General features: G+C 48.0%; 56 protein-coding genes (2 of these 56 cut by a window edge). 26 read left to right on the top strand and 30 right to left on the bottom strand.

The window, feature by feature from the left end; genetic code table 11:
* The 3 genes from ABV409_RS12015 to ABV409_RS12005 form a co-directional block, all read right to left on the bottom strand.
* A protein-coding gene (locus ABV409_RS12015; RefSeq protein WP_353877835.1) for a M14 family metallopeptidase crosses the window boundary here: on the bottom strand, positions 1-1,479 show its 5' portion. It extends 1,050 nt beyond the left edge of the window; only the first 1,479 of its 2,529 coding nucleotides appear in the window; its start codon is at positions 1,477-1,479; the stop codon falls past the left edge of the window.
* Between the two features lie 79 nt (positions 1,480-1,558).
* On the bottom strand, positions 1,559-1,930 hold the full coding sequence (locus ABV409_RS12010) for a PUR family DNA/RNA-binding protein (protein ID WP_353877834.1): 372 nt from the start codon (positions 1,928-1,930) through the stop codon (positions 1,559-1,561).
* Between the two features lie 77 nt (positions 1,931-2,007).
* Positions 2,008-3,756 carry an ABC transporter ATP-binding protein gene (locus ABV409_RS12005; protein WP_353877833.1) on the bottom strand — a complete coding sequence of 583 codons (1,749 nt, stop codon included), beginning with the start codon at positions 3,754-3,756 and terminating at the stop codon, positions 2,008-2,010.
* Between the two features lie 157 nt (positions 3,757-3,913).
* On the opposite strand from ABV409_RS12005, the gene nusB reads away from it, so the two are divergent.
* The 4 genes from nusB (at position 3,914) to ABV409_RS11985 (ending at position 7,116) form a co-directional block, all read left to right on the top strand.
* Positions 3,914-4,861, top strand: a complete 948-nt coding sequence (nusB, locus tag ABV409_RS12000; RefSeq protein ID WP_353877832.1) for a transcription antitermination factor NusB — start codon at positions 3,914-3,916, stop codon at positions 4,859-4,861.
* Between the two features lie 42 nt (positions 4,862-4,903).
* A complete protein-coding gene (locus ABV409_RS11995) occupies positions 4,904-5,383 on the top strand; it encodes a DUF1573 domain-containing protein (protein ID WP_353877831.1) in 480 nt (159 codons plus the stop codon).
* A 9-nt stretch (positions 5,384-5,392) separates the two neighbouring features.
* Positions 5,393-5,680 carry a preprotein translocase subunit YajC gene (yajC, locus tag ABV409_RS11990; protein ID WP_353877830.1) on the top strand — a complete coding sequence of 96 codons (288 nt, stop codon included), beginning with the start codon at positions 5,393-5,395 and terminating at the stop codon, positions 5,678-5,680.
* A gap of 89 nt (positions 5,681-5,769) precedes the next feature.
* Complete coding sequence (locus tag ABV409_RS11985; protein ID WP_353877829.1) at positions 5,770-7,116, top strand: Gfo/Idh/MocA family protein; 1,347 nt, start codon at positions 5,770-5,772, stop codon at positions 7,114-7,116.
* Here ABV409_RS11985 and ABV409_RS11980 read toward each other — a convergent pair whose 3' ends face one another.
* Together ABV409_RS11980 and pepT are read right to left on the bottom strand one after the other, a co-directional pair.
* Complete coding sequence (locus ABV409_RS11980; protein WP_353877828.1) at positions 7,117-7,719, bottom strand: YdeI/OmpD-associated family protein; 603 nt, start codon at positions 7,717-7,719, stop codon at positions 7,117-7,119.
* A 3-nt stretch (positions 7,720-7,722) separates the two neighbouring features.
* Entirely contained in the window at positions 7,723-8,949 is a 1,227-nt protein-coding gene (pepT, locus tag ABV409_RS11975) for a peptidase T (RefSeq protein WP_353877827.1), read from the bottom strand.
* Between the two features lie 101 nt (positions 8,950-9,050).
* Here pepT and ABV409_RS11970 point away from each other — a divergent pair, with 101 nt between their 5' ends.
* From ABV409_RS11970 to ABV409_RS11950, 5 genes are read left to right on the top strand one after another with little or no spacing between them, the layout of a single operon-like run.
* Complete coding sequence (locus ABV409_RS11970) at positions 9,051-9,473, top strand: hypothetical protein (RefSeq protein ID WP_353877826.1); 423 nt, start codon at positions 9,051-9,053, stop codon at positions 9,471-9,473.
* Between the two features lie 55 nt (positions 9,474-9,528).
* Positions 9,529-10,569, top strand: a complete 1,041-nt coding sequence (locus ABV409_RS11965) for a quinone-dependent dihydroorotate dehydrogenase (protein ID WP_353877825.1) — start codon at positions 9,529-9,531, stop codon at positions 10,567-10,569.
* A 10-nt stretch (positions 10,570-10,579) separates the two neighbouring features.
* Complete coding sequence (locus tag ABV409_RS11960) at positions 10,580-11,107, top strand: DinB family protein (RefSeq protein WP_353877824.1); 528 nt, start codon at positions 10,580-10,582, stop codon at positions 11,105-11,107.
* 32 nt (positions 11,108-11,139) lie between these two features.
* Complete coding sequence (locus ABV409_RS11955) at positions 11,140-11,760, top strand: LysE family translocator (protein WP_353877823.1); 621 nt, start codon at positions 11,140-11,142, stop codon at positions 11,758-11,760.
* 23 nt (positions 11,761-11,783) lie between these two features.
* Entirely contained in the window at positions 11,784-12,647 is an 864-nt protein-coding gene (locus ABV409_RS11950) for a hydroxymethylglutaryl-CoA lyase (RefSeq protein WP_353877822.1), read from the top strand.
* A gap of 70 nt (positions 12,648-12,717) precedes the next feature.
* Here the strand turns inward: ABV409_RS11950 and ABV409_RS11945 are convergent, their stop codons facing one another.
* From ABV409_RS11945 to ABV409_RS11885, 13 genes are all read right to left on the bottom strand, one after another.
* Complete coding sequence (locus tag ABV409_RS11945) at positions 12,718-13,041, bottom strand: hypothetical protein (protein ID WP_353877821.1); 324 nt, start codon at positions 13,039-13,041, stop codon at positions 12,718-12,720.
* Positions 13,042-13,043: 2 nt separating this feature from the next.
* Positions 13,044-13,307 (bottom strand): hypothetical protein, encoded by a 264-nt coding sequence (locus tag ABV409_RS11940; protein ID WP_353877820.1) that lies wholly within the window; start codon positions 13,305-13,307, stop codon positions 13,044-13,046.
* Between the two features lie 225 nt (positions 13,308-13,532).
* Positions 13,533-14,699 (bottom strand): hypothetical protein, encoded by a 1,167-nt coding sequence (locus ABV409_RS11935; protein ID WP_353877819.1) that lies wholly within the window; start codon positions 14,697-14,699, stop codon positions 13,533-13,535.
* Positions 14,700-15,136: 437 nt separating this feature from the next.
* Positions 15,137-15,508 (bottom strand): hypothetical protein, encoded by a 372-nt coding sequence (locus ABV409_RS11930; RefSeq protein WP_353877818.1) that lies wholly within the window; start codon positions 15,506-15,508, stop codon positions 15,137-15,139.
* Positions 15,509-15,570: 62 nt separating this feature from the next.
* Complete coding sequence (locus ABV409_RS11925) at positions 15,571-15,978, bottom strand: hypothetical protein (RefSeq protein ID WP_353877817.1); 408 nt, start codon at positions 15,976-15,978, stop codon at positions 15,571-15,573.
* Positions 15,979-16,299 carry a hypothetical protein gene (locus ABV409_RS11920; RefSeq protein ID WP_353877816.1) on the bottom strand — a complete coding sequence of 107 codons (321 nt, stop codon included), beginning with the start codon at positions 16,297-16,299 and terminating at the stop codon, positions 15,979-15,981.
* Positions 16,300-16,416: 117 nt separating this feature from the next.
* On the bottom strand, positions 16,417-17,409 hold the full coding sequence (locus ABV409_RS11915) for a hypothetical protein (RefSeq protein ID WP_353877815.1): 993 nt from the start codon (positions 17,407-17,409) through the stop codon (positions 16,417-16,419).
* A gap of 79 nt (positions 17,410-17,488) precedes the next feature.
* Positions 17,489-18,544: an LPO_1073/Vpar_1526 family protein gene (locus tag ABV409_RS11910; RefSeq protein WP_353877814.1), complete on the bottom strand. Its 1,056-nt coding sequence runs from the start codon at positions 18,542-18,544 to the stop codon at positions 17,489-17,491.
* The gene (locus ABV409_RS11905; RefSeq protein WP_353877813.1) at positions 18,537-18,773 is read right to left on the bottom strand and encodes a hypothetical protein; all 237 of its coding nucleotides are present in this window, start codon (positions 18,771-18,773) and stop codon (positions 18,537-18,539) included. Before ABV409_RS11905 ends, ABV409_RS11910 begins: the two co-directional genes overlap by 8 nt.
* 515 nt (positions 18,774-19,288) lie before the next feature.
* Positions 19,289-20,140 carry a hypothetical protein gene (locus ABV409_RS11900; protein WP_353877812.1) on the bottom strand — a complete coding sequence of 284 codons (852 nt, stop codon included), beginning with the start codon at positions 20,138-20,140 and terminating at the stop codon, positions 19,289-19,291.
* A gap of 76 nt (positions 20,141-20,216) precedes the next feature.
* Positions 20,217-22,136, bottom strand: coding sequence for an SEFIR domain-containing protein (locus ABV409_RS11895; protein ID WP_353877811.1), 1,920 nt, complete (start codon positions 22,134-22,136; stop codon positions 20,217-20,219).
* A gap of 350 nt (positions 22,137-22,486) precedes the next feature.
* A complete protein-coding gene (locus ABV409_RS11890; protein ID WP_353877810.1) occupies positions 22,487-23,368 on the bottom strand; it encodes an IPT/TIG domain-containing protein in 882 nt (293 codons plus the stop codon).
* Positions 23,369-23,380: 12 nt separating this feature from the next.
* Positions 23,381-25,483, bottom strand: a complete 2,103-nt coding sequence (locus ABV409_RS11885; protein ID WP_353877809.1) for a TonB-dependent receptor plug domain-containing protein — start codon at positions 25,481-25,483, stop codon at positions 23,381-23,383.
* 103 nt (positions 25,484-25,586) lie between these two features.
* On the opposite strand from ABV409_RS11885, the gene ABV409_RS11880 reads away from it, so the two are divergent.
* From ABV409_RS11880 to ABV409_RS11845, 8 genes are all read left to right on the top strand, one after another.
* On the top strand, positions 25,587-26,519 hold the full coding sequence (locus ABV409_RS11880; RefSeq protein WP_353877808.1) for a DUF6607 family protein: 933 nt from the start codon (positions 25,587-25,589) through the stop codon (positions 26,517-26,519).
* 1 nt (position 26,520) lies between these two features.
* Positions 26,521-28,011, top strand: coding sequence for an ankyrin repeat domain-containing protein (locus ABV409_RS11875; protein WP_353877807.1), 1,491 nt, complete (start codon positions 26,521-26,523; stop codon positions 28,009-28,011).
* Between the two features lie 4 nt (positions 28,012-28,015).
* Positions 28,016-28,498 carry a DUF2271 domain-containing protein gene (locus tag ABV409_RS11870; protein WP_353877806.1) on the top strand — a complete coding sequence of 161 codons (483 nt, stop codon included), beginning with the start codon at positions 28,016-28,018 and terminating at the stop codon, positions 28,496-28,498.
* Positions 28,499-28,505: 7 nt separating this feature from the next.
* A complete protein-coding gene (locus tag ABV409_RS11865) occupies positions 28,506-30,698 on the top strand; it encodes a PepSY domain-containing protein (protein ID WP_353877805.1) in 2,193 nt (730 codons plus the stop codon).
* A 193-nt stretch (positions 30,699-30,891) separates the two neighbouring features.
* Entirely contained in the window at positions 30,892-32,190 is a 1,299-nt protein-coding gene (locus ABV409_RS11860) for a DUF4856 domain-containing protein (RefSeq protein ID WP_353877804.1), read from the top strand.
* Between the two features lie 121 nt (positions 32,191-32,311).
* Entirely contained in the window at positions 32,312-33,493 is a 1,182-nt protein-coding gene (locus tag ABV409_RS11855) for an imelysin family protein (protein WP_353877803.1), read from the top strand.
* Entirely contained in the window at positions 33,494-34,846 is a 1,353-nt protein-coding gene (locus ABV409_RS11850; protein WP_353877802.1) for an HTTM domain-containing protein, read from the top strand.
* Between the two features lie 31 nt (positions 34,847-34,877).
* Positions 34,878-37,295 (top strand): TonB-dependent receptor domain-containing protein, encoded by a 2,418-nt coding sequence (locus ABV409_RS11845; RefSeq protein ID WP_353877801.1) that lies wholly within the window; start codon positions 34,878-34,880, stop codon positions 37,293-37,295.
* Positions 37,296-37,364: 69 nt separating this feature from the next.
* Here the strand turns inward: ABV409_RS11845 and ABV409_RS11840 are convergent, their stop codons facing one another.
* A complete protein-coding gene (locus tag ABV409_RS11840; protein WP_353877800.1) occupies positions 37,365-37,715 on the bottom strand; it encodes a DUF6686 family protein in 351 nt (116 codons plus the stop codon).
* 139 nt (positions 37,716-37,854) lie between these two features.
* On the opposite strand from ABV409_RS11840, the gene guaB reads away from it, so the two are divergent.
* From guaB to ABV409_RS11825, 3 genes are all read left to right on the top strand, one after another.
* Positions 37,855-39,327 carry an IMP dehydrogenase gene (gene guaB / locus ABV409_RS11835; protein WP_353877799.1) on the top strand — a complete coding sequence of 491 codons (1,473 nt, stop codon included), beginning with the start codon at positions 37,855-37,857 and terminating at the stop codon, positions 39,325-39,327.
* A 61-nt stretch (positions 39,328-39,388) separates the two neighbouring features.
* Positions 39,389-40,516 carry a DUF819 family protein gene (locus tag ABV409_RS11830; protein ID WP_353877798.1) on the top strand — a complete coding sequence of 376 codons (1,128 nt, stop codon included), beginning with the start codon at positions 39,389-39,391 and terminating at the stop codon, positions 40,514-40,516.
* 42 nt (positions 40,517-40,558) lie between these two features.
* Positions 40,559-40,987 carry a hypothetical protein gene (locus ABV409_RS11825; RefSeq protein ID WP_353877797.1) on the top strand — a complete coding sequence of 143 codons (429 nt, stop codon included), beginning with the start codon at positions 40,559-40,561 and terminating at the stop codon, positions 40,985-40,987.
* A 6-nt stretch (positions 40,988-40,993) separates the two neighbouring features.
* Here ABV409_RS11825 and ABV409_RS11820 read toward each other — a convergent pair whose 3' ends face one another.
* From ABV409_RS11820 to lysA, 3 genes are all read right to left on the bottom strand, one after another.
* The gene (locus ABV409_RS11820; protein ID WP_353877796.1) at positions 40,994-41,503 is read right to left on the bottom strand and encodes a thioredoxin family protein; all 510 of its coding nucleotides are present in this window, start codon (positions 41,501-41,503) and stop codon (positions 40,994-40,996) included.
* A gap of 69 nt (positions 41,504-41,572) precedes the next feature.
* Positions 41,573-41,989: a DUF3995 domain-containing protein gene (locus tag ABV409_RS11815; protein WP_353877795.1), complete on the bottom strand. Its 417-nt coding sequence runs from the start codon at positions 41,987-41,989 to the stop codon at positions 41,573-41,575.
* A 1-nt stretch (position 41,990) separates the two neighbouring features.
* A complete protein-coding gene (gene lysA / locus ABV409_RS11810) occupies positions 41,991-43,232 on the bottom strand; it encodes a diaminopimelate decarboxylase (protein WP_353877794.1) in 1,242 nt (413 codons plus the stop codon).
* 152 nt (positions 43,233-43,384) lie between these two features.
* Between lysA and ABV409_RS11805 the strand changes: the two genes are divergently transcribed.
* The 5 genes from ABV409_RS11805 (at position 43,385) to ABV409_RS11785 (ending at position 47,191) form a co-directional block, all read left to right on the top strand.
* Positions 43,385-44,026: an LON peptidase substrate-binding domain-containing protein gene (locus ABV409_RS11805; RefSeq protein ID WP_353877793.1), complete on the top strand. Its 642-nt coding sequence runs from the start codon at positions 43,385-43,387 to the stop codon at positions 44,024-44,026.
* A gap of 92 nt (positions 44,027-44,118) precedes the next feature.
* Complete coding sequence (gene sucC / locus ABV409_RS11800; RefSeq protein WP_353877792.1) at positions 44,119-45,312, top strand: ADP-forming succinate--CoA ligase subunit beta; 1,194 nt, start codon at positions 44,119-44,121, stop codon at positions 45,310-45,312.
* A gap of 191 nt (positions 45,313-45,503) precedes the next feature.
* On the top strand, positions 45,504-45,842 hold the full coding sequence (locus tag ABV409_RS11795) for a hypothetical protein (RefSeq protein WP_353877791.1): 339 nt from the start codon (positions 45,504-45,506) through the stop codon (positions 45,840-45,842).
* A gap of 398 nt (positions 45,843-46,240) precedes the next feature.
* On the top strand, positions 46,241-46,567 hold the full coding sequence (locus ABV409_RS11790) for a hypothetical protein (protein ID WP_353877790.1): 327 nt from the start codon (positions 46,241-46,243) through the stop codon (positions 46,565-46,567).
* Between the two features lie 198 nt (positions 46,568-46,765).
* Entirely contained in the window at positions 46,766-47,191 is a 426-nt protein-coding gene (locus ABV409_RS11785; RefSeq protein WP_353877789.1) for an Hsp20/alpha crystallin family protein, read from the top strand.
* Between the two features lie 99 nt (positions 47,192-47,290).
* On the opposite strand, the gene uvrB is transcribed toward ABV409_RS11785, so the two are convergent.
* The 4 genes from uvrB to ABV409_RS11765 are packed head-to-tail and all read right to left on the bottom strand — an operon-like array spanning position 47,291 to position 52,829.
* Positions 47,291-49,279, bottom strand: coding sequence for an excinuclease ABC subunit UvrB (uvrB, locus tag ABV409_RS11780; RefSeq protein WP_353877788.1), 1,989 nt, complete (start codon positions 49,277-49,279; stop codon positions 47,291-47,293).
* Positions 49,280-49,324: 45 nt separating this feature from the next.
* Positions 49,325-51,058: a T9SS type B sorting domain-containing protein gene (locus ABV409_RS11775; RefSeq protein ID WP_353877787.1), complete on the bottom strand. Its 1,734-nt coding sequence runs from the start codon at positions 51,056-51,058 to the stop codon at positions 49,325-49,327.
* A gap of 29 nt (positions 51,059-51,087) precedes the next feature.
* Positions 51,088-51,921 carry an ABC transporter permease gene (locus ABV409_RS11770; RefSeq protein ID WP_353877786.1) on the bottom strand — a complete coding sequence of 278 codons (834 nt, stop codon included), beginning with the start codon at positions 51,919-51,921 and terminating at the stop codon, positions 51,088-51,090.
* Positions 51,922-51,932: 11 nt separating this feature from the next.
* Positions 51,933-52,829, bottom strand: a complete 897-nt coding sequence (locus ABV409_RS11765; RefSeq protein WP_353877785.1) for an ABC transporter ATP-binding protein — start codon at positions 52,827-52,829, stop codon at positions 51,933-51,935.
* A gap of 73 nt (positions 52,830-52,902) precedes the next feature.
* Between ABV409_RS11765 and ABV409_RS11760 the strand changes: the two genes are divergently transcribed.
* Positions 52,903-53,979 carry a hypothetical protein gene (locus ABV409_RS11760; RefSeq protein WP_353877784.1) on the top strand — a complete coding sequence of 359 codons (1,077 nt, stop codon included), beginning with the start codon at positions 52,903-52,905 and terminating at the stop codon, positions 53,977-53,979.
* 1 nt (position 53,980) lies between these two features.
* Here ABV409_RS11760 and ABV409_RS11755 read toward each other — a convergent pair whose 3' ends face one another.
* The 4 genes in view from ABV409_RS11755 to ABV409_RS11740 are tightly spaced (at most 45 nt apart) and all read right to left on the bottom strand, a layout consistent with a single transcriptional unit that may run on beyond the window.
* Positions 53,981-55,039 carry a nucleoid-associated protein gene (locus ABV409_RS11755; RefSeq protein WP_353877783.1) on the bottom strand — a complete coding sequence of 353 codons (1,059 nt, stop codon included), beginning with the start codon at positions 55,037-55,039 and terminating at the stop codon, positions 53,981-53,983.
* Between the two features lie 45 nt (positions 55,040-55,084).
* Positions 55,085-55,579, bottom strand: coding sequence for an IS1096 element passenger TnpR family protein (locus tag ABV409_RS11750; RefSeq protein WP_353877782.1), 495 nt, complete (start codon positions 55,577-55,579; stop codon positions 55,085-55,087).
* A 26-nt stretch (positions 55,580-55,605) separates the two neighbouring features.
* The gene (locus tag ABV409_RS11745) at positions 55,606-56,646 is read right to left on the bottom strand and encodes a COX15/CtaA family protein (RefSeq protein ID WP_353877781.1); all 1,041 of its coding nucleotides are present in this window, start codon (positions 56,644-56,646) and stop codon (positions 55,606-55,608) included.
* Positions 56,643-57,671, bottom strand: the 3' portion of a protein-coding gene (locus ABV409_RS11740) for a CCA tRNA nucleotidyltransferase (protein WP_353877780.1). 402 nt of this gene lie beyond the right edge of the window; the window shows 1,029 of its 1,431 coding nt (coding positions 403-1,431); the start codon falls outside the window, past its right edge; its stop codon occupies positions 56,643-56,645. Before ABV409_RS11740 ends, ABV409_RS11745 begins: the two co-directional genes overlap by 4 nt.

The raw sequence follows: 57,671 nt of genomic DNA, 5'->3' as shown, positions 1-57,671 counted from the left end.
ACCGGCCTGCTGCAATCCGGTCAATTCGGCATGGTCCAAATTGAAGGATAGTGGAAAGGTCCAAGCCGAAACGTCGTAGAACAAGCTATCGCTAAAGCTGGTTCGGCGCTCGAACATGGCTTTGATCAGGCGTGGGTTTTTCTGGGCAAGGGGCACCACATAGGCCGCACCTTTTTTATAGGCCTTGCCACTAATGGTCGCATCGTTGCGTAATTCGTGGAACTGGATTTGGTGCCGGTTCAAGATCTCGGCCAAATGCCAGGCCCGTGATGGGTCCTTGGCATCCCCAAACACATAGCCTTTCAGGCGGCTACGGCCTTGTTCGTTGGCGATGTCTTGGTAGTAGCTACGTTGGTAATCCAAGATCTTGGTGCGCATGTTCTGGGCCGCCTCGATGGTCGAAAGGGCCGTAGTGAACTGGTTGCGGATGGTAAACGGAAAGGTCAATAGCCCGTTCTCACTTTCTTGAACGTGCCCTCTGGAGCTCCCTTGTTCAAAGAGGATACCGATACTTCCGTTGACGTCAGGAAAGGTGGATCCCTTGCCGTAATAGTAGTCGTCGTAATTCTCTTCGGAATAATAAAGCGAGCCGATCTTGTCCAGGGCCTTGGCATGGTAGGTACCGATTTCGGCGGTCAGCTGTTGGTTGATGGCCGGAGTCAAGGGGTTGACCCGTGACGGTTCACCAGGTTGAAAGAAAAAGGTCGAATTCGTACCCATTTCGTGGTGATCGGTCAGAATGTTGGGCATCCATCTGTGAAAGGTCCTGATACGTGCACGGCTCTCTGGCAATTGTACCGGCAACCAATCCCGGTTCATATCGAACCAATAGTGGTTGGTACGGCCGCCGGGCCATACCTCACGGTATTCGCGATCGTTGGGATCCGGATTCAGATTCATGCTGCGGTTGGTGTTGGCCCAATAGGCGAACCGCTGCAAGCCATCAGGATTCATACAGGGATCCAACAAAACGACCAGCTTATCCAATTGGGCCTCGATTTCAGGACCTTGGGCCGCTGCCAAATAATAGGCATAAGCGACTGCGGCATTGGCCCCACTTGATTCGTTGCCGTGAATGGAAAACCCTTGGTAGACCACAATGGGCATATCTTCCGTATTCAAAGATCCACTGCCGGTTTCGGTCAAGGCCACATGATCCGTACGGATCTTTTCGATATTCGCATGGTTGGCCGGTGTGGTGATCGTCAATAGGGGTAGCGGGCGTCCTTCAAAGGTGGTGCCTCGCATTTTGATACTGATCCGGTCGCTGGCCGCGGCCAAAGTCTGCATGTAGAAGACCAATTTATCATGCGACACATGCCATTCGCCGACCTCATGGCCGATCACCGATGCCGGCGTCGGAATGGCCGGATCATAGTTGGTATTCGAAGGTAAATAATAGTCGAGTGAGAGTTGATCTTGGGCATGTAATGTCATGCAAAACATCCCGCAGAGCAGGCCGAGGAGCGTTCTTTTCATTTTGAGTTCGGATTAGTCGCTCCTAAAATAAAAAACGACCGGCGTTAGCGGTCGTTCTTAGGGTTTTTTTTAACATATTTCAGATGTCGTCGAAACTGACATCGGTGAAGCTTCCGGAAGCGGTGCCGTTTTCACTAGGCGATTCCTCTTCCTTTTTAAAATCTTTTTGGTGGCGTTCCGAAATCACTTCGAGCCCTTTCTCATCGATGATATAGTCCATCATTTCTTCCATGATGTCCTTAAAGGCGCCGAAGTCCTCTTTGTAGAGATAAATCTTGTGTTTCTTATAATGGAACGACCCATCGTCATGGGTGAACTTCTTGCTTTCGGTTATGGTCAAATAGTAGTCCCCGGCCTTGGTGCTTCTAACATCAAAAAAGTAGGTTCTTCTTCCGGCCCGTAAAACTTTGGAGTAAATCTCCTCTTGGTCCATTAAATCTTTATCGCCCATGGTAAGTGTTCAAAGGGGGTTTGTTACTTAATTCTACCAAAAATGTAAAAAAAAAGCTAACCTACCAACTTTTTCGTTTATTCTTTCCCGGAGAGCTGATCGTGGTATAATTGGCGGTAATACCCCTCTGAATTCAGCAGTTCTTCGTGGGTTCCCTGCTGTATGATCTTGCCGTTTTCCAAGATTAGGATCTTGTCGGCATTGATCGCCGAAGAGACCCTATGACTAACGATTAAGGTCGTTTTTTCAGCCGAGGCCTGCTTCAGGTTTTTGAGGATTTCTTCTTCGGTCTCGGTGTCAACGGCCGACAGGCAGTCGTCGAATAAGTAGATGTGCGGGTCTTTCAACAAGGCCCTGGCAATGGAGACCCGTTGCTTTTGCCCCCCGCTCAAGGTGATACCCCGCTCACCGAGAATGGTGTCGTATTGTTTGGCAAAGCCGATGATGTTGTCGTGTACCACCGCCTTTTTGGCAACGGCCTCGACTTCGGCCTTGGTGGCCTCTTCCTTGCCGAAACGGATGTTGTTCTCAATGGTGTCTGAAAACAGGAAGGCGTCTTGGGGTACGGCACCGATCGAACTGCGCAGGCTGTTCAGGTTCAGTTCTTGGATCGGACGGTCATCGATTTGGATTTCACCGGCCGATACATCGTACAATCGGGCCACGAGATCCAAGATGGTCGACTTGCCCGAACCGGTCTTACCGAGAATGGTTACCGTTTCACCGGATTCGATCGTGAACGACACATCGTTCAGGGCTTCGATATTGGTGTCTTCATAGGTGAAGCTCACATTGCGGAAGGCGATCTTGCCCTTGATCGGGGTCAACGCCTCGATTTCGTTTTTGATGCTGGGTTGTTCGTGTAAGAATTCGTTGATCCGTTTTTGGGAGGCTTCCGCCCGTTGCACGATCGACGTCAACCATCCGACAACGGCTACGGGCCAGGTCAGCATATTGACATAGAGGATGAATTCCGCAATGATACCCAAGCTGATTTCCCCATTGATGTATTGCTTCCCTCCAATATAAATCACGAAAATATTACTCACACCGATCAATAAGATCATCAGCGGAAAGAACCAGGCATTGACTTTGGCCAAGTCCATACTGGTGTCTTTGCCCTCGACCGCCAAATCGGCCAGGTCTTGATTGATCTTGGGTTCCAGGGTATAGGCTTTGATGACCGAAACCCCGGAAAAGGATTCTTGGGTAAAAGTCGACAGCGTCGATAAAAACTCCTGGACCCTGGTGCTGCGTTTGTGGATGATGCGACTGATCTGGTAGATCAAGTACGACAAGATCGGTAGTGGGATCAGGGTGTAAAAGGCGATGGTCGGTGCCTTGATGAACATCAGCGGAATCAAGCAGACGAACAGTGTCAGGGTTTGGATGCCGTACATGATGACCGGTCCGCCATACATGCGCACTTGGGTGACGTCTTCACTGATGCGGTTCATGAGATCCCCGATCCGGTTGCGCTTGTAGAAATTCAAGTTCAGGAATTGGTAGTGGTCGAACACTTCATTCTTGAGATCGTATTCGATATAACGTGAGACGTTGATGATGGTCTGCCGCATCAAAAAGGTGAACAAGCCCGACAAGAGGGCCGCCCCGATGATGATCAGGATGTACTCGAACAGTCTGGCCTGCACCGTACCGGCCGTAATGCTATCGGCCATATAGGCATTGATCGTATCGACCGACTTGCTGACGTAAGAGGGCATGACCAAAGAGAAGACCCTGGCGATGATGGTGATCACAATGCCCAACAGCAGTTTGAGCCAATATTTCTTGAAGTATTTATTGAGGTGGCGTAGTTCTTTCATAAAGGGCCGGCGGCGGTCTTGGTGGCCAAAGATAGCGGATAAGAAATGAAAGAAATGTTATAAAACTGATAAGAAATTTGAATCCATAGGTGGGATGGAAATATAAGTTTACTTTTGCCGATGTGAAACATAACCACCTCACCAAAAGTTCTTTTACATGCTCACACGAAGGCATATCCGAGTTAAAGTAATGCAATGCATTTACGCATTGATACAGTCGAAAGACGATTCTTTGGAAAAACAGGAAAAGTTCTTGAAAGTCAGTATCGAGAACATGTACACGCTCTATTTGCTGTCGTTGAGCCTGTTCATCGAACTTCATAAACTTGCCGAGAAGCATGTTTCGCACGCGGCCAAAAAATACCTGGCCGATACCACACAACGCTATCCGAACAATAAAAAATTCATCGAAAACCGCCTGTTGGTCCAATTGGTGGCCGATGAGGAGCTGAAAAAAGCCCTGGCCAAACGCAAGTTGGAAAACTGGTACCTGAACGAACAATACGTCAAGAACATCTATGACGATATCGTCGGCAGTGATCGGTACGAACAGTACATGATGTCAGAGGAGGCTTCCTATGCCCAGGATCGCGACTTCATCGTCACCGTGTTCAAGAATATCATCGCCCCCAATGAAAAGATCTATGAGTACTACGAAGACGATAAACTGACCTGGGTCGATGATTTTCCGATCGTAAACACCTTTTTGGTCAAGCGGTTCAAAAAGGCATCGGAGTCCAACAACCCCGGTTTCTTTTTACCCCGACTCCTGAAAGACGAACAGGATATGGTCTTCGCGAAGGACTTGCTGGTCAAGACCTTGTTGAACAACGACAGCTGGGAAAAGGAAATCCAGGCCAAAACCCCGAACTGGGATAAGGACCGCATTGCCGAAATCGACCACATCCTGTTGAAAATGGGCATTTGCGAACTGTTGAATTTCCCATCCATTCCCGAAAAAGTGACCATTAACGAATACCTTGAGATCGCCAAGGAATATTCGACCCCTAAAAGCAGCATCTTCATCAATGGGATCCTTGACAAACTGGTCAAGGAATACAAGACCACCGGGAAAATGCAGAAAATAGGACGCGGCTTGCTTTAAATAGGAATTCGCTATTTTTGTCTGGAATAAAAAAATCAAAAAATGAAAAAAGCATTTTTAGGCCTGTTTGTGTTGGCCTTGGCGGTATCGACCGTGTCGTGTAAGGAAAAAGCGAGTAAGAAGGTCGTTGCCGATAATGTGGAGACCGCTTCGGAACGTGATGAGGTCGCCAAAAACCTACCGATCATGTCGTTTGAGAAGTCGGAGCACGATTTCGGCCCCATCGAACAAGGAACCCCTCAGGAAACCGTCTTTACATTCACCAATACCGGAAACGCGCCCTTGATCATCACCGATGCCAAGAGCAGCTGTGGATGTACCGTACCGGATTACCCAAAGAACACTCCGATCGCCCCAGGTGAAAGCGGTGAACTTTTGGTCAAATTCAACGGATCCGGGCAAAATCAGGTGACCAAGACGATCACTGTTACTGCCAATACCGAAAAAGGTTCCGAACTATTACGAATCAAAGCTTTCGTCAACCCTAAGGGTGCCGCTCCTGTCGGACCGGTGAAAAGCTAAATCACATTTATGGAAGGATTAGGACAGTTTTTTCCACTGATCTTGATTTTCGTGGTGGCGTATTTCTTTATGATCCGCCCCCAGATCAAACGTCAGAAGGATGAAAAGAAATTTGCCGAGGCCCTAAAGAAAGGGGACAAGATCATCACCAAAAGCGGCTTGTACGGTAAGGTGGTCGATTTGAACGACAAAGACAATTCGTGTGTCATCGAAACCATGGCCGGTCGCTTGAAGTTCGACCGTTCGGCCATTTCGATGGAGATGAGCACCAAATTGAACGCCCCGGCTAAAAAATAAACAACCTCTAGTTGTTGGAAAAAGCACCTTAAAGGTGCTTTTTTTTTGCGCTGATCTGAAATCGCTATCTTCAAGCAAATTCATTGGATATGGCGACACGAAGACGTTTTTTAAAGGAAGGATTCCGTTATGCGGCCGGTTTGGGTGCCGCTACCCTATTTCCGATCGAGGCCTTGGCGAGCATCCGCCAAAGGGTGGGTCCGAACGACCGCATCCAAGTCGGGGTCATCGGCTGTCGGGGCATGGGCTTTACGGACTTGATCTCCATGCTGAAACTATCCGAAACCGAGGTCGTCGCCCTTTGTGATGTGGATGAAAGCGTCTTGGCCTCCCGCACTGCGGATTTGGAGACCGCGGGCCTCAAAAAACCACAGTGGTATACCGATTACCGCAAATTGCTCGATAGCAAGGATGTCGATGTGGTCATCATTGGCACCCCGGATCACTGGCACTGCCTGCAACTGGCCGATGCCCTGATGGCCGGAAAGGACGTCTATTGTGAAAAACCCATTGCCAATTCCATCGCCGAAAGTGAAGCCATGCTGAGCCTGGTACAACAAAGCGATCGGGTGGTGCAGATTGGGCAATGGCAACGCAGCCAGCCCCATTTTGTGGATGCGATCAATTATGTGCATTCCGGAAAACTAGGGCAGATCCGCCTTGCCAAAGCCTGGGCCTATCAGGGGTGGATGGACTCCATCCCGCTACAACCCGACGCAGCCGTTCCCGATGGGGTCGATTATGCGATGTGGCTGGGTCCGGCCCCTATGCGGGCCTTCAATGCCAACCGCTTTCATTTCAGTTTCCGCTGGTTCTGGGATTACGCAGGGGGACTCATGACCGACTGGGGGGTGCATTTGATGGATTATGCGCTTTACGGCATGCAGGCCGCTCGACCGAAATCGGTCATGGCCTTGGGCGGTAAATTCGCCTATCCCGATGATGCCCAAGAGACTCCCGATACGTTACAGACGGTCTATGAATACGATAACTTCTCCATCCTATGGGAACATGCCACCGGCATCGACGGGGGCAATTACGGCCGGGATCACGGCATCGCCTTTATCGGGAACAACGGCACCCTCATCCTAGATCGCGGGGGATGGGAAGTACGGCCTGAAGACGAGCGCCAGGGCTGGGACAAAAACCTCGGCCCCAAAATCGAGGCGGTGCCCCTACAGACCAACCAAGGCAACGGACTCGATTTGCATACGGCCAATTTTATCGAGGTGGTGAAATCACGGGAGATCGAACATCTCAAGGCCCCGATCGAAGTGGGTTATGATGCCGCCATGGTGTGCCATATGGGCAACCTGGCCTTTAAAACGGGTACGCGCATTTATTGGAACGAAGAAACCCATCGATTTGACAATGCCCAGGCCAACAGCTTGATGGTGCCGGAATACCACAATGGTTGGAAGCTGCCGAAGGTGTGATCAGCAGTTGCGATAAGCATCGTTGAGCCCGATGCCGTCTTCGATCATGGGAAGGATCTTTTCCATGCGCCGCGCCTTGGTCTTATCCTGTTTGGCGGTAGCGATGTATTCACAGTATTCCTTTTGCTTGTAGGGACTTAGGCCTTCGAAATTCGCTTTCAAAGCAGGGTATTTCGCCAAAGCTTCCGCTAACAATGCTGGGAGCTCCACCTCGGCCACCTTGCTTCGGGCCGGTTTGATTGTTTTGCCCAGTTTTTGGTTTTCAATGGCCTCTTGCATATAGTGTAGCACCCCTTGTTCGTCAATGGCTTGTGGGGTTTCGAATTTCCAATGCCGCATGGCCTTGGTCTTGCCTTCTTGGGCATTTTCCAAAACCCCTTTGGGGTCGCTCAAAAAGACGCCGTTAAAAAACCACACCCCGAAATGCGATTTGAAGCGGCAGATGCCGAAGACATTTTTGTTATAGATGGTGTAGACCGGAAAATTCCATTTGAACGATTCTTCGGCCTCGGTTTTCAAGGCGATGTCGCGCAATACGGTCAGGGCTTCTTGAAAGGGGTCGGGTTTGCCGTAATAGGCCTCGATTTTTTCGGCGGTGTCCATCGCTTAGAATTTTGCAGCAGTAAGTTCGGAAATTTTTGCGATCACCGCCACGGCTTTCTGCATGCTTTGTAACGGCACGTATTCGTACTTGCCATGAAAGTTATGACCACCAGCGAAGATGTTGGGGCAGGGGAGGCCCATAAAACTGAGTTGGGAGCCATCGGTACCCCCACGGATCGGTTTGATAATGGGTTCGATGCCCAATTGCAGCATGGCTTCTTCGGCGATTTCAACGATGTGGTAGACGGGTTCCACCATTTCACGCATGTTGCGGTACTGCTCGCTGATCTCAAAGCTCACCGCATCGGCGTGTTTTGCATTGATCTTGCGGGCGATATCACCGATCAGGGCCTTTCGGGCCTCGAAATGCTGGGCGTCATGATCCCTTATGATAAGTTGTAATTCGGCCTCTTCGATACCGCCCTGGCATTCGTACACGTGGAAAAAGCCTTCGCGGTCTTCCGTGGTCTCCGGGATTTCCCGTTTGGGGAGCAGGCTGATGAACTCGTTCATCAATAAGGTCGCATTGACCATTTTGTCTTTGGCATAGCCGGGATGCACGCTCTTGCCCGCGAACCGGACTTTGGCGCCAGCGGCATTGAAATTTTCGTATTCGAGTTCCCCAATCTGGCTGCCGTCCATGGTATAGGCCCATTGGGCCCCGAATTTGGCGACATCGAATTTGTGAGCCCCGCGACCGATTTCCTCATCGGGGGTAAAAGCGATGCGGATCTTGCCATGGGGAATTTCAGGATGGTCCTTCAAAAACTCCATGGCCGTGATGATCTCGGCTACGCCGGCCTTGTCATCGGCACCCAAAAGGGTGGTGCCGTCGGTGGTGATCAAGGTCTGCCCTTCGTACTGCTTGAGGTCTTCGAAATAATCGGGTGACAGCACAATATTCTTGGCTTTGTTCAAGACGATGTCGCCCCCATCGTAGTTTTCAATGATCTGGGGTTTGACGTTAGTGCCCGTAAAATCAGGGGTGGTATCGTAATGGGAGATGAAGCCGATGACGGGTACCTCTTTGTCGATATTACTGGGCAGGGTGGCCATAATGTAGCCGTTGCCGTCGATGGCGACCTCCTGCATGCCGATCTGGTGCAGTTCCATAACCAGTTTTTTGGCCAGGTCCAGTTGTTTTTTAGTGCTTGGGGTAGTGGTCGATTTGGGATCGCTCTGGGTGTCAATGGCGACATATTCCAGAAAACGGGGTAGCAGTTTTTCCATAAAAAGTGGTTTTCATCAAAAATAATGCTTATTCGGTCGGATATTTTAATCAAATGGACCAAGTTCGGTTACCTTTCCCCGATTAACCTAACCAACCGCTTTTGACTCGAAAACTACTCTTTTTCATTCTATTGGCCGTTTCCGGACTTTGTCGGGCACAAGACCTGTGTTCGCTCGGGATCGGTGGGCCCGATCATGAGATCATCGCCGAGGTGTTCCAACTCAGCCAAGATCAGGTGAAGACGATGCGTAATCTAGGGGCCGAACTGAAGTTCCGCAACGAGATTTTCGAACTGCGGGCCGAACGCTTATTGAAGAACCACGCCCAGAGCTCGCCTGAAGACCTGCTCAAGATGTCGTACGATTACCGCGACCTGCTCGATAGCATGCGCAACAATTCGGTACGGATCGACAAGCGGATGCTGGCCGTCTTTAATCAAGATCAATACAACCTCTATATCCAACTCTGCAACCAGGCGTATCGCAGTCCGATTTTCGCCCTGCGGTCAGTTGACGAAAAATAAGAAAATATGGTTTCCCCTGTCAGAAGAGTTACTACTTTTGCACAAAATTGCCCCCATGTATAAATATGTTCTCCGCCCTTTATTGTTCGTATTGGACGCGGAAACGGCCCACCACTTTTCGTTTCATTCCATTCGTTTGTTGGCCCGTTTGGGTTTTCGCGGACTGTTCCGAAAATTGTTCACCATAGAAGATGAACGCTTGCACCGTAGGGTGTTCGGGATCGACTTTAAGAATCCCGTCGGTCTAGCCGCCGGTTTCGACAAGGATGCCAAGCTCTATAACGAACTCTCCGACTTTGGCTACGGCTTTATCGAGATCGGGACCTTGACGCCCAAACCCCAACCCGGGAATTCGAAAAAACGCCTATTCCGCCTTATCGAAGACGAGGCCATCATCAACCGCATGGGCTTTAACAACCAAGGGGTATTCGATGCGGTCGAGCGCTTGAAGAAAAAGCACAACGTCATCATCGGGGGGAATATCGGCAAGAACAAGGTCACCAAAAACAAAGATGCGGTCAAAGACTACCTGATCTGCTTTGATGCCCTCTTCGATCATGTCGACTATTTCGTGGTCAACGTCAGCTCGCCCAATACACCGGGATTACGCGAACTGCAGGATAAAAAGCCCTTGACCGAGATTCTCAAGAAATTGAAGCGTGAAAACAGCAAATACGCCAAAAAGGCCGGGGTAAAGGAAAAACCCATACTGTTGAAGATCGCGCCCGACCTAAGCAATGCGCAGTTGTTGGATATCATCAGCATCGTCACCGCTTCCAAGATCGATGGGGTCATCGCGACCAACACCACCGTCGAGCGCAAAAAACTGAAGGCCCACCTGACCCTGGCAGAAGAGAAAGGTGGTCTCAGTGGCAAGCCTTTAACGAATCGCAGTACCGAGGTCATCCGCTTTTTGGCCGAACAGAGCAATAAAGCCTTCCCGATTATCGGGGTGGGGGGCATCCATTCCGCCGAAGACGCCCTCGAAAAACTGGAGGCCGGGGCCGACCTGATCCAACTCTATACCGGTTTTATCTACGAAGGGCCCGGTTTGCCCAAAAAAATCAATAAGGCTATCTTGGAGAAGGAAAACTAAGCCGACTCCCATGAAAGCATTCGTTTTATTCGCTTTGTGCTGCACCTTCTGCAGCTGGGGCCAAGATGCCGAACCCCAGACCGATTTTACCCGCATGTACCTGCCCGTATGGCAGGAAGCCCGCCGGCATTGCCTCGAGGTGGCCGAAGCCATGCCCGAGGAAGACTACGGTTTTCGACCCACGGAGGTCAGCAAGACCTTTGCCGAGCAGCTGGTGCATATCGGCTATACCATCGAACTCTTGACCCAGCGCTATGTGGAAGGGATGACCGTCGTGCCTAACGCCCCGGATGCGTCGACCATGACCAAAGCCGAAATCATCGCCCTCTTAGAACGTGGTTTCGCCTATACCGAAAACGTCATCCGTACCGTGGATGAAGACCAATTGAACGAACGCTGTGTGATGTACCATAGTGGGAATACGGTGAGTCGGGCCTTTGCCCTCTTTTACGTGCAAGACCATTTGACCAACCACCGGGCCAAAGCCAATCTGTATCTTCGAATGAAGGGCATCGACCCGCCGGCCTATACCTGGTAAGTTTTTGTATTTTACCCCCAGAAACCCACACTTTGGACTACGGCATCCTCCTTGCTTTTATTTCCGCGACCGCCCTTTTGGCGCTCTCCCCGGGGCCCGATAATATCTTCGTGCTCACCCTGAGCATGGCCAACGGTAAGAAATACGGCCTGGCCGTGGTGGCGGGACTCATGACGGGTTGCCTGGTGCATACCACCCTCTTGGCCTTCGGGGTGTCCGAGATCATCAAGCGCAGTGAATCGCTCTTTTTCGCCATCAAACTTTTTGGGGCGGCCTACTTGCTCTATTTGGCGGTACTCGTCTATCGCGAAGGTTCGGGCATCGAACTCAACGAAGGGGAACAGCCCCAATTAAAGCTGTGGGCACTCTTTAAAAAAGGCTTTTGGATGAACGTACTCAACCCCAAGGTCACTATTTTCTTTTTGGCCTTTTTTCCCGCCTTTCTCTTTAGCGACACCCTCAACCCGGTGCTGCAATTCTATACGCTGGGGCTGTTGTTCATCACGGTTTCCTCTTTGATTTTCGGCAGCATCGCCCTGATGGCCGGCAGCATTTCGACCTATATCGCCCAAACTCCGGGCGTTGCCCGCTTTTTCAAATGGCTGCAGATCGTGGTCTTTGTGGGTATTGCCGTCTATTTGGTCTTTGGCTGAACTAGTCTTCGTATTTTTAGGGCATGGGCCAAGTAAAACTGATCGAATGTCCCCGTGACGCCATGCAGGGTATCAAAACGATGATCCCCACGGAAGAGAAGGTGCGCTACATCCAATCGCTATTGGGTTGTGGCTTCGATACCATCGATTTCGGCAGTTTCGTATCGCCCAAAGCCATCCCCCAGATGGTGGATACCGCCGAGGTTTTGGCACAGCTCGACCTCTCGCGCACCCAGAGCAAGTTGTTGGCCATTGTCGCCAATGTGCGCGGCGCCCAGGATGCCAGCACCCATGCCGAAATCGATTATTTGGGCTTTCCCTTTTCGATTTCGGAGAACTTCCAGATGCGGAACACCCACAAGACCATCGCCGAATCGGTAGACACGCTACAAGCGATCTTGGACATCGCCCACGGCAGTGGCAAGCAGGTGGTCACCTATATCTCCATGGGCTTTGGTAACCCTTATGGGGATCCATGGAATGTCGAGATCGTGGGGGAGTGGACGGAAAAACTGGCGGCTATGGGGGTCAAGATCCTATCGCTGTCGGATACCATCGGCAGCTCGACACCGCAGGTGATCGACTACCTTTTCGCCAACCTGATCCCCAAATACCCCGAGATCGAATTCGGGGCGCATTTGCATACGACCCCCCAAAAATGGCACGAAAAGGTCGCTGCGGCCTATGAGGCCGGCTGCCGCCGCTTTGACGGGGCCGTACAAGGCTTTGGGGGCTGCCCCATGGCCAAGGACGAACTGACCGGGAACATGCCCACCGAAAAAATGCTCTCCTATTTTACCGAACAAAAGGCCGATACCGGCGTCAATGCCATGGTCTTTGAAGCGGCCTACAACAAGGCCACGGAACTATTTTCAGTCTATCATTAATTCAAGGTCGCTGAACGGAGTCGAAGCGCCGGGGGGGGAAAAGGGCCAAGGGCAAAGGAATTTCCGATTGCTATTCCTCAACGCTTTCGACATCGTCGACTTCCCCAACGGGGATTTTCGACCCCATTCCTTTATCGATGATCGATTGTATGGTAGTGGGTACCGTCAGTCCGGTGGTAAAAGCCAACCAGCCCTGGATGTTATAGCCCGATGAGATATAAATGTACGCCAAGAGTGCCCCTCCGATCGGCCAGAAGAAGAAAAACAACCAATACAGGCCGTCTTTGGCTACCCGATCGGCTTTTGGGATTTTAGACTCTTGATATAGGTTCATCATGTTCAACATAAATCCGCCGATTCCTGCTTGAACAAGGGGTTCGATAGGCAATTCCATAGTTAGTGTATTTTATTGGTTAAGGCGTTCAGGACTTTCAATCCGAAAGAACTTTCCCGGTCATACTTTTTACGCAATGCGAAAAGTGCTTTTCCATAGCGATTGGCTTTTTTTGCTTTAATGATCAGATCGGAATGAAACAGGAAATCATAAACCTGGTCGATCGAGATGTCCGTTTCTTTTGATATTCCCCGTGCTGTCCGCCATTTGTATTTTGACTCCAGCATGGCTTTGACGATTTTTTCTTTGATTTCTTTGCTATCCATTGCTTTTCATTTAAGAGCAGCATGATGAGTTGCTGCATTGTTATTCGTTGCGTTTTGCCAAGCCGTGTAGGTTGTATTTGGGGCAGGGGTCCATCTCTTTGGATCGGGTCGTTCGTGCTCCTCCAATATATTTTATCCCATGTTCAAACCGAAACGGAAAACCTCAAAATTTGTATGGTTTTCCTCTAAAAATCAGCGCGTTAAAAAAACAATTCTTACGAACGCCTATTTTGGATCTTTGTCGGTTGTTTGCCGGTCATTAACGTCTTTGTTCTCCCCATCGTTTCCATTGTTGTTATCAAGGTCCAATTGTTCCACGTCTTTTAATTCGATGGAAAGCTTTTTCAGATTGTCATTTTCTATGAGGGTCAGTAGGATATACGAATGGATCCATTTCTTGTTCAGCATGGTGAAAACGAAAAACAACAACACCAACTTGCCCCAAAAGGTGATCAAGAATACGATGGCCTTGAACATGGAAGCGGTCCCTTCCCCCAATTCGATCAAATTAAAAAGGGCATAAAGCGGTTGTACGACGATGTACAAAGGCAAACCGATCGTAATGCCGTAATAGTAAAAGTTGCGTTCGAAGTTCTTTTTGGAATGTTGAAAATAGTACTCCATGGCGATGAACCGACTGAACAACAAAGCCATGGCAACGCCATTGTAAATACCGCCCAGCAGCCGTATGATGGTCGACGATTTCTCTAGGTTCAAATTGGGAATGCCGGTGATGATGATCGCAATGCTCAATATGGAAATCCCGATTGCCAAGGCCATCGGTAAAACACGTTTGATAAAGGTCTTGTTGTCCTTTTCAAGGGTGACGCTGAACAACACGAAAAAGGCCGTGAACAAAAAGGTGGCACTGAACAGATTGGTGGCGTTGGTCAATACCTCTATCGAAAGGAACTTCGCGGCATCCAATTCACTTTCCCCTTGGGTGCCGAACAACTGGAGGATGGAGTTGTTTTGGTTTAACGCGCCTTTGAAACTGTTGTAATCCAGCGAAACGTCCATAAAAAATTGGAGGCAGTAAAAACCGATCAAGATGATGACGAACCAACGGATCGCTTCTGTCAATTGCTCGATAAGCCTATTGGTCCGTTCTAATTTTTCAGAGAGATAGGTGCCGGTGATCTTGAATTTCGAACAGATTTTGACGATCTCGTTGGTATGGATGTTCAGTTTGCTTTCCTTGATAAAGATCAACGCAAGCCCCAACACCAATAGGTTAAGGCAGTCGGTGAGCAGGTTGACGTCGATCTTCTTGAAACCGGAGGCTTCGATGGTTTTGAGAATCACCGCCAAGGAGGAAATAATGCCCACCACAATGGCCAAAAACTCATCATTTTTTCGAAGAAACCTTTTAATCCTATCTATAAAGCCCATAATGTTAGTTGTCTTTTTGATCATGGTAGCGAAGGGAACTTCCTTAGGGATCGCCCGTGTTGGATGGTTTCGATTTCCTCGCAGCTTCTAGGTCGTCGCCTTACCCCCATAACTTGGTCCGAAGGTGGCCTATTCCAAGGTGTGGCGCAATACCCATTGATAGGGATACTTCACAAAGGATTTCGGGGTAGTGGGTATGAAGGGTTTAAGGCTAAGGGCAAAGGGTACACCCTGTTGAAAGCAAATTGTGATGGATGCACCCTTCAAATATTAGCGCTATCGCGAGAATAAAGGCCCCTGAGCCTAGTCGAAGCGATGATGGGGAAAAGGGGGAAGGGAAAAGGGTAAAGGGTGGTGCCTTTTTGAGCTTAGATGTGTTGGAAGTACCCGTCGGAGACGAGCGCTAGTTGGGGAGTCTTGCTGGTTTGCAACCTTTGTTAAATCTTATTAAGCTCTATTAGTAGTTTTTCAATAATCGGCTTGGTATACGCCTCGACTGGGTCGATGTCTTGGGGGTCGGTTGGCCGCTGGTATTCTCCAGCATCGAACGCCTCATAGCAATTCCATGCAATTTTACCAAAGCCGAAATTCTGCACATAATGAGTATTAGTAACCCAAAAGGAATATAGATTATTCATGATGATATCTCCATCCTCATAGTTTATTTTTCCATGCCAATAGTTTATGGCGGTTTGCAAGGACAAGGTTTCAACTAATTCGGATGGAAAATCGACAGGGTAGCCCAATATTTTGCCTACCTCGGTTCCGCTAGCCGTTTCTTTTGCCAATTGACTTAATAACTCTGTCATTTCAATGTGCTGAGATGGATGTTGAATGGTTCACTTCTCTGAGGAATGCGAGCTATCGAGGATCATTTTAATATTTTTCGAATGGATTCCGAATCCACTTTCAATGCCTGTAATATATATTCGGCATAGCCCTTATTCGACTTTTTATATGTATTGAATAGGTCAAATAGGCCCGTCGCGAATAGTCTTTCGTTTACCGTCATGCTTTGTAGGCCTACCACATCTTCAATTCCCGCTCTGACGCTGCCTTGTAAGTCAAACCACTCCAATTGTCCTTCAATACGTTTAATGATTTCGGAATCACTGTCGTTGTAAATGTCCCTTAAAGCACGAAATGGGTTTTTCGGGTCAGTGGACTTTTGGAATTCATTTATTCTGAGATTGAAAATCGCCTGTCCAAACCTTTGATCGGGATGATCCTCCAAAAACTGCGTTATTTTCCCAATGATGGATTGATGTTCCTTTTTCATTTAATCAACAGGGTTTTCAACTTGACTAATTTCACGTAATACGCTCGCAAGTCGGTCAAAGTCAACAAAAGTTGCGACACCCTCACGTTCGGTAAGTAACTTCTTTAATTCGTTTACATCGTCCTGTAAATCGCCTTGGTCTATTTCAGAAGCCGAAAACCAGTCCTCTGGTTTGTCGAAGGTATCCCATTTTTCAGTGGGAATCAATCGATAGATGGTGGTATTTAATTCCAACTCGGTTTCTTTCCCGTATTCCGTTTCCAGCTTTTGGATTATATTTTCGAATACTGATTTCAGTTCTGAAACTTTTATTTTATTCATTTTGAGTAGTGTGAGAAATGGCTCTACCCTGAGCCTTGTTGAAGCACCCGTTGGAGACGAGTGCTAGCGGGGGAAATTCGTATCGCAATGCGCTATTCACCATGTTAGCTACTGACGTTAAATACTAAATTCCTTTTTAATAATGTCTTGTCCAACTTTGCCCAAATGGAATGTTCCATTATCGTAATTAGCTTGGAGCAACTTACTTCTCATCAATATATTTAATGTCTCTACAATTGTGCCCCTATCAAACCCGTTATCCAGCAGCTCCTTTTCAGTGAAATTCTTTTTATCACAAATGTCTCTCAATAGCTCTATTTCAGTTCTACTCGCACTTTTAACAAGAGTATCAATTGTCGGTGAGATAAATTCCATATAATCTTTTTCATCATCAAAGCCTTGCAAAGTCCATTTCTTATCTTCATCATTTTCGATTTCCTTCAATCTTTTTAAATCGATGATTGAATCATTTGTCAGACTTTCTTTGATCTCTTCCCAATTGTTCAGTGTTTGATACCTATATTTCTTTAAACGTTCAGTTGATATTGTGTATTTATGGTCTTCTGGAAGAGGGAATACTATATTAGCTTCTGAAATGAAATTTTTTAAATGTGAATACCAGCTATTCAATCCAGATATTGAATTTTCTGCCAGTTTGTTTTTTATTTCCAGGTAGTAAAGTTCTGACAAATCTTTTAGTTTAGAAATTACAGATAAGATTCTTCTTGTTTCCCCAAAGGTTAAGGATAGGTTCTGACAAGAACTAACTTCAAAAGCTATTCTATCATTCACAAAAACGAAAATCTCGAGAGTAATTTGGTTTTTTGGAGTCTCGGCAATAATTTGTTTTTCATCATCGATTTTTCTATTAAGAATTGTCTTAAGTAATCTTTCAGCAAAAACAAGAAGAATCGTTACAAGAGCGATAATAAAAACATACATCAAAATATTATTGATTACAATGAATGTTTTAGTATCATCAATTTCCTTAAAAATATCAAGTGATAAAATAGCTTGATAGAGTAAATATAAAATGACGATTGCAAGTGCTCCTAAAGAGATAGGTTTTCTTATTCCATCTAGTGATTTAATAATTTTCGGTATTTCCATAATTTAATTCGGTTGTTGCTAACGGTTTGGCTGAGCGCAGCGGCCCGAAGGGCGTTGCGTATAGGTGTTTTGTGTGCTTTTATTTAATCCAAATTGATAAATCCATAGTCTCTCCAGTTCTTCTTCTATAGTTGGCGTGGGCAATTGCAATTCCCACACTTGAAAGTTCAAATTGGTTAAATGGACTTTCCTTCCAAACTGTAAATATCTTGTCCATTCTTCCGTCAATTTCAAGGAGCTTATCCTTTACCTCTTGATTTGACATAGTTGATTTATCAAAAAATATCTTGATTTTATTCTGTAGTTCTTGTGGTATTCCTTTTTCTGTAATTCTCACTTCAAGTGTGTTTTTGTCAAACACACCGAATTGAAGTTTTGTAGCATCATGTAAACAAGGGATAAGCAGGTCTTGAAAAGCTGAAGAATCTTCAAATTCAGCGTCAAGCTCCTCCTTAGTAAATCCCTTCGCAAAAAATCCTTGGTATGTTTTACGAGTTCTTTGCTCTAAATTTCCATAATTACCAGTTCGGATGTTTCCACACCTTAAATATTCTAGATAATTGTAATGCTCATGATCTTGTAGTAGATTATCAACAAAGGGTAAAACATGAGTCACATAGTATCCTTTCAACTCCTCATAATTTCTAACATTCATTCTCCTTGTTCTAATCAATAGAAATAGCAGGGTTAAAGTATCAAGTTGGGCGATAGTCAATTTTGGAGCAATATGAAGAGATTCGTCCAAGACAATTTGTAGCATGTTTCGTTCTGAGACTTCAGCTCTATCAACTATGATGTCAACAAGTAAGTCTCCCAGTTCCTTATCTCCACTTTTGGCATATTCTTTTTGTGCAGTAAACAAAGCATCTTGCATAGCTGGTTGAGCAAATTCTTCCAGTGAGTTCGGATTCTTTGCTTCTAATTTACCAAGGATCTTTTCAGATATTTCTTCTGCTCTTTCTGTCGCAATTTGGGCTGCTTCGTCCTTTAAACTTAAAAAGTTTGACTTGAAAATATCTGTTGCAATGTCTTTAACATCTTGGTAAGACAAACCAATATGCACATTTACGTTTTCTGCTTGAACGTTAGATGATCCATCTCCACCTTCTTGAGTCTTATTCTTATCGTTAATCATGTTTTGTGATATTTATATCACCTTTCGATTGATAGTTTTTTGAGTTCTTACCTCCTTTTTGCTTCATGATGGTTGTTTCACCAGACTTGTTAATGCTTGAAATTTGAGCAATGAGGGCTCCTACTAATCCAATAGATGTAACCAATGGTTCCCAGCTACTGTCTACCATTAGCCATATTAGCGCTCCAATAAGTCCTGCGATATTTAATATGATTAAAGTCTTTTTCATTTTGTTCTAATTGCACACAACAATTGAATAATATCATTGATTATTTATCCATTTTGTGCGTTCGGCTTTATTGGTACTATGGCCATCTCCATCGAAAGCTGACCGGTTCAAGTATTATTACTGTATCAAGATACCCAGCCCATTTTTCAATTCGTTACGAAAAACCGTAAAAGATCTAGGGTTTTCCTTTAAAAATCAGGCTCTTAACGAAGATTTTCTTACGAAATGGGCTAAAGGACCGATACGGGCGTCAACGCCATGGTCTTTGAAGCGGCATATAACAAGGCTACGGAACTGTTTTCAGTTTATCACTAACGGCCCCTGAGCGGAGTCGAAGGGCCTGACGGAGTCGAAGGGCCGTTGGGGGAAAGGGTGAAGGGCGAAGGCTAAGGGGTTCTGCCTTTTACAACTTAATGGGCTGGAAGCCGCCGTCGAAGACGAGCGCTAGCAAGGGATGGTTTCTATGTTTCAAGTTAAAGCATTGCAATTGTAAAATTTAGCGGATGTTGTTGCCGTTATTTTTCAGTTTCTTTTTGTTTTGTAGATTCCTCAATTGCTTTTTCATCAACACTTTCTTTTTCTTCAGTTGCTGATGATGCTTTAGTCTTACCTTTCCTATATTCTTGACTTGGCCAAATTTTATCCAATTCTACTTCAATAAGTTCATTCAATTGTAAACAACATTCATAAGATTGCAGGAAGTATTGAACCGTGACGGGTAAAAATGCATCGGTATTTATTCTAGCCATGACACCAGATTTCGCTCGGTATATTTCATTGGCTATTCCATTATTGTGAATATGAATATCCCTTGTGGCTTTTAGTTCGATATACTTATGAAAAATTGGATTTTCCAATAAGTTGACACCGACATATGTATTAAATTCATCAGCGTAATCTTTTGGTGATTTATAAGCGATATCATTCAAGATATTATCAACTATATACAATTTGATTTCCTCTAGCGAGGTTGCATTAAGCGCTTTTTCAACATCAATTTTTCTTTTGTTAGGTATTTTACTCGGATATTCTATCAATATTTTTCGCAAAATATCATTTAAGAGAGTTTCCATTAAAGTGACCAATTTTAAGATACCATCAATTGGTAACTTATCTAAAGCTAATAACTGATATCGTTCAATTAATTCTTGTTTAGTATAATCACGAGTACGGTTAATTAAAGTATTGTCAGGTCGAAGTCCAATAGGATAAGTAATTGGTATTGTTTCTGATTCGTCACTATTTATGGATTCAATAAACTTTTCGTACGAAATATATGTTAATTGAGCCATTTCTCCTTGAAGAAATAAAACGCCCCTTGTATCATTAATCATTTCGTTTAATCTATCTCCAAATGGTTTTTCCATTGTTTATTTAAATTGTATACAACGGTTTCAAGCTAAGCGGTCGTTTCAATACCGCTTAGGTTTTGTTAGGTGTATTTTATTTTAAGGTAAATGGCTTAATTTCTCTTTGTTCTGTTATGGGTGTTGAAGAGGCAACATCACTAAATACATATTGTTTGGCATCAGTCAACTTTGAAATTAACTCCATGAAATTCTTGTTCTCATCCTTTTTTAGGCTTACAATATGTCGACTAGAAAATTCAATTGGTGCTATTTTCTCAATTAATGCAGTATTCACGTCCTCAAAAGAAGCAAATATGTACTTTGATGGATTCTTTTTAATATCCTTGATAATATAACTGTATTCTTTACCAACGCCTCCTTCAAAATTTTCAGCCTTCTTTTTATATGTTTCAGATAGTAAGACAATAACCTTGTCCCTTTTCAATATTCCTTCATGCATAAGTTGATTGAAATCTGTAGCAGATTCCTCTTGCATTAATTTTACGTCCATGTCTGCCATGAATCCTTTTTGACGCAGGAAGTTGGTAAATGAGATGACCTTTTCTTTATATTCTTCACTTTCCCAACTGTACGAAACGAATACGCTCGTCGCTTTTGTCGGTTGTTCCTCGGATTCCTTAGATAATTTCATTGTTACAATCTTCTTATTTGATTTGGTTTCTATTGTCTGAAATTCAGGGTTTTCTGATATACACTTATATATCGAGGCTTTAGGATAGTCAAAATCTTTATTTAATTTATTCGCTATAATACTTAAGTGAATCTGAGTTAAATTGTTCTCATTAAACATATTTAATGCAGCCTTCTTTATCTGATCTTTCACCATGTTATCCCTTTGACTCCGACTGCTCTTTTTCTTCTTGGTTATTTTCTCTTTATAAAGGTCTTTCCAATCTGAAAGAATGAACTTATTGTTATCTAATTGTATGAAGCGCTTATTATAAAGACAGGCATCTATAGACTTCGCGGGAATAAAAGGTCTGTCCTTTCGTATATGGTCAATTATTTTTTGTCTAAATAAAGGTTCATTGAAATGATTCAAGACATTTGTAATTAAATCAAAGATCGAGAGATTTTCTTCTCCCCATTCTGTTAAAGTCCAAACTCCAGTCCTACCGAGAGGGGTGAATTTATCAACAGAATTCATTTGGTTATTTAAACTTAATTTGGTAATTCTTTTCCTTGGCGTATTTACAAGCGCATGATTTATTTCTTTCAAAATTTCGGTCAGTTTCATTTTGCTTCCATTGTTAAACAGAATTCTATACGCCATATCTGTAGCTGCTGAAAGTTTATGAAACTTTATCTGAAAATACTTCTTTCCGTGGCTATCAAATGATTCTACTTCATCTATAGTATTTGCAGCTAAAATAATTTGATCACCTTTAATTTTGGATTGCTTACTCCTGATACCAATAATTAGATCATCATCCTCAATAGGAATAATGTTTGATTCTATCTCGATGTAAACATTATAAGCAATATCTATGAATTCGTTGACATCAATATTCTCATCACAAACTAGAAATGTGTTCTCAGACAAATAATGAGTTATAGGACGGCGAATAGTGAAACCATATACATCAAATATTAAATTGAAATATCCTTCATTTTCTTCATAGCTAGTTTCGTATTTGTGCAGAATGATGCTTTTTAGTTCGGTAAGCGAAAGCACTTTTTTCAATCGTAATTCTTGAACAAATTCGTCTACTTGATCTTTTCTATATTCATAAATGTCTTTTTGTTCATCTGATTCTAATAAACTCTTAATTGTTTTTAATGCATCTGATCGTCTAGTACGAACTGATTGGCCTGAAATATCCTTCAGAAGGGAAATCTCTTTTACGGATCTGGTTTTGCCATCCAGTCCGTAGTAAAGCTTAAGTACAGCTATTTGCAATCTATCTCTGTTAGCTTGCGCTTCAGTTTTATCAATGTCTAATGAAACTACTTGACAGTACTTTTTAATAAAATGGATAAAGTTTTCAATCATATTTTATTATTACACCTAACAATAATATAAGATCATTGATCATATTTGCATGTTTTACGTGCCGCTTTATCGCTGATAGGGCCATCTTTTTGAGGAATTAACTGATGAAAGCACTTGCCCTCCCAAGATACCGACCCCAATTTTGAAACCATTACGAAAAGCCTCAAAAATTCTAGGGTTTTCCTCTAAAAATCAGGGTATTAACGAAGGTTTTCTTACGAAATGGGCCAAACGGTGGTGGAGGGCCTAATTGCCGCTTCTTAACGCGCTCAAAAAAACCGGAGGCTCTCGCCCCCGGTCGCTAACAAACTCAAACTTAAAATGGGAAGGCTGGCGTCCTTCCGAATTGTTTATTCCGCCAAATTCGTATCCCCGGCATTGGGGTTGTACACATAGTTGAAGGTATAGACCCGTGACTCGTCCACAAAAGCATCCGGTTGGGCCGGGGCATCCCTATAATAACTCAAGACCTCCACCTTGGCATAGTGGCCGTCGTGGGTGCGGATGACCAAGATGCGTCCTGGGATGGGACTGATCGTGAAAGTCGCCGGGTTGTAATTGTACCAGCCGTTGTCGCTTCCGGTGGGGATGGCAAAGGCCGCATCGGCATCCTCGGCAAAATCCAAGCCGACTGCCGATACCACATCGGCAAAGGTGCCGGTGGCGATCGACGCCCCTCCGTTTCCGTTACGCTCGGGTTCATCGGCCGTGCCGGTCACCGCTCCGCCGTTGATGGCGATCGTCGTACCCCGAAAGGCGATGTCCCATTCCGTAGCGCTATCCGTCACCGCTCCGGTCGCAAAGCTGAACTTGGCGAAGGGTCCGCCCACTGGCTGTCCTTGTCCTCCCGTTTGTGGGGCTTCAAGGTTTTCCATAGTCGCGCTTTGCAATGCCGCCAACACGGTAAAGCTGGTCGGCGTGGTTTTCGTAAAACCGTTTGCGGCGATGCTGACGGTGCCTGAACTGGCTCCCGCCGGTACGCTGGTCACGATTTGGGTAGCGCTGATACTGCTGATGGTCGCGGCCACTCCGCCGAAGGTCAAATCGACGGCCTCGGCATCGGTAGGGAAATCGGTGCCCGTAATGGTGATCTCGGTACCGACAGTACCCGATTCGGGACTGATCGCCGTCACCGTGAACTCGACGGCCACAGGACCTTCGTCATCGTCGCTACAGGCAACGAAGCCGAGGAATAGAAATAAAAGACTGCATAATTTAAGGGTAGTTTTCATAGTGTTCGTATGTTAAAAATTAAAAGTAAATCGTGCGAAAAGTTGCCGCCCCGGGTTGATCAACTGCTCGTTGTCTTGGGTCGCCAGGGGGTTGGAGCCTTTGAAATCCAAAAGGTTGTTGGCCCCTAACTGTAGCTGGTAGTGTTCATAAAAAGTCTTGCCCAAGCTGAGGTTCACCAGGGCATAGCCAGAGACAAAGGCATTGTCGAAATCGTCCAAAAGGTCGTTACCATTGCGGTCGGTAAGGCCGAAGCGGCTGCGATAGACCACCCGCAGGTTGGCGTTGGCCTTCCATTCGGGCAGCTCATAAAATAGCTTGGCGTTCAAGGTGTGGCGCGAACGGTTCTCCAAACCGAAGTAGTCGCTGCGCTCCAGACGGATGGTTTCCAAGGTCTCCGGGTCCCGCCCGAACACCTCGCCATTCGCGATGGCATCCTCCTTGTCCTTGTCGAAGGCGTACAGCAATTGGTAGCCGGTCGATAGGGTCAGGCCTGTAATCAACTTGTAATTCAGGTCGACTTCCACCCCCTGGGTGTAGACGCTTTCGCGGTTGATATAACCGAAAACGTTCTGCCCGTTGGTTTTGGCCGCCAAAATACGGGTGTCGATCAGGTTGGTGAAATCGTTGCGGAACAGGTTGACCGAGGCACGCAAGCGGCCTTGGGTATAGCCGAACCCAAGGTTGTAGCCCACCGAACTTTCGGCATCCAAAGGATCGCCCAGGGCGTTGACGTCCACCGCCAGGTTGGCGATTTCGTTGGCGGCCTGCAGCCGTTCGATGCCCGCCCGTTCGACTTCCTTCCCAAAAACCGAATACCCACCCCCGGCCGCATTGGTGAAATCCAAATACAATTGTCGAAAATCGGGGGCCTTGAAGCCACTCCCTACCGAACCCTTAACATGCCAGTTCGCATTGAAGTCATAACGGGCCGATAGTTTGGGGCTCAATTGGGCGTTGTATTCGCTGTGGTGGTCGAAGCGCGCCCCCACAATGAGGTTCAGCCGCTTCAGGGGTTTGAAATCGTATTGGGCAAAGAGGTATTGGGAGTTGAAGCGCACCTGTTCCGCAAAGAGGGAACGGTCTAAGCTTTCGAAATTCACCCCGCCGCCCAAGGTCAGCGTATGCTGTTCTTGAAAACGATGGTTGTAGCGGATTTCGGGCCGAAACAAACGCTGGTCGAAGTCGTTGTCGAGTAGGATGTCGTTATCGATCGGGTCGATGGTCTGCTCGTTGGTCACATAATTGGTGTAATAGAATTCATAGGCCCAGTCCGTTTTTTCGGAAGGACGGTAATCAAAGCGCAGATGGGCATTGCCGTCGCGCTCTTCACTGGTGCCGGAAGGGATGTCGAAATCCTGCAAAAAGTAGCGGCCCGAGGCAAAGAGGCGCAGTTTTGGGGAGAGCTCGGCGAACAGGCGACCGTTCACCGTGTAGTTGAAAAAGGGGTTTACCGTCTGCCCTTCCGAACCGGGGTTCAGATCGAAGCCGTCGGTGCTCAGACGATCTACAAAGACCGAATAGCCCAAAGCCCCCTGACGTTGGTTAAGACTGATGGTGGTGTTTTGGTTGTTGAAACTCCCGGCCCGGTGGGCCACTTGTCCGCTCAAGGCTTCGCTTTTCGGCTTTTCGGTAATAATGTTGATCACCCCGCCCAAGGCTTCGGAGCCGAAAAGGCTGGAGGAAGGCCCTTTGACCACCTCGATCTGTTTGATGTTGCCGATGGCGAAACGGCTTAGGTCGAGATTGCCACTGCTGCGCCCCACCACGGGCACCCCATCAATAAGGACCAGCACATAGTCGGAGGCGATCCCTTGGATCTGTACGCCCTCACCTCCGCCGATCGTCACGTCGGGGGTCATGACGATGCCCGTTTGCTCGTTTAAAATCTCGTTCAGCCGGGTGACACCCGACCGTTGGAGCTGTTTCTGGGCGATGAGGGTCACGGGTAGGGGGAGGGACGACAACTGCCGTAGCGTGCGGGTGGCGGTGACCACCACTTCTTCGAGTTCTTGTTGTTGAAAGGAGCCTTCTTCGGTGCCTGTCGATTGGGCGACTGTTAAAATTGCCCAATTGGTGCATAAAAACCACACCAAAATATTTTTATTTAGACTCATTCCACGTAAATTTGGAGCAAATATAGATTCTTATTTAAAATCAGTCTAAATAAAATTAAACTATTTTCCAGTTTTAACAGAACTACTAAAACGTACCACCACTATGAAAAGAAAATCCCTTTACTTCGCCCTGCTTATATTCGGTGTGCTATCCCTATCAGCCCAAGAAAAACGGGAGCAAGACAAGGCCGCCATCAAAGCCATGTGCGGCTGTTTCGAAGTCACCTTCAACTTCGCGGAGACCTTTAACTATAGCCAAGACTCGCTGTACAAACCCTCAAAGACCAAGGTCGATAAGGGCTTGGAATGGGCCCAATTGGTCACCGATGCCGATGATAAGGTGGTCATCCAACACCTTCTACAGGTCGGGGATCCCGCGAATCCGTATATCGTCAAACACTGGCGTCAAGATTGGCTGTTCGAGAACACCGCACTATATCAATACAACGGGGACAACGAATGGACCTTTAGCGGAAAATCCCCCGAAGCTGTAGCCGGGCAGTGGACCCAAAAAGTATATCAGGTCGATGACAGTCCACGCTACGAGGGATCGGCGACTTGGGTACACGTCGATGGCAAAAGCTATTGGGAAAACACCACCCCGGCCCCCTTACCACGTCGCGAGTATACCACCCGCGCCGATTACAACATCACCATGCGGGGCAATCGCCATGAGGTGACCGATTACGGTTGGGTGCACGATCAGGACAACAGCAAGGTCTTGCGTAAAGAAGGGGAAGCCGATTTGGTATTGGCCAAGGAGAAAGGGTATAACACCTATGTCAAGGTCGACGATGCCCGTTGCCAGGCCGCTGCCGATTGGTGGACGAAGCATTACGACAAATGGGCCACTGTACGTTCGAAATGGGACGAAGTCTACGGCCGAAATACCGATTTGCAGCTGAAAGAAAAGGTGGATAACAAGGTCTTGTACAAGCATCTTTTTAATGAGGAATTGGTCGAAAAGTCCGCCATCGATGCGGTCATCGAATCCTTTGTGATCCCTGCAACCGATGAAGCCTCCAAAAGCAAGTAAGATGAAGCCGTATAACCTATTGTTCGGACTGCTTTGGTTGAGCTTGTCCGTCACCGCCCAAGAAAACGTCTTTCTACAACGCAGCTTCTGGAAAGCCAAGCCTAGCATAGCAGCCGTCGATGCCGCAATTGCGGAGGGGAATGACCCCACCGCCTTGAACCGTGCTATGTTCGACGGGGTCTGCTATGCCTTGATCGAAAGGGCCGACAACCCGACGATCCTCCATATGATGGAGCAAAAAGGCAATGCCGTTGACAAACTGACCCACGACGGGCGTACTTATATCTTTTGGGCCGCCTACCGCAATAACCTTGAGATCATGCAGTGGTTGGTCGACCGAGGCGCAAAAGCCGATATCAATGATGCCCATGGCAATTCCGTCTTGAATTTCGCCTTGGGTACCGGACAGACCGATGCCCGACTCTTCGATTTCCTTTTGGAGCATGGGGCCGATATCAAATCCACCACACGCAGTGGCGCCAATGCGCTGCTGTTGGTCGCCTCTTACGCCAAGGATCTGACCCCTATCAACTACTTCAAAGACAAAGGCTTGTCTTTTGAAAGTGTCGATACCGACCAAAACGGCCTCTTCGCCTATGCGGCCAAAGGAGGGAATCTTGATGTCCTGAAGGCGCTTGCGGCCCAAGGCGTACCCACCACAATCACCAATGCCAAGCAAGAGAATGCCTTGTTCATGGCGGCTCGCGGTACCCGGGGACATCAGAACGGTAAGGCCGTTTTTACGTATTTGGAGGGATTGGGATTGGCCGCAGCTACAATCAATACCGATGGTCAGAACCTGATCCACTTAATCGCGGCCAACAATACGGACCTTTCCTTGTATGAGCATTTGACGGATGCGGGATTGGATGCCAACCTGCAAGATGGATCTGGGCAAACCCCTTTGATGAATGCCGCACGATCGAATAGCAAAGCCGTAGTCGCCTTCTTGAACACCTATATCGAGGATGTCAATGTACGGAACGAAAAAGGCCAATCGGCCCTGACCTTGGCCGTACAACGAAACCAACCGGAAGTGGTCGCTTACCTGCTGGAGCAGGGGGCCGACGCCTCGGTGGTCGATGCCAAAGGCAATTCGCTGGCTTATTACCTGCTCCCGAATTTCAGGGCAACGGATGCTGCGGATTTCGAGGCCAAATTGACGCTTTTGATCCAAGCCGGGCTTCGTTTGGACACGGCCCAGCATGATGGCAATACCTTGTTGCATTTGGCAGCCAAAAACAATAACCTGGCCTTGTTGAAACGCCTGGCCGATGCCGGAATCGCCATCGATCAAAAGAACGACGAAGGCAATACGGCCTTACATTTGGCCGCCATGTCGACCGCCGATACCAAGATTTTAAAATACCTGATCGCCCAAGGGGCCGACCTTTCGGTCAAGACCGATTTTGAAGAATCGGTGTTCGATCTGGCCAGTGAAAACGAATTGTTACAATCCCAGCAGGAAGCCTTGGACTTCCTAAAACGTTAAGTACATGAAAAACCTTTGGAGAACCTTACTAGTAGTTGCAGTTGTAGGCCTCTATGCCTTTCGGCCCGCCGACACCGCCAACTACAAATGCTTGATCCAATTGACGAATTATGAAGGAGAAGGGGCCTATGTGGTGGTCTCGATCTTGGATGCCGAAGGCGCCTACCTTGAAACCCTTTATGTGCAGGGCGAAGACAGCGAATGGTACCGTGATATTACGGAATGGTGGAAAAACCTCTACGGCATCCGCCGCCCTGATTTGGACGCGATCGTAGGGGAAACGGTCGCCGGGGGGCAACGAAAACTCACCGTATTGCAGATTCCGGTCGATAAGATCGATTCGGGACATACGTTGCGTTTTGAATCGGCCGTCGAAGATCAGGAATACTATGCCGACGACCTGGAGTTCGCGTTGACCACCGAAAACCTAAAATCGAAGCAAGAAGGCAAGGGATTTATACGGTATATTCGTATCATGCCCCAATAAGCAGCGTATGACCCTATCCATTTGGCGGTATACCCATATGACATTGGCCCTGGTTTCAGGGCTTTTTTTGGTTTTGGCAGCGCTAACGGGAGCCATACTGGCTTTTGAACCCATACAGACGGCCGTCAAACCCTACCAGCCTGTTGCACTAGGGTCCGTTACCTTGGCCGAGACCATGACGGTGATGGCCGGGGAATACGATGAGGTCTTGACCCTGACCCTGGATGCAGACGGCTTTGTCTTGGCCGATGTGGTCACCAAGGAAGGCACTAGTGAAACCGTCTATGTGAATCCCCGTACCGGGGCGACCTTAGGCCGGCCGACGCCACAGCATCCCATCTTTCAATTTACCACCAACCTGCACCGCTCCCTGTTTTTGAAAAAGATTGGCCGTTTTACGGTAGGTCTGGTGTCCTTTTTACTGTGCCTGCTCGCCGTAACCGGATTGCTCTTGCTGGTGAAGCGACAAGGAGGCTGGGTCAAACTGTTCTCCAAAGTCCAGAAGGATTATTTCGAGCTGCGGTATCATGTTGTTTTCGGTCGCTGGCTCTTACTACCCATCATTGTGGTCGCCGCCACCGGAGTTTACTTGTCGGCAGAGAAATTCGGCTTGATTCCCCCGACCCGGATCGTACACGAAGTAGCCCTTTCCGATGCGGATTTCGACCCGATCGATGCGGCCCAATTGCCGATTTTCAAAACAACGACTTGGGATGAGGTACGTTCCTTGACCTATCCCTTTTCGGAGTTCCCGGAAGACTATTTTGAATTGGCCCTGCGGGGGAAGGAAATGGCCATACATCAATACACCGGTGACATCCTGAGCGAACAACCTTATCCATTCGCCTTTCTGGCGAACCGCTGGAGCCTCGTGCTGCATACCGGCCAGGGGTCCATCGCTTGGTCGTTGGTGCTCTTTTTGGTCAGTCTGGGCATCCTCTTCTTTGTGTATTCCGGTTATGTGATGTGGCGCAAGCGTATTCGGAATACGAAGACTGCTAGTGTGCTGGTGGATCCCGATGCCTGTACCCATATCATCTTGGTGGGGTCCGAAACGGGTACCACCTACGGTTTCGCCCAAGCCTTGGAAGCGGCGCTGACCCAAGCTGGAAAATCGGTCCTGGTCGCCGAGATCAATGCCTATAGGACCTATAAAAATGCGGAGCAGCTGCTGTTTTTAACGGCCACCTATGGGGAAGGGGAGGCCCCGACCAACGCCCGGCATATCGAAGCGCTTTTAGGGGCGGTACAACAAGAAAGGCAAATGGGCTACAGCGTGGTCGCCTTTGGTTCGCTGACTTACCCAAGTTATTGCCAATTCGGGGTGGATTTGGAGGGATGGTTGGCCCAGCAAACCGAACTGCATCCGACCCTACCGGTATACAAAATCAACAACCAATCCTATGAGGCTTTTCAAGACTGGGCCAAAGCCTGGGGGCAGCAAACCGGGACGGTGCTCGACCTTCCATCCCTCAAGAAAAAGCGAAAGCTGGTCAAGGCACGGGACTTTGAGGTACTCGAACGTTCTGCCTTAAATGTGGATGACACCTACCTGCTCCGCTTGCAACCCGGCCGGAAGATGAAGTTCCGATCCGGGGATCTTTGGGAAATCGTGCCAGAAGACGGGCAAGCCCGTTGGTACAGCATCGCGAAATACCAAGACAGCGTATTACTAAGCATCAAGAAGCACGAATTCGGGGCCTGTTCCAACCAATTGCTCGCCCTGGAAGCCGGGCAGACGGTTCGCGGTGGCATCAAACGCAACTACGACTTTCATGTACCTGATTTCGCACCGGAAGTGGTCTGTATCGCCAACGGTACGGGAATCGCGCCTTTTTTAGGGGTGTTGGATGAGAACACCAAAGGCATCCCCATCGACCTGTATTGGGGCGGCCGTACCCAAGCTTCCGCAGCGCTTTACCGTCCGTATTTGGACGAAGCCCAAGCCCAGAGCAAATTACAACGTTACCATCAAGCCCTGTCTCAAGAAGGCGATCGTCTTTATGTTCAAGAAGTAATGGGACGGAATGCCAAGGAAATCGCCTCCCAATTGGAAGCAGGTGCGGTTTTTATGATCTGTGGTTCCCTGGCCATGCAAAATGCGGTCTTGGAGGTCTTGGGAAGCATTAGTCAAAAGCACTTGGGCAAACCCCTTAGCGACTTCGATCACCAAGAGCAGTTGAAAATGGACTGTTACTAACAGGGACTCCTAAAACATCCTAAAGCACATATTGTCAAATAGTTAAAATGAATGAGGTTCAAAGAGCCGTTGGGTGGAAGTGTTAAATATTAAAGATTAATTAAAATAAGTCTAAATAAAATTTGCCATCCCGATGGGGGAGAATATATTTGTGGGCCAATACTATTTAAAACTAATCTAAATAAAATTTAACATGAAAAAATACCTATTTCCCCTCCTATGTATCACACTTTTTTGGGCCTGTTCCGATGATGACGACGCAATGGATGACGACATGCAAGCCATGGCCACCTGCGATGATGGCATCCAAAACGGTGATGAGGAAGGCGTCGATTGTGGGGGTACTGCCTGTACACCCTGTGCAGCGGCCATAGACAATCCCGCGACCTTCGTCTTTACCCGTGACGGGGAAAGTTCGGTGAGCTTCAGTGGGCAAACTACCCGTATTTTGATGTCGGAAGAGATCATTGACAAAATGAAGGATGAAACCACGACCGCAGCGGTGTTGAACGCCATGTTCGCACACGTGGAAGGAGCCATGGATTTCTCCGATCCCGATTTGAACGCTTCCGATAAGAGTGTTCGCGGAAAAACAGCCGCTTCTTTTGACTTTTTCTCCGGTAATGCCACTGACCAAGCCTTGATCCGTGCCGATTTCGAAGGCTGGATCCAGACCCAGGTCGATGAGGTTTTCCCACGTTGGAACGAAGCCGCATCCGCCGGTGTAGCCGGACAGATAGCCGACGGTTCTTCGACCCGTTATATCGATGCCCGGGGCTTGGAAATGAACCAATTGTTCAACAAATCCTTAATCGGTGCCCTTATGGTAGACCAGATGTTGAACAACTATACCAGTGCGAATGTTTTGGACCAGTTCGAGGAGGCCAATGACGCCGGCACCTTGGTCGATGGTAAAAACTATACCGATATGGAGCACGATTGGGACGAAGCCTATGGGTATGCCTTCGGCACCGCCCAAGATTTGGCCGATCCAAGACCGACCATCGGTGATGACGATAGCTTTTTGAACAAATACATCGGTAGGGTAGAAGGCGATGACGATTTCGCCGGAATTACCGATGCTATCTTCCAAGCTTTTAAGTTGGGCCGTGCCGCAATCGTTGCGAAAGACTATAGCGTGCGTAACGAACAGGCAAACCTCCTCCGCGAACTGGTTTCTACCGTAATCGGAGTGCGTGCGGTCTACTACCTACAACAAGGAAAGAACGCCTTGGATCAACCCAGTCCTGATTTCGGTGGTGGTTTCCATGACCTTTCAGAAGGCTATGGCTTTATTTACAGCCTACAATTCACCCGCCAACCGAATTCGGATGCGCCTTACTTTACCAAGGCCGAGGTCGATGCGTTCTTGGTCGATTTGTTGGATGACGGGGCTAACGGTCTGTGGGATGTCACCCCCGCTACCTTGGATGCGATTTCGGCAGCCATTGCCGAGCGTTTCGATTTCACCGTCGAACAAGCCGGAAGCTAATCAGGTTGACCTTTTAGACATGCTTGGATAAGATTTGAAAAAGAGATGGATTCGTGCCCGCATAGATCCATCTCTTTCCTTATATTTGGCACCTTTACTTAGAATAAATAAAAATAGCTGCATGAAATTGAAATGGTACACCTTGGCACTGATCGTTCCCCTAGTGGTTTGGGCCTGTAGTTCCGACAATGGTTCGGAGGAACCCAATACCGATGATGATATCAGCATCAGCGATGATGATGGTATGGTCAGTGATGATGACGGCACTTCGGTCAGTTTCGATCGTGGGGCCCTATTGACCAATTGGGCCGACAACATCATCGTACCGGCTTACAATGCCTTTTTGATCGATCAGCAAGCTTTTCAGGCGGCTTTCACCAATTTTCAAGACGACCCCAGTACGGTGACCCTTTCTGCCCTTCGCGAGGCCTGGTTGACCGCCTATAAGGCTTGGCAACGGGTTTCCTTGTATGAAATCGGCCCGGCCGAAGACGATGGCCTACGTTTGAATATCAATACCTACCCCTCCGATATCACCTTGATCGAGGATCATATCGCTAGCGGTTCTTACGATCTTGCCTTGCCATCCAATCGCGACACCAAAGGGTTCCCGGCCCTCGATTACCTGATCAATGGCTTGGGCGATGACGATGCCCAGATCGTTGCGGTCTTTGCCGATGCCGGCACAGGGCAAGCGTATTTCGATTATGCCCAAGACTTGTTGGATGATATCGAACAACAGGTCACCACGGTACGTGATGCATGGACCAGTGGGTATCGCGACACCTTCGTCCAAAACGATGGGGCCTCGGCCACCGCTTCCGTAGATCGTTTTGTCAACGATTTCATCTTTTACTATGAAAAATTCCTCCGTGCCGGTAAAATGGGGATTCCATTGGGTGTCTTTAGTGGTACGACCGCTCCGAATACTATCGAAGCCCTGTACCGTCCTGGGGTGAGCAATGAGCTCTTTTTAGTCGGATTGCAGGCCGTTCAAGATTTCTTCAACGGCAAACACTTCGGAAGCGAACAGATGGGTGAGGGATTGGCGAGCTACCTACAGGATTTGAATACGGTCAAAGATGGGGTCGCACTCGATGCCTTGATCAACGATCAGTTCGATACCGCCCGTACCATGGTCGAGACCCTGAACAGTTTTTCAGACGAAATCGCGAACAACAATCCGCCCACCGATATGTTGTTGGCCTATGATGAGGTGCAACGTGCCGTTCCCTTGCTCAAAGTCGATATGGTTTCGGCCATGAGCATTGCGATCGATTTTGTAGATGCCGACGGCGATTAAATGGGCAATCGGTTCAAGACATATTTGGATCACGAAGTTGAGGCCGCCCCTTTGGCGGTCTTTCGCATTTTTTTCGGTCTGATGATGTTGCTTAGCATCCTTCGGTTTTGGGCCTATGGGTGGATCGAAAAACTATATCTCGAGCCCGGGTTCCATTTTTCATATTACGGTTTTGAATGGGTCAAGCCTTTGGGTGGTTTCACCTATATGATATTTGCCCTCTGTGCGCTCTCGGCCATTGGTATCGCCCTTGGGTTTCGATATCGTTGGTCGGTCTTCATTTTCTTTCTCAGCTTTACCTATATCGAGCTGATGGACAAGACCACTTACTTAAACCATTACTATTTCATCAGCATCCTGGCTTTTTTGTTGTTGTTTTTGCCGGCTGGCGGCTATTTTTCGGTGGATGCCATTCGCAATCCCAAAAAGGCCTTTCAGCGCGTGCCAAGATGGACGATCGATGCTTTGAAATTACTCTTGTGTATTGTGTATTTCTACGCGGGATTGGCCAAGCTGAACTCCGATTGGTTGCTCAACGCCATGCCTTTAAAGATTTGGTTGCCCTCGAAATTCGATATCCCGGTAATCGGTGGACTGCTGGGGAAGGAATGGGTCCATTATGCTTTTAGCTGGGGAGGTGCCCTTTACGATCTGGCCATCCCGTTTTTATTGTGGTTCAAGCCGACCCGCTGGCTCGCATTTGTTTTGGTCGTCGTATTTCACGTTTTGACCCGGGTGTTGTTTCCGATCGGGATGTTCCCTTATATCATGATCGTTTCTGCCCTGATCTTCTTCGATTCCGGATTCCATCATAAAATACTACGGGCCATCTCGACTGTTTTGGGAATATCTAAAAAACGTTTCGAGGGGGAGGCGTGCTGGCGATCCAAGACCGTGAATCGCGGCATCGTCATGGCGTTCTTTTTGATACAATTGCTTTTGCCGTGGCGGTATCTCGCCTATCCAGGAGAGCTGTTCTGGACCGAAGAAGGATATCGCTTTAGCTGGCGGGTCATGTTGATGGAAAAGTCGGGCTACGCCCAATTCAAAATCGTTGATAAAGCGAGTGGCCGGTGGTTCTATGTCGACAATTCCGATTTCCTGACGGCCTTCCAAGAAAAACAAATGGCTTTTCAACCTGATTTTATCTTGGAATACGCCCACTACCTACATCGGCATTTTACTGAATCGGGGCATGGTGACCTTGCTATTTTCGTTGAAAGTTATGTCAGCTTGAACGGGCGTCTGGGCACCACCTTCATTGACCCCGAAGTCGACCTGATGACCCAAAAAGAATCGTTTTACCCTAAAACCTGGATACGTCCTTTCGAAGATGAGATTACTGGCCTGTAAGCTGCTGTTTTTTTTCGCAACCCTATGTTGTATGGGGCAAAATCGAATCACCGGTTCGGTGAGCGATGCCCAAGGGACCCCGATCGCGGGGGCTGAAGTTTACCTGAAGGAACTCCAACTGTTGACCGTTTCCGATGCCAAGGGCGGGTTTGTATTCGAATCGGTAGCAGGAGGTAAATTTACCTTGGTGGTCTACGCCTATGAATTTCAGGTCTACGAGCAGGAACTCACCTTCGATCGCGCTTTGGAAGTAACGATCCAATTATTACCTATTGCCGAAACGGCACTTTCAGAAGTCGTACTGACCCAAGAACGGGAAAAAGTATTCGCCCTACAAAAGTTGAAAGCGGTCGAGGGCACTGCGATTTATGCGGGCAAGAAAAGTGAAGTGGTGTTGCTCGACAATATCACCGGGAATCTGGCCGCGAACAATCCCCGTCAAATCTATAACCAGGTCGTAGGCCTCAATATTTTCGACTACGGCGATGGTGGGTTGCAGCTCAATATCGGGGGTAGGGGCCTGGACCCCAACCGCACGGCCAATTTTACCACCCGTCAGAACGGCTATGACATCAGCGCCGATGCCTTAGGGTATCCGGAAAGCTATTATACACCACCGGCCGAAGCTTTGGATCAGATCCAGGTAGTGCGTGGGGCGGCTTCGTTACAGTACGGCCCCCAATTCGGAGGCTTGGTGAATTTTAAATTTAAAAAACCCCATCCCACGAAGAAAATCGAATGGATATCGCGACAAACGGTGGGTTCCTTTGATTTGAAGACCAGTTTTAATAGCCTGTCGGGTACCGTGGGCAAACTGGGGTATTACACCTACTTCAATTATAAGGAAGGCAACGGCTTCCGACCGAATTCCAATTTCAACAGTCGCAATTATTTTGCCCATATCGACTACCGATTGAGTGACAAGACCTCATTGGCCTTTGAAGCCACCTTGCTCAACTACTTGGCCCAACAGCCCGGCGGATTGACCGACGCCCAGTTTATCGAGGACCCCGAATTCAGCAATCGGGAGCGCAATTGGTTCAATGTGGATTGGAAGTTGTTCTCCCTTCGTTTGGATCATCGTTTTTCGGCCGCAACGGATTTCAGTTTGAATCTGTTTACCTTGGATGCCGCACGTAAGGCGTTAGGGTTCCGGACGAATCGCGTTTCACAGCCCGACGATCCCAACGAAGCCCGAGAATTGTTGGTCGACGAGTTTTCAAATTGGGGAGCCGAAGCCCGGCTCTTGACGCGCTACACGATTCAAGAACGCCCTGCAGTGTTGCTCCTCGGGAGCAAATACTATCAGACGGCCAATGAACAACGACAAGGTCCTGGATCAGCTGCCGCGAATCCTGATTTCAGTTTCGCGACGGACGATTTCCCCAATTATGAACGCCAATCCCAATTTGAATTCCCGAATCGTAACCTTGCCCTATTCGGGGAGAATATCTTTACGTTCTCCGATAAGTTGACCATCACCCCCGGATTCCGTTTCGAGTATATCAAAACGGAAAGTGCTGGGAGTTTTCAAAACATCGTTTTGGATCTGGCTGGCAACCCACTGCTGAACGAAGCGGTTGAAGACAACCGCACTTTTGAGCGGAATTTTTTGCTTTTAGGGCTTGGGGCATCCTATAAACCCTCACCTGCTTTGGAAGTCTATGCCAATTTCTCGCAGAACTACCGTTCGGTGACCTTCAGTGATATCCGTGTGGTGAATCCTTCTTTCCAGATCGATCCGAATATTTCCGATGAAGATGGGTTTACCGCCGATTTGGGGATTCGCGGTCGGTACCGACAATTGTTCAGCTATGATGTGAGTGCGTTCGGTTTGTTGTACGATAACCGTTTGGGCGAGATCTTGGCCAATGAGACCCAGATCAATGCGGCCGGGGAGGAAGTGGAGACGGGTAGGGTGATACGCTTCCGTGGGAACATCGGTACCGCCTTTATCTACGGATTGGAAACCTTTGCCGATTTCAATATCAAAGAAGCCCTATTACCCGGTTTGGACGACTTCAAGCTGAACTTATTTTTGAATTCAGCGTTCACCCGATCCGAGTATACCGAATCGGCAAGGAACAATGTGGAAGGGAATCAGGTGGAGTTCATCCCTGATCTCAACTTGAAAGCCGGTTTGGGCTTTGGCTATGGCAACTTTTTGGGGAGCCTGCAATACACCTATTTGTCGGAGCAGTTCACGGATGCTACCAATGCGCCCCAAGACGTCAACGACAACCAGCGTGGTATCGAAGGAGCCATACCGGCCTATGATATCCTAGACCTATCGTTGTCCTATACCTATAAGAAATTCAAATTGGAAGCAGGGGTCAATAACCTATTGGACAATTCGTATTTCACCCGAAGGGCGACCGGTTATCCAGGCCCCGGAATCATTCCCGCCGAACCCCGCACCTTTTACACCACCTTACAGTTCAAATTATAAGGGAAAGAAAGCGGCCGAATCCTAAAGGCCGCTTTCCAAATCCAATAATTCCTGAAAACACTTTGGGAATTAGTTTGCCGTAAATCGGTAGGCAATGTCTTTGCTATGCAATAGCGGCATGGTGTTGACCTCCAAATGTAGGAGATTTTTCAATTCCTGTACTTCCTCACGGGTCATCAGGATCAAAAAATGTTTGTTGCCGACCCCGATGGGGATTTTTCGCCGGTGCATGGAACGGGCCATTTCCGACTCCCATTTGACCACATCGATCGCGTCGATATAATTCCGGAAAACGTCCAGTTCCCATTCGTAGAATTCAAAGCAGAGGTTGTTATAGACCAATTGGAACAGCTTTGAATGATCACAATAGGTGAAGATGCCGTTCGCGTTTTGATTGAGTACCCGTTGTCCGTTGCACATAGTGTTCTGTTTTGAGGGAATAAAATTATTTAAAATCAGTCTAAATAAAAATTATTTGGCTTAAATTTTCGATAAAAACGAGCCCCTTCCGCATTGCATGAAAATGTGGTATATTTGCACGCAATTAATCCGTAATTGCATGGAATCCCACCGAAACAAGATTGTTGGCGAAGGCCTTACTTACGACGATGTATTGTTGGTACCCGCCTATTCACAGGTTTTGCCGCGTGAAGTCTCCATTAAGACCAAGTTCACGCGAAATATCGAAATCAACGTGCCCATCGTTTCCGCCGCCATGGATACGGTGACCGAATCCCAAATGGCCATTGCCATGGCCCGTGAAGGGGGTATCGGGGTCTTGCACAAGAACATGACCATCGAACAGCAGGCGAATAAGGTACGCAAGGTAAAAAGGGCCGAAAGCGGCATGATCTTGGATCCGGTGACCCTGCCTTTGAGTGCGATCGTACGCGATGCCAAGGCCAGCATGAAGGAACACAGCATTGGGGGAATCCCGATTGTGGAAGACGACGGCAAATTGGTCGGGATCGTGACCAACCGAGATTTGAGGTTCGAAAAGAACAACGAACGGCCCATCACCGAGGTGATGACCACCAAAGACCTGGTTACTGCCGGAGAAGGCACGACCTTATCGGAAGCCGAGGTCATCCTCCAAGAAAACAAAATCGAAAAATTGCCGGTAGTCGACGCCAACTATACCTTAGTCGGCCTGATTACCTTCCGTGATATCACCAAGCTCACCCAAAAACCGATCGCCAATAAAGACCAATACGGGCGCTTGCGCGTAGCGGCGGCCATCGGGGTGACCCCAGACGGGGTCGAGCGTGCGGGGGCCTTGGTACATGCCGGGGTCGATGCCATCGTCATCGATACCGCCCACGGACATTCGCAAGGGGTGGTCAAAATGTTGAAGGCCGTTAAGAAAGAATATCCAGAGCTCGACGTGATCGTCGGCAATATTGCCACGGCCGATGCCGCCAAGTATTTGGTGGAAGCCGGGGCCGACGCCGTCAAGGTTGGGATCGGTCCAGGGTCGATCTGTACCACACGGGTCGTAGCCGGGGTCGGTTTCCCACAGTTTTCCGCCGTGTTGGAAGTGGCCAACGCCATCAAAGGCAGCGGGGTACCCGTCATCGCCGATGGTGGGGTACGCTATACGGGTGACATTCCGAAAGCCATTGCGGCCGGTGCCGATACGGTCATGTTAGGTTCCCTACTGGCCGGTACCAAGGAATCCCCTGGGGAAACCATTATTTACGAAGGCAGGAAGTTCAAAAGTTATCGTGGTATGGGCTCGGTCGAGGCCATGAAGGAAGGAAGTAAGGACCGCTATTTCCAAGATGTGGAAGACGACATCAAGAAGTTGGTGCCCGAAGGAATCGTAGGTCGGGTGCCGTACAAAGGCGACTTGTACGAAAGCATGCACCAGTTCATCGGAGGCCTACGCGCAGGGATGGGCTATTGCGGCGCCAAGGATGTGAAGACCTTACAAGAGACCGGACAGTTCGTCAAGGTCACCTTCAGCGGTATCAAAGAGAGCCATCCGCATGATGTGACCATCACCAAAGAAAGCCCGAACTACAGCCGTTAATTCCCGTTCCCATTCCTAAATCGGAATTGGCTATCTTCGAACCTCACTGAAACCAGCGCCTGTGTTCGAAAACCCGATTTATGTCTTAGCCGTACTCTGCCTCATGGTGGTCCTTTCGCTACGTGCCGCCAAAACGAAATGGGGCGGCAAATTGGGGTCGGCCTTATTGGTCATCGTCTTTACGGCGGTTTTGGCCAACTTAGGTTTGGTGCCAACCGCCTCGAACAGTATTCCGCTCTATTCGGGCATATTCGAATACCTTGCCCCGATATCCATCTTTTACCTCTTATTGGGGGCGAACCTTGGCGCCATCAAAAAGGCAGGCATACCTATGATCTCCTTGTTTTTGATCGGGTCGTTATCCTTGGGTATCGGTATTCTCATCGCCTGGTTCGTCGTCGCTCCGGAGACCGTCTTGGGCGAACAGGCCAAGATCATCGCGGGCATGCTGACGGGATCCTATACCGGGGGTAGTGTCAATTTCAATGCGGTCGCCCTGGCCTTTGATTTTCAGGAGCAGGGCACCCTCTATGCGGGTACCATTGCCGTGGACAATGTGATCACCACCATATGGTTGATCGTCACCTTGGCCATTCCCGTCTTGATGCGTCCTTTATGGACAGACCGTACCATTGGCATACAGAGCGATAGTGCTCCCGAGGGCACCGAAAGCCCGCTCGATATCCTATCCCTCGGCTGGTTGTTGGTCATCGGTCTTACTGCCTTATGGGCCTCTGAATTGCTGAGTGAATTCGTACCCAAAATCCCCTCCATCCTGACCATTTCGACCTTGGGCATCGTCTTGGCCCAATTCCGATTCGTGCAGCGACTGGGCGGAAGCCATATCCTAGGGCTCTTTCTAGTCTATATCTTTTTAGCGGTTATTGGGGCGTATTGTGAGATCAGTGCCGTGATTTCCTTGAAAGACGTCGGATTGACGCTACTCCTGTTCGCCACAGTGGCGGTGTTGATCCACGGACTGTTGACCATTCTATTGGGTGGCTTGGCTTTTCGCGATTGGGATATGGTCGCCATTGCCAGTCAGGCGAATATCGGCGGAGGCACATCGGCTATCGCCCTGGCCGAGACCTTTAAGCGAAACGAGCTGATCCTACCCGCAATCTTGGTGGGAACCTTAGGGAATGCCCTGGGCACCTACCTCGGGTTTTTAATGGTCGCCCTCTTGTAAGCAACCCTTGGGTAAATCCGTATCTAAAAAGAAAGCCTACCGATGAAACGAATCCTATATTTTGCTGCTTGTTGTGGCCTATTCTGGGCCTGTTCCGAAGACGATCGTGTGATTGAAGATGCCTCCGGTTTGGTGGGCAGTTGGGTCTTGTTCGAACAATTGGCCGATCCCGGTGATGGCAGTGGGGTATTCCGCCCCGTAGTCAGTTCAAAACGGGTGACCTTCGCCGAGGACGGTACTTATGAGGCCAATGGTTCCCTTTGTAATATGGATACCCAAGTTGGGGGTACGGTCAGTGGTAGCTATCAAATCGCGAACGACACCCTTACCCAATTTTCAATCGATAATTTTCTAACACCGACGGATTGTTTCAGCGATGAATTGAAGGTCTTCATCACGGTGGAGGATGACAATCTCATCCTTTCTTACCTCTGTATCGAACCTTGTCAACAGAAGTACCGAAAATTGTAAAGGAAATTACTTGCCGACGCCCGAATAGGTCTTCCAGTCCTGATCTTTGTAGATATCCTCACCGAAGTAGCGGGCGATCTGTAAAAACGGCTCCACTTTTTGGTAACCTGGGACCGGGGAAAGCATTTTAAGATTTTCGTCCAAGAACACTACGGTCGGGTAGCTCATACGGCCTTGGAGTAGGGCAGCGGCCAATTCGTGGTACCCACGCCTTCCTGAAGGAACATATTTAAAGGTGCGGCCGTCATAATCGATGGCTTCCTTGCCTTCAGCGTCGAACTTGACCATATAGAAGTTCTCCTTCATATAAGCGGCCACTTCCGGATTTTGAAAGGTGTCCTTATCCATTTTCTTGCACCAGCCACACCAATCCGTATACACATCGACGAACACCTTTTTGGTGTTGCCCTCATTCTGGGTCAAGGCTACGGCATCCTCCCAAGAGATCCACTCCACCTTTTGGGCGCTTAAAGAAACCGTTATCATCAGGAAACATACAAGTAGGAACTGCTTCATCATTCACATTTTTTGGGTCATTGGTCTTCCGACACTATCAAAACTAACGAAAATTATGCCAAAAAAGTATCAGCTAAAGGCTTGTACGACCAAGATCAGTCCCCCGAGCAATAAACAAAGGGGCGAATAGTAGCGGGTGTCCAATCGTGCGAATTTCGATTGGCGGTGTTTTTTGGTGAAACCGACATAGCGAAAATCACCAAAAGCACGCAAGAGGAACACCAGCCCGATAAAGGTGGGCAGTTGGTGGAACCAACTGGCGGTAATCAGCACCAAGGCCTTATTGATAATAGCAAAAGTGAAGCACAATAAAACAAGACCAACGGCTACAGAAGCCAAGCGACCGGGTGAAAGTACCTTGCCTGTTTTCGGATCGGTGGGTACCACGGCGGATATATCCATAATACCGAACATCCCCCAATAAAAGTGTAGTCCGGCGAGAAAGGCCAGTACCATGCTAACGAAGATGGTCAGTACGTCGATCATATCATTGGGCCACCGCCTTGGGTTTGGCCGGTTCGAAAAGGGCCGCGTTGTCGACCTGATTGTTCAAGATATCATCAAAGGTCTCGCGCTTGCGGATGAGATGCCCTTTATTACCGTACCACAGTACCTCGGCCGGGCGGTATCTTGAATTGTAATTGCTGGCCATCGTAAAACAATAGGCCCCAGCGTTTTTGAAGGCCAGGATATCGCCTTCCGAAATTTCATTGATCCTGCGGTTGTTGCCGAAAGTGTCGGTCTCACAGATGTACCCTACTACCGAATAATAGCGCTCGCGGCCATCAGGATTCGAAATGTTGCTGATCTGGTGTTGCGCCCCATAGAGCATCGGCCGGATGAGGTGGTTAAAGCCCGAATCGACACTGGCGAAAACCGTCGAGGTAGTTTGTTTGACCACATTGACCTTGGCCAAAAAGTAACCAGCTTCACTGACAAGGAATTTTCCGGGCTCGAAAGCCAGGGTCAACTCCCGCCCGTACTCGGAACAGAATTCGTTGAAGCGCTTGCTGAGCTTCTTGCCGAGTTCTTCGATATTGGTTTGGATATCGCCTTCCTTATAGGGCACTTTAAAACCACTTCCGAAATCGATGAACTCCAGGTCTTTGAAGTTCTTGGCCGTTTCGAAGAGGATCTCGGAGGCATAGAGGAAGACGTCGATGTCAAGGATGTCACTGCCCGTGTGCATATGGATGCCGTTGACGTTCATTTGGGTCAACTCTACGATACGCAGCAAATGCGGAATTTGATGGATGCTAATACCGAACTTCGAATCGATATGGCCGACCGAAATGTTCGAATTTCCCCCTGCCATTACATGCGGATTGATCCGGATACAGACCGGGGTTTTCGGATGTCGGCTGCCGAACTGCTCCAATACGGAAAGGTTGTCGATATTGATCTGAACCCCCAAGGCGGCGGCTTCTTCGATTTCTTCCAAGGAAACCCCGTTGGGGGTGTAAATGATGGATTCCGGTTTGAAACCGGCCATAAGACCCAATTTAACCTCTTGTATGGAAACGGTATCAAGTCCGCTGCCCAGGCTGTTCATCAGTCGTAAAATACTGATGTTCGATAGGGCTTTGGCGGCATAGTTCAATCGTAAAGTGCCTACCCCGTCGAAAGCCTTGGTCAAGCGCGTGTATTGGGCAGCTATTTTTTCAGCGTCGTAAACATAGACCGGGGCGCCGTATTCGTCGGCTATAGCTAGTAGATCGGAAGCTAACATAATTCCATTTTTAAACAAATCTAGCACACACCGGGGTCAGTGGCAAATAATACGAGTTGGATATAAAAAAATACAACATTTTGTTATAAAAATAACAACTAGGGATTTTGGGAGTTCGGGGACCAGTGTGTATTTTTAGGCAAATTCCCGCTATGAAACTCCCCTTATTTCCATTGCAATCCGTCTTTTACCCCGGTGAGACCGTCCCCTTGCATATTTTCGAGGAACGCTACCGGCAACTGATCCAAGACTGCCGAGACGAGGCCATTACCTTTGGCATCCCGGTATATATCAATAAAAAAATCGAGTTTGGGGTCGAGGTGCAATTGGTCGAAGTGGTCAATACCTATGAAGGGGGCGAAATGGATGTGGTCTGCGTGGCCCGTCAGGTGTTTCGGGTGCTGAGTTTCGAAAACACCTTGGAGGGCAAACTCTATGCCGGGGGTATCGTAGAATTCCTGGAATCGGACAACGATGCCGATCCCCGACTGAGGGAACAAGTTTTGGGGAAGATCAAAACCCTGTACGAGCTGATGTCCGTTGAATTGCCCGAAATACCCACGGAAAAATTCAACAGCTATGCCTTTGCGCATAAAATGGGCCTCTCCTTCGACCAAGAATACCAATTGTTGCAATTGACCAACGAAACCGCCCGACTGATGTTCATCCGCGATCATTTGGAATCGACCATCACGGTTTTGGAGCAGATCAATACGACCAAGGCCGTCATTGAAATGAACGGCCATTTCAAGAATTTCGATCCGCTGGATTTTGAGGATTTCAAAGTCGACTGAGGTCTTTAAGCGCCTTGTGCCGAATATTCCATTTTTATTATTGAATCTAGGTTCGGTTTCCTATTTTTGTGGCCTAAGAAATACGCACAGATATGAACCTTCATGAATACCAGGGCAAGGAGATTTTAGCAAGTTTCGGTGTCCGGATACAACGGGGAATCGTGGCCCACAATGCCAAGGAAGCGGTAGATGCCGCCAAGCAATTGACCCAAGAAACAGGAACCGGATGGCACGTCATCAAAGCACAGGTGCACGCCGGTGGTCGTGGTAAAGGGGGCGGGGTCAAGCTTGCCAAGAACCTCAAAGAGGTCGAGGAGTTGGCCGGTAGCATCATCGGGATGAACCTGATCACGCCGCAGACTTCCGCTGAAGGGAAAAAAGTACACCAGGTCTTGATCGCCGAGGATGTCTATTATCCAGGTGATAGCGAGACCAATGAATTTTATATGTCGGTATTGCTCAATCGCGCCACCGGTAGAAACATGATCATGTATTCGACCGAAGGGGGTATGGATATCGAAGAGGTGGCCGAAAAGACCCCGCATTTGATCTTTACCGAAGAAATCGATCCCGCAACCGGCTTGCTACCGTTCCAGGCACGTAAAGTGGCTTTCAATTTGGGCCTTTCGGGTGCCGCGTTCAAAGAAATGGTGAAGTTCGTTTCTTCCCTATACAAAGCGTACGAGCAAAGTGACGCCAGTCTTTTCGAGATCAACCCGGTCTTGAAGACTTCGGATGACAAGATCATGGCCGTTGATGCCAAGGTCTCGATCGATGACAACGCCTTGTACCGAAGAAAGACCTATGCCGAAATGCGCGATCTACGGGAAGAAAATCCGATTGAGGTGGAAGCCCGTGCCGTGGGGTTGAATTATGTGGATTTGGATGGAAATGTAGGTTGTATGGTCAACGGGGCCGGATTGGCCATGGCGACTATGGACTTGATCAAGATGGCCGGTGGTGAGCCTGCCAACTTCTTGGATGTCGGGGGTACCGCCGATGCCAAGCGTGTTGAGGAAGCCTTCCGGATCATCCTTAAAGATCCCAACGTCAAAGCGATATTGATCAACATCTTCGGCGGAATCGTACGTTGCGATCGTGTGGCCCAAGGGGTCGTCGATGCCTATAAGAATATGGGCGATTCGATCAAAGTGCCGATCATCGTGCGTTTGCAAGGAACCAATGCCGAATTGGCCAAGGAAATCATCGACTCTTCAGGATTGGCGGTACACTCCGCAGTCCAATTCCAAGAAGCGGCCGATAAGGTCAAAGAGGTCCTTGCCTAAAAAGGATCCTCACAATACAAAGAAAGCGGCCTTAGAAGGGCCGCTTTTTTTTTGCGGTTTCTGAAATTCTGTTAAGACTGGGGGATAAACTCCCAAAAATTGGTTAAACCGGTATCCCAACCGTAACAAAATACCTGGCCCGCATGTCTTGTTGATATATTCATCAATTCATCAATTTAATCAAAACAGTTATGAGAAAAGTACGATTGGTTTTAGGGGCTGTGGCCCTATTGTTTACGGCGACGACTTTCGCCGCTACCAGTGAAGCGACCGCCAACCCAAAAGGCGACATTTCAAAACAGATCCAAGCCATCTTGGCCGACAATGCCCTCGACGTGGAAAAAGACGATGCCACGGCCCGCGTCTTGTTCAAGGTCAATGCAGAAGGCAAGATCGAGGTGGTTAAGGTGTTATCGAACCGAAAGGACCTGACCTGGTTCTTGAACCGCAAACTCGACAACAAGAAGATCGAAGTGGCCGATGAGGCCATCGGAGAGACCTTTGTCGTCAACGTAAGGGTGACGTCATAGGTTTATGGGGTTGATCGGAAAAGCAACGTTTTTATAACGTTGCTTTTTTTTTGGATACCCAAACCATTTTTGATGCTCAAGCAATACAGGCCATCACCACAGGAAGTTCCTCTTAGATCGCTAAGGTTTTCAAGGCCTGCCCATGACAGGTTCAAACGGGGACATTGGCCTAAAATGGAAGGCTTTTGTAACCCTAAGGTTAGGCATATTAAAAAGGGATTAAATCGAAGTCCAAGTCTTTTTTCCCGCTTGATCGGGACGTAATTTTGAAGCGGCAATTGAAAATACCGGATTGATTAAAATACTGTTAAAATTATAATTTCCTGTAACATTCTGAATTTTCGGGCGTCTTTATAGCATATTCATCAAATTTATCAATCTCAAAAAACGAAATCATCATGAGAAAAATCAGTGTAATCTGTGCTGTCGCACTAATGGCCTTCGGAACGGCAACCGCCAACGTTCAACCAGAGGAAACCACGAAAAAATTATCTACCCAAATCCACAAGATGTTGGAGACCAATTCCTTCGACATCGTTGACGATTTGACTGCCAACGTCCGCTTTACCATTAACAAGGAAGGCGAGATCGTTGTGCTATCCGTTGATACGGACGACCAAGACCTCGAAGGGTTCGTAAAAGGTCGTTTGAACTACCAAAAAGTCGATATCACCGCTTTTAAGGAGGGTAAAATGTACACGGTTCCCGTGAGAATTGCTGCATAAGACATTGTAGTTATTTGAATTAGCCGAAAAATCCTGAAGTCATTCAGGATTTTTTTGTGCCCGATCGGCACTATTTGCCTGTATAAAACTGCCATTGTGACGTGTTTTTGAATATCAAATACGCCATAATGGCATTTTTTGGTCTTGGTACGGCTTTTGTCTTTAAGCAAGTGAAGCTAAAATTTAAAAACAACAGTCATGAGTTTAGTTAAAAGAAACAATGTTATCGTACCTAGTATATTCAACGAATTCTTACGCCCTGATTGGTTCGGTGGTTTGGATTCTTATGCCAATAGCGTACCTGCAGTGAACGTAAAGCATAGCGATACCGGATTCACTTTGGAATTGGCCTTGCCCGGTTTCAAAAAAGAGGATGTGAACATCGAGGTCGATAAGAACGTATTGACGGTTTCTTCGGAAATCGAGACCAAGGAAGAAAACACGGAAGGTGGATACGCCCGAAGGGAGTTCCGCACCGCAGCATTCAAAAGGGCCTTTACTTTGCCAAAGAGCGTAGATGAAGCCCAAATCAAAGCCAATTTCGAAGATGGGATCCTTCGGTTGGAGTTGCCCAAAAAAGAAGCGGCTTTGCCTAAACCGAAACGTTTGATCGAAATCGGATAAGGAAAAATACTGGTGATTGGATTCAGCGAATCCAAATCACAGTGGTTGGTTTGTTTAGTTGGTTAGTTGGAAAAGTCCTGTCGTTCGGCAGGGCTTTTCTTATTCTTGCTCTTGCAGCATTTTGATTTCGTCGCGCAATTTGGCCGCTTCCATAAAATTCAACTCCTTGGCTGCCTTTTCCATGGCCTTTCGTTTTTGCACGATCAGTTTCGCGCGTTGTGCGGGGGTAAGGTATTCCAGATCCGGTTCGGCTGCCCTGATTTCCTCCTTTTGGAAATGGTAGGTTGAGACCGAATTCTTGGCCAAGGCGTTGTCAAGGCTCTTGTTCAAGGCCTTGGGTTCGATGTTGTGTTCTTTGTTGTAGGCCATTTGTTTGCCCCTTCGGTAGTTGGTCTCATCAATGGTCTTCTGCATGCTTTCGGTAATGGTATCGGCATACATCAAGGCCTTTCCGTTAAGGTGACGCGCCGCGCGGCCCACCGTCTGAGTCAAAGAACGGTTGCTGCGTAAAAATCCCTCCTTGTCCGCATCGAGAATGGCGACCAAGGAGACTTCGGGTAAATCCAATCCTTCACGCAGCAGGTTGACCCCCACCAAAACGTCGAAGAGGCCCTTGCGCAGGTCTTGCATGATCTCGACACGCTCCAGCGTATCCACATCACTATGGATGTAGCGACAGCGCACATCGATACGGGTCAAATATTTGGTCAATTCCTCGGCCATACGTTTGGTCAAGGTGGTCACTAGGGTACGTTCGTCCAATTCGACCCGCTTTTGGATCTCCTCGATCAAATCATCGATTTGGTTCAAACTCGGACGCACCTCGATGATGGGATCCAATAAACCGGTAGGTCGAATGACCTGTTCGACATAGATGCCCTCACTGAGCTGCAATTCATAGTCCGCCGGGGTGGCACTCACATAAAGGACCTGGTTCTGCAGGGCTTCGAACTCTTCGAACTTCAAAGGGCGGTTGTCCAAAGCGGCGGGGAGTCGGAAACCGTAGTCCACCAGATTCTCCTTTCGAGAGCGGTCCCCACCGTACATGGCATGTACTTGGGGTATGGTGACATGGCTTTCGTCAATGACCATCAAATAGTCGTTCGGAAAGTAATCCAGCAAACAGAACGGACGGGTGCCGGGTTGCCGACCATCCAAATAGCGCGAATAGTTTTCAATGCCCGAACAGTACCCCAGTTCCCTGATCATTTCCAAATCGAAATTCGTACGCTCCTCCAAGCGTTTCGCTTCCAGCGGTTTGGCGATATCCTTGAAATAGTCCACCTGGGCGACCAAATCGTCTTGGATCAGCTTGATGGCATTTTGTAGCACGTCGGGCGAGGTCACGAACATATTGGCCGGGTAAATGTTAAGGTTGTCGTAGATTTCGATGACCTTGTTGTTGAAGGGGTCCAAGGCTTCGATTTCCTCGATCTCATCCCCAAAAAAATGGATCCGGAACGCATGGTCGGCATAACCGGGAAACACATCCACTACATCCCCCTTGACCCTGAAATTGCCATTTCGGAAATCGGCCGTGGTCCGTGAATACAGGCTTTGTACCAGCTGATGTAAAAACTTGGTGCGTGAAATGACCTGATCTCGATGGATCGAAATCACGTTCTTCTGGAACTCCACCGGGTTTCCGATGCCATAAAGGCAAGAAACCGAGGCTACGACCAGCACGTCACGGCGTCCTGACAATAGCGATGAGGTCGCGCTCAATCGTAGTTTTTCGATGTCCTCGTTGATGGAGAGGTCTTTCTCGATATAGGTACCACTAGTCGGAATATAGGCTTCCGGTTGGTAGTAGTCATAATAGCTGACGAAATATTCAATCGCGTTTTCCGGAAAGAATTGTTTGAACTCCGAATACAATTGGGCCGCCAAGGTCTTGTTATGTGCCAAAACCAAGGTAGGTCGTTGTACTTCGGCGATGACGTTGGCAACGGTGAAGGTCTTCCCCGAACCCGTGACTCCCAAAAGGGTCTGATGGGGTTCCCGCTGCTCGATACCTTCCGCCAATTTTTGAATGGCCTGGGGTTGATCACCGGTTGGCTTGAATTCCGAAACGACTTTGAATTTCATGCTTTAAAAATACGAAAGCATGGGCGTTTTATGTGATAAAACCGGTCAACGTTTTAGGGCGAAATGCCCTTGGATCTCACGATTCCTTTCATCAATGGCCTTGAACCAATAATCGCCTGATGGCATATCACTGCCCCCGTAGGTGCCATCCCATCCGAGGGAGTTTTGGCTGATCTCTTTCAGGAGTTTGCCATAGCGGTCGAAAATACGGATGCTCTGCAAGACGATCGCCTCCGTATTCGGGGGCTGTATGAATTGCCAAAAGTCGTTGATGCTGTCCCCATTGGGGGTAAAGAACTTCGGAAAGCCTTCCACACTCAGATCTTGCACGAAGCCTTCTTCCACGATGCCACATCCGTTTTTGTCGCGCACATAGAAGGTGTGTGAACCTGGAGTCACGTTTTCGAACACATTGCTGTCTTGATAAGGGCCGTCACGGTTGTCGATGGCATATTCGTAATCGCCGTTACCGGTGGCTTCCACGGTTATGCGCAAGCCCATGGCATCGCCTACAGCCAAGAGATTGGTGATCGTGGCGATTTCGGACGAGACCACTTCAAAGGTTTTGGTGGTAGGGCACTCAATGATATCACCGAATTGATCGACCAAGGTATAGGCTTCATAGCGATAGGTGCCGTTTTCGGTCAGCGCCACTTCACTCGTTTCCGAAAGCAAGGTCTCATTACCGAATTGATCGACCTCGAACCATCGAAACCCATCGGCCACGTCGGTGGTGGTCACGATGAAGGGTGCCTCGTTCTCACAAAAGGACAAGGTGTCGGGAAAATCGATTTCCGGATTCAGGGTTACGAACTCCCCGGTATCCACGTCCAAAAACGGTCCGCAACCCAGTAATGTCGAAAAACTCTGTTCGTTACAACTCAGGGCGTCACCGGCATCGTTGAAAGGAACGATGGTGATAAAGAAGGTGAGGTTGGGTTGAAAGTCCAGAACGAAGGTCGAGGTGGTGGTAAAGCTTGCGTTATCGAGTACATCATTGCCTCCGGGTGTGGTACCTATGGTAACCCGATACCCTGTGGCCCCGGGAACCGGGAGCCATTCGATCAATGGGGTCAGCGGTACGTTGGAGGCTCCGTTCAGCGGACTGACCAAGGTGGTACAGCCTGGCAAGGCCGCGATTTCTCCGGTCATGAAACTGATTTCCTGACAGGGCATTGCGGCCCCATTTTCATTTCGCGGTATGATGGTGGCGTAAATCTGTTGGTTCGGGGGTAAATCGCCCGGAGGATTGAAATTCAAGGTGTTGCCTACATTGGTAGGGGGTAGGATATCCGTACCACCAGGGGTAGTACCCAAGGATAGGATATATTCCGTAGCCGTCGGGGCGTAAGACCATGAAAAATTAGTGAACACGCTGACATCGGTGCTACCGTCGATCGGGTTGTTGAAAGTGGTACAGCCCGGAGCCGTGGTCACATCTTCCGTTCGGAAGGACTGGCTGGGGCATATGATATCCTCACTACCTTGGAATAGGAAATCGAGGATGATGGTCACAAAAATCTCCGTGTTTTCCGGAAGGCCCAAAGGGGGATTGAAAATCGTGGCGTTACCGACGGATCGTTCCAAAATCTCAGCGCCTCCGTCCGTTGTTCCGATACGGATACGGTACCCGGGTATACCATCGACCGCCTCCCAAATAATAGGGGTGTCGACAGGGACGTTGGTCGCCCCCGCCAAAGGGGTGATCAAGTCAGGACATTCCTGCGCTATTCCCGCTAACGAATAGGCCAGGCAAAGAAGTTGGAGCAATTTTTTCATCATACAGCATCAGCGAACACTGTAAGATACTATAAATCACGCTTTTTTAATAATGCGTAGGACAAATAGATGAAAATGGCCGTCCAACCGAGCACAATAAGGATTTCGTACCAGTGTACATGGTAATCCAGCTCGATTTTTTCCCCGATTTGGTTGGCCACGTTTTGCACTGCTGAAAGCCGTGTAAAGGGCTCTTTGATGAGGTTGAACATCGAATTCAACGGAAAGAAACCCATGACGGCATCCGTACCCTCCGAGTCAAAGACCTTCCAACGCAACATACCCCGAACAAAGCCCTCGAAAATCTGCCAAAGGATCAAAAAGCCCAAGGCGAAGGCGGAGCGCTTCACGAAAATGCCCAAGAAAAGGCAGAAGGAAAAGAAGCCCACCAATTTAACGAAGAAGCCGACCAAAAACTCCAAATCCGAAAAAATGATCGAGAATTCGTTGTAATCGGAATAGATCAAGCCTAAGATCATACTGACGACGAAAACGAAGATGGTCGAGATCCCTGCAAAGGAAATCACAGTGAGAAACTTCGAAAGGATGAATTCCTTTTTCGATAAACCATCGATCAGGTTCTGCTTGATGGTCTTATTGCTGTATTCATTGGCCATCATCGAAACGATTACTATGGCCAGGAACAGTTTGAAGAAGGCGGTAATGAAGGTGTTGAAATGCCAGATGTAAGGGAAATTGAAAATACCCTGTTCGGCCAAATGGAATTTTACCGGTCCGATGTCGAACTTGATTGCCGCGATCAGCGCGATCGAGGTCAACAAGACGAAATAGGAGATGATCAGCACCTTGCTGGCCCTATTGTTCCAAAGTTTGATGAATTCTATATGGAGTAAGCGTATCATGCGTTTCTTGATTAGTTGTTGTTGGTTAAGGCCAGGAATTGTTCTTCGAGACTTTCTTTTCGTTTTACCAAATGCGATAAGACGATGCCTTTGTCGAAGAGCATTTTGTTCAATTCCTCCGCATTCATTTCCTCCTTCAAATAAGCCGTCAAAGTGCCGTTTTCAGTTTCGATCTTGCCGAAACTGGCATTTTTTTCAAGTAAGCTCCGCAGCTCTTCCATGGCAGTGGTCTTGAGTTCAAAGAAGCCATGGCTTGCCAACATACCGTCGACCGGCCCCGAATAGAGTTTGACCCCTTTGCGTAGGATGACCACGTGCGAACAGACTTTTTCGACTTCGTCGAGCAGGTGTGAGGCCAATAGGATGGTCGTACCTTGACCGGCGATTTTCTTGATGATCTCACGGATCTGGTGGATCCCTGCGGGATCCAGGCCGTTGGTCGGTTCGTCCAAAATCAAGATTTCGGGATCGTTCAGCAGGGCCGAAGCGATGGCGAGGCGTTGCTTCATTCCTAACGAATAGGTCTTGAATTTGCTGTCCTTGCGTTCCCAAAGCCCGACGAGCTCCAGTTTCTCTTGGATCTTGTCATCGGAAACCTCCTTGATCTTGCAGACCAATTTCAGGTTTTGTACGGCGGTCATGTACGGATAAAAGTTCGGCCGCTCGATGATGGCGCCTACCTTTTTCAAGGCCTCATGGGTCGAGGTCGTTCCGTCGAACCATGAAAAGTCGCCCGAAGTACGGTTGACGACGTTCAAAATAATGCCCAGGGTGGTTGATTTACCACTACCGTTCGGTCCGAGGATGCCATAGACGTTTCCTTTTTCTATGGTGAAGGAAAGGTCGCTTACGGCGGTCAGATAGCCAAACTTCTTGGTGAGGTGGTTCACCGTTAGTATCGTGTCCAATGGTGGTTGTTTTTTTAGGTGTTTGTAGTAACTTGACGAAGAATCGTGTTTTTTGTTACATAAATGAGCTAGAATGTCGGAAGAAAAATTAATGTCGAAAAAAAAGCCGGCCTATCCGGTGATCCCCGAGTTGGATGCCTATCTCGCGAAATACAACCGCAAAATCGAGATACCGATATTTTATGAAGACCTGTTGCGTTTCGCCGGTTCTATCGCCGTTGAGGATGATGAAGGTAATGACACCCTTTGGGTGCGCGTCTATTATTCGGAATTCGACCGGGAGGAAATCGATAAGAGCTTGAAAAAAGTGTATTCGATCTTGCATTCGGATGGGGGCAACCGCATCTTGGAATTCTTGAATATCGATGCGGTCGATTACTGCACCTTCGGCAATTCGAAGCCGTTTCGCATCAAAGTGCGGAACATCCTAAACGACAATTACACTTATTTCTATGTCAAGAAGACCGACGCTTCACGGGTCTACGGACTTGAACTGGAGCACATGCTTTCGCCTTATAACCTGAACTTTTTGGTACATCAAGACACCTTGATCGAAGAGCATATCGCGGGTATACCTGGGGATGTTTTCATCAAGGATTTCCTGCCGACCCTTTCGATGCGCGAAAAGGCACAGTTGGCCAAGGAATTCGTAAAATTCAATGAACGCTGTATGATCCGCTTACTTGGCGATATGCGCTCGTACAATTATGTGATCGTACCCGTTCATGATTTCGATCATGTGGTGTATAAGATCCGGGCTATCGATTTCGATCAGCAATGTTTTGAAGGGAAGCTGAAGGTCTACCGCCCCCAATTTTTCAAGGAAAACTTCAAGATGGTCGAATTGGTGCGCCATCGGTTGCAGAAGAGTTCGGTCGACCAATACAAGATCGAAGAGCGTTCGATCGTGGCCAAACGGATCTTGAGCTCGGGGGATCGCATCCGCCAATTGGAAAAAATCGTGGAGCAAGACAGCATTTCGCTACCCGATAATATCGAACGGCTCAAAGGGGAGATCTATGACCTGACCTTGGATGCCAACTTCAAGAAAAGCAAGAAAATGGGCCAAGTGTTGGCTTTGGCTTTGGATTTCGTCAAACGGAACTACCAAGACATGAGCATGCAGGATATCATCGCCGGAAGCCGCTAGTCTAGCTTTTCTGCTCTTTATTGAAATACACCAGGTAATAGTACATCTGTCGCTCCTCATCCCATCCTTTTTCAACGAACTTACCCGCTGAATCCGGATTGATGAAGTCCATTTTGATTTGGATGTTGGTGTCGAGACTGATGACGTTTTTCATCTTTTTTCGAGCGACTGAAACCGCCTTGTTCGCGATATCGAAGTTCGAAACGTCCTCGATGCTGTACTTAGGGCCTTTTTCAACCTTATAGTGCTTGAACTCGGGGATCAGTTCCGGGTTTTCGATCACCTCGTTCAAGAAGTTGGTCTCTTCAAAGGCATCGTTCTTCGCGAAATGGTTTACGGCCCGGTTCATGAACAATACTTCTTGTTGTTTGTCTTCTGCGGGCAGCACCACATCCTTGGCGAAGCCTTGGCAAAACTTCAAGTAGTTCTTGGTGTAGAAGTTCTCATCGGTCAAGGCTTGTAATCCAAGAAAATCCTCAAGCCAGTATTTGGCATCGTAACGGTTGCTGTCGACCGAGAGTACTTTATACCCCCCTTCTTTGTGGGTGTTGAACACCAAGCAGCCTTTATCGAGTTTATTGATATTGACCCCTTGTCGGATATCGATCTCAAGATGCCCCGGGGCTTGCTTGAATTCAAGGAAATCGTGCTTCAGCTCGCTTTTGAAAATGCCCAAGGCCTCTACTTTTTCATTGTCGAGCAAAATACCCGATATCGCAGCCACGTATATCTCCCCGTTTTTAATATGCGGATGGTTCGATTGATCGTGCAAGTGCTTGGCGATTTGGGTGGAAAGCGCATGGAAATCTTCGGATCCGGTGAATGCCGCATCGGTCAATTTGTAGATTTCATTGAACTCCACTTCGACCTCATGGTTGAAGTGATAGTAATTTTCCTCTTTTTCGCGAAAGGGTTTGAAAAAGTATTCTTTGAGAATAGCGGAAAGTTCATCGTTCATGCGCACCTTTTCCTGTGAGAGGAAAATCGGTTCGTTACGGTGTCTGTTGCCCACCCGGTGTAGGGACAGGTTTTCGATTTGGGCGTTGTAAAGATTGAGCATAGTTCGTTTCGCTGGGTTGGATTAGCGCTTATATCGTTGGTTGGATCAATTCCAATTTTCATCAAAATCCAGGTCGTCGTAGCTTTCGAGGCTATCGTCGATATCAAGCCCTGGTTCGGATTCGAAGGTTTTTTCCGGCGGTTCATCGGGGAGTTCCCCGAATGTGAAGAGCAGGTTGGGGTAGGAGCGGCCGTCTTCTTTTTCGACGATATCGGCCAACTCTACGAAAAAGGTCCACATCTTAAAGAAATCATAGACATAGATCATTTTCGGATGTTGTTCGGTCAATACCTGATCCAAGGTCGTTTCGGCCATCAATCGGATGTCAGACCCGTTTTCACTCATATCGAATAGTGCGATTTCCTCGTCTTGGTTCCATTCGTCATCACAGGTATAAAACGATGCCATTTCGCTACCCATAAAGCCAAAGGCTTGGGTAATGGCATTGTGAAAATCCTCTAAGGTATTGGTTTCCTCAATCTCGATATCCCTAAAAATATCCTCTTCCGCATCAAGAATAATCCTGATCTTATAAATCATCCGTCAAAAATTAGGTGGGTGTAAAGTTACGAAGATTTCGTAGCAACGGACAAATCGCGGTACTCCAATATGAGATAGTATTGCACCCCGAAGAGGATGCTTGCGAGCACCAAATGCAAGGGTTGGCTCCCAAACGGGAAATCAACGTAGTACATCAAGATGCCCGTAGCGATTTCGAGCCCTAGCAACAGCATGACCGCGTTCATTTTTTTGAAAGGAAGCGCATAGCGTCTTACATGAACGAACAGGTAGAGGTTCAATAGCAAGACCAAGATCGAGAAAGTCCGATGCACATAGAAGGTCATGGTGGGTGCGGCCAACCAGTCCGATTTTGAGGCCTCACCCAAGGTTTTTATTTGGAGGTCGATAAATTCACGCACCTGGGTGCCAAGTACGATCTGCACCAAACTGAGGACTAGCGCAATCACCAAAACCAATCCGAACCATCGTGAAGGCGGGCGTTCCGTTTCTAAAACCTTGGGCGCACTGCGCTTGATGACGATCAATAGTAGTGCTACGATGACCAAGGCCATGAGCATGTGCAAGGTAATCTTATAGGGTGCCAAAACAGAATAGACGACCGTGGCCCCCAACCAAGCTTGAAAGCCCATACCGATGACGACCAAACAGGAAAGCAGCACACGCAAGCGGTCTGTTTTCAAGAACCGGAACGAAAATAAGGCCAAGGCCAAGGTCGCTAAGCCCGCCAACGCCCCGAGCAAACGGTTGATGTATTCCACCCAGGTATGCCATACGTTAAAGGTGGCGTAATCATGTTTGGTATAGGCCTCCCAGTTTTGGGGGTCGAAACTTGTTCCTGTGGTAAAATCTTCTTTGGCGACCTTCAGGGCTTGTTCGACGATGATGACCTGCCCTTTTTCGAAGGCTCGCCCAGCTTGCCATTGCAGTGTGGCTTCTTCTGTCGGGGGAATGTAGTAGCCAAAACACTTGGGCCAATCTGGACAGCCCATACCACTGCCCGTCATGCGCACTACCGCCCCGGCAACAATGACCAAATAGACCAATACCAAAGTGATTTTCGCCAATTTGTGGAAGTTGTGAATCATGCGTCTTGTCGTTTAAGTCCGATTTCCTGGCCTTTATCAAGCATGTATCGATAAGCGGCTTCACGCTCGTTGGGGATTTCGCCCGATAAAATCGCCTCCTTGATGGCCTCTTTGATGATCCCGATTTCGCGGGAGGGTTTCAGTTGAAAGGCTTGCATGATTTCCTCGCCGCTCACTGGTGGTTGGAAATTCCGAATGCGATCACGTTCTTCCACTTCGACGATTTTTTGTCGAACGATCTTGAAATTGTGCAGGTATCTGCGCTGTTTCTTAGGGTTTTTGGTGGTAATATCAGCTTCACAGAGGGTCATCAGATCATCGACATGATCGCCGGCATCGAACACCAAACGGCGTACGGCCGAATCGGTGACATGATCTTGCGATAGGATAACCGGCCGAGAACTCATCAAGACCATTTTCTGGACGAATTTCATTTTTTCGTTCAAGGGCATGCGGAGCCTTTTGAATACCTTATAGACCATTTTGGAACCAACGAACTCGTGGGCATGGAAGGTCCATCCTATTTTTTTATCAAATCGTTTGGTCGGCGCCTTGCCGATATCGTGAAGCAGGGCGGCCCAGCGCAACCAGAGGTCGTCGGTGGTCCGTGATATGTTGTCGACCACCTCAAGGGTATGCCAGAAGTTGTCTTTATGGCGTTGGCCCTCGACTTCTTCGATACCTTGTAAGGCCAGGAGTTCGGGTAGGATGAAGGCCATCAACCCGGTTTGGTGTAACAATTTCAAGCCTACTGAGGGTTTATCGGCCATCATGATCTTGTTGAACTCATCGATGATGCGTTCTTTGGATACGATCTTCAGGCGATCTTTGTTTTTGGAAATGGCTTGAAGGGATCCCAATTCGATCTCAAAGCCCAGTTGTGTCGCAAAGCGGATGGCTCGCATCATACGGAGCGGATCATCGGAAAAGGTGATGTTCGGTTCCAAAGGGGTACGTATGGTTTTATCGGCCAAATCCGATACCCCTTCAAACGGGTCCAATAGCTGTCCGAAATCGGCGCTGTT

It is taken from the genome of Flagellimonas algarum (assembly GCF_040513375.1).
Classification (GTDB): domain Bacteria; phylum Bacteroidota; class Bacteroidia; order Flavobacteriales; family Flavobacteriaceae; genus Flagellimonas_B; species Flagellimonas_B algarum.
Note: the sequence above shows the minus strand (reverse complement) of the source record. Positions and strands in the feature narration are given on the sequence as shown.

Coding starts and splice junctions, on each gene's coding strand:
- ABV409_RS12010 (WP_353877834.1), bottom strand. CDS start 1,930: ATGGGCGATAAAGATTTAATGGACCAAGAGGAGATTTACTCCAAAGTT.
- ABV409_RS12005 (WP_353877833.1), bottom strand. CDS start 3,756: ATGAAAGAACTACGCCACCTCAATAAATACTTCAAGAAATATTGGCTC.
- nusB (WP_353877832.1), top strand. CDS start 3,914: ATGCTCACACGAAGGCATATCCGAGTTAAAGTAATGCAATGCATTTAC.
- ABV409_RS11995 (WP_353877831.1), top strand. CDS start 4,904: ATGAAAAAAGCATTTTTAGGCCTGTTTGTGTTGGCCTTGGCGGTATCG.
- yajC (WP_353877830.1), top strand. CDS start 5,393: ATGGAAGGATTAGGACAGTTTTTTCCACTGATCTTGATTTTCGTGGTG.
- ABV409_RS11985 (WP_353877829.1), top strand. CDS start 5,770: ATGGCGACACGAAGACGTTTTTTAAAGGAAGGATTCCGTTATGCGGCC.
- ABV409_RS11980 (WP_353877828.1), bottom strand. CDS start 7,719: ATGGACACCGCCGAAAAAATCGAGGCCTATTACGGCAAACCCGACCCC.
- pepT (WP_353877827.1), bottom strand. CDS start 8,949: ATGGAAAAACTGCTACCCCGTTTTCTGGAATATGTCGCCATTGACACC.
- ABV409_RS11965 (WP_353877825.1), top strand. CDS start 9,529: ATGTATAAATATGTTCTCCGCCCTTTATTGTTCGTATTGGACGCGGAA.
- ABV409_RS11960 (WP_353877824.1), top strand. CDS start 10,580: ATGAAAGCATTCGTTTTATTCGCTTTGTGCTGCACCTTCTGCAGCTGG.
- ABV409_RS11950 (WP_353877822.1), top strand. CDS start 11,784: ATGGGCCAAGTAAAACTGATCGAATGTCCCCGTGACGCCATGCAGGGT.
- ABV409_RS11945 (WP_353877821.1), bottom strand. CDS start 13,041: ATGGAATTGCCTATCGAACCCCTTGTTCAAGCAGGAATCGGCGGATTT.
- ABV409_RS11940 (WP_353877820.1), bottom strand. CDS start 13,307: ATGGATAGCAAAGAAATCAAAGAAAAAATCGTCAAAGCCATGCTGGAG.
- ABV409_RS11935 (WP_353877819.1), bottom strand. CDS start 14,699: ATGGGCTTTATAGATAGGATTAAAAGGTTTCTTCGAAAAAATGATGAG.
- ABV409_RS11930 (WP_353877818.1), bottom strand. CDS start 15,508: ATGACAGAGTTATTAAGTCAATTGGCAAAAGAAACGGCTAGCGGAACC.
- ABV409_RS11925 (WP_353877817.1), bottom strand. CDS start 15,978: ATGAAAAAGGAACATCAATCCATCATTGGGAAAATAACGCAGTTTTTG.
- ABV409_RS11920 (WP_353877816.1), bottom strand. CDS start 16,299: ATGAATAAAATAAAAGTTTCAGAACTGAAATCAGTATTCGAAAATATA.
- ABV409_RS11915 (WP_353877815.1), bottom strand. CDS start 17,409: ATGGAAATACCGAAAATTATTAAATCACTAGATGGAATAAGAAAACCT.
- ABV409_RS11910 (WP_353877814.1), bottom strand. CDS start 18,544: ATGATTAACGATAAGAATAAGACTCAAGAAGGTGGAGATGGATCATCT.
- ABV409_RS11905 (WP_353877813.1), bottom strand. CDS start 18,773: ATGAAAAAGACTTTAATCATATTAAATATCGCAGGACTTATTGGAGCG.
- ABV409_RS11900 (WP_353877812.1), bottom strand. CDS start 20,140: ATGGAAAAACCATTTGGAGATAGATTAAACGAAATGATTAATGATACA.
- ABV409_RS11895 (WP_353877811.1), bottom strand. CDS start 22,136: ATGATTGAAAACTTTATCCATTTTATTAAAAAGTACTGTCAAGTAGTT.
- ABV409_RS11890 (WP_353877810.1), bottom strand. CDS start 23,368: ATGAAAACTACCCTTAAATTATGCAGTCTTTTATTTCTATTCCTCGGC.
- ABV409_RS11885 (WP_353877809.1), bottom strand. CDS start 25,483: ATGAGTCTAAATAAAAATATTTTGGTGTGGTTTTTATGCACCAATTGG.
- ABV409_RS11880 (WP_353877808.1), top strand. CDS start 25,587: ATGAAAAGAAAATCCCTTTACTTCGCCCTGCTTATATTCGGTGTGCTA.
- ABV409_RS11875 (WP_353877807.1), top strand. CDS start 26,521: ATGAAGCCGTATAACCTATTGTTCGGACTGCTTTGGTTGAGCTTGTCC.
- ABV409_RS11870 (WP_353877806.1), top strand. CDS start 28,016: ATGAAAAACCTTTGGAGAACCTTACTAGTAGTTGCAGTTGTAGGCCTC.
- ABV409_RS11865 (WP_353877805.1), top strand. CDS start 28,506: ATGACCCTATCCATTTGGCGGTATACCCATATGACATTGGCCCTGGTT.
- ABV409_RS11860 (WP_353877804.1), top strand. CDS start 30,892: ATGAAAAAATACCTATTTCCCCTCCTATGTATCACACTTTTTTGGGCC.
- ABV409_RS11855 (WP_353877803.1), top strand. CDS start 32,312: ATGAAATTGAAATGGTACACCTTGGCACTGATCGTTCCCCTAGTGGTT.
- ABV409_RS11850 (WP_353877802.1), top strand. CDS start 33,494: ATGGGCAATCGGTTCAAGACATATTTGGATCACGAAGTTGAGGCCGCC.
- ABV409_RS11845 (WP_353877801.1), top strand. CDS start 34,878: ATGGGGCAAAATCGAATCACCGGTTCGGTGAGCGATGCCCAAGGGACC.
- ABV409_RS11840 (WP_353877800.1), bottom strand. CDS start 37,715: ATGTGCAACGGACAACGGGTACTCAATCAAAACGCGAACGGCATCTTC.
- guaB (WP_353877799.1), top strand. CDS start 37,855: ATGGAATCCCACCGAAACAAGATTGTTGGCGAAGGCCTTACTTACGAC.
- ABV409_RS11825 (WP_353877797.1), top strand. CDS start 40,559: ATGAAACGAATCCTATATTTTGCTGCTTGTTGTGGCCTATTCTGGGCC.
- ABV409_RS11820 (WP_353877796.1), bottom strand. CDS start 41,503: ATGAAGCAGTTCCTACTTGTATGTTTCCTGATGATAACGGTTTCTTTA.
- ABV409_RS11815 (WP_353877795.1), bottom strand. CDS start 41,989: ATGATCGACGTACTGACCATCTTCGTTAGCATGGTACTGGCCTTTCTC.
- lysA (WP_353877794.1), bottom strand. CDS start 43,232: ATGTTAGCTTCCGATCTACTAGCTATAGCCGACGAATACGGCGCCCCG.
- ABV409_RS11805 (WP_353877793.1), top strand. CDS start 43,385: ATGAAACTCCCCTTATTTCCATTGCAATCCGTCTTTTACCCCGGTGAG.
- sucC (WP_353877792.1), top strand. CDS start 44,119: ATGAACCTTCATGAATACCAGGGCAAGGAGATTTTAGCAAGTTTCGGT.
- ABV409_RS11795 (WP_353877791.1), top strand. CDS start 45,504: ATGAGAAAAGTACGATTGGTTTTAGGGGCTGTGGCCCTATTGTTTACG.
- ABV409_RS11790 (WP_353877790.1), top strand. CDS start 46,241: ATGAGAAAAATCAGTGTAATCTGTGCTGTCGCACTAATGGCCTTCGGA.
- ABV409_RS11785 (WP_353877789.1), top strand. CDS start 46,766: ATGAGTTTAGTTAAAAGAAACAATGTTATCGTACCTAGTATATTCAAC.
- uvrB (WP_353877788.1), bottom strand. CDS start 49,279: ATGAAATTCAAAGTCGTTTCGGAATTCAAGCCAACCGGTGATCAACCC.
- ABV409_RS11775 (WP_353877787.1), bottom strand. CDS start 51,058: ATGAAAAAATTGCTCCAACTTCTTTGCCTGGCCTATTCGTTAGCGGGA.
- ABV409_RS11770 (WP_353877786.1), bottom strand. CDS start 51,921: ATGATACGCTTACTCCATATAGAATTCATCAAACTTTGGAACAATAGG.
- ABV409_RS11760 (WP_353877784.1), top strand. CDS start 52,903: ATGTCGGAAGAAAAATTAATGTCGAAAAAAAAGCCGGCCTATCCGGTG.
- ABV409_RS11755 (WP_353877783.1), bottom strand. CDS start 55,039: ATGCTCAATCTTTACAACGCCCAAATCGAAAACCTGTCCCTACACCGG.
- ABV409_RS11750 (WP_353877782.1), bottom strand. CDS start 55,579: ATGATTTATAAGATCAGGATTATTCTTGATGCGGAAGAGGATATTTTT.
- ABV409_RS11745 (WP_353877781.1), bottom strand. CDS start 56,646: ATGATTCACAACTTCCACAAATTGGCGAAAATCACTTTGGTATTGGTC.